A 56,101-nucleotide genomic window follows, 5' to 3' on the forward strand; every position below is an offset into this window, starting at 1 on the left:
GGCGGCGCGGTACGTCGAGCGGGCCTTCAACATCCCCTACCTCTCGTTCCTCGTCGGGTTCCTCATGATGGCCTCGGGCATCACCACGGCCGCTGCCCTGGCGAACGCCTTCGCCGGTGACTACCTGGCTGCACTCATCGACGTACCGGCTGCTCCGGCCGCAGTGGTCTTCATCATCCTGCTCACGCTGATCAACCTGCGCGGCGTCCGGGAATCCCTCGCCGCGAACCTCGTCGCGTCCGTGATCGAGGTGACCGGCCTGGTGCTCGTGATCGTGCTCGCCGCCGTCGTTCTCGGGAGCGGGAACGGTGAGCCTGCCCGGCTCCTCGAGTTCGCTCCGGACGTGCCTCCGCTGCAGGGTGCCTTCGCGGCATCCGTCATCGCCTTCTTCTCCTTCCTCGGCTTCGAAGCTGCCGCCAACATGGCGGAGGAGGTACGCAATCCGTCGAGGGCCTACCCCCGAGCCCTCTTCGGCGCCATCGGGACCGCCGCGGTCGTCTATCTCCTCATCGCCCTCGGCGCGGTCATCGTCCTGCCGCCGGCCGAACTCGCCGAGTCCACCGGACCGCTGCTCGCCGTCGTGACCGCCAGCGGCGTCGGCATCCCGCCCTGGCTGTTCAGCCTCATCGCGCTTGTCGCCATCGCCAACGGCGCCCTGCTGTTCATGGTGATGGCGAGCCGGGTCGGATACGGCCTCGCGGAGGCCGAGCTGCTGCCGCGGGCGTTCAGCCGCGTGCTGCCCGAGCGCCGCACGCCGTGGGTGTCGATCGTCGTCGTCGCCGCTCTGACCATCGTGCTCTCACTCGTGGGTGATGTCGGCACGCTGGCCGAGACCACCGTGCTGCTGTTGCTCCTGGTGTTCCTGTCGGCCAATGTGAGCGTGCTCGTCCTCAAGAAGGACAAGGTCGACCACCCGCACTTCTCGGTACCGCGGGTCGTGCCGATCCTCGCGATCATCGCCAGCATCGCCCTGCTGACCCAGCAGACCGGCGTGGTCTGGCTCGGCGCCATCGGGTACGCGGTGGTCGGATCGTTGCTGTTCCTCGCCGCCCGTGCCGGTCGCAAGCGCCAGGAACGCGTCTCCGCCTAGCCGGGGCGCTGCCTCCGGCCCTTCAGGTGCCTGCAGGGCCCTCAAGGGTTGCGTCTGCCATCCGCTCGTGCGGGCTCCGGCGTGCGTTCGGGCCGCGTTCGTTGTATGGACGGAAGGCGGCAGGACCCGCCGGGGACCGGACGGATCGCCGTGTCGTCGCGGTGGCGCGCTCTCGCGTCCATCAGCCGTCCGCCACGCCGAGTGCTCGCATGCTGGACATTCGGGCATTGTTACTTGCGCGTAGGCGATTGTTACATGCAATAATTCGAAATGTGAATACCAACTCACCCGCATCTGCAGCGGTAGTTCCCTCCCTGGACGCCATGTCCGGAGCGGACCTCCGCTGTTATCGAATGCACGCGTAACGGTTATACCCAGACCCTCTTTACGCACTTCAAGCCCAACGGCGGGCATCCTTCTTCATCCCGACCGGGCACATCCCGCATTCGAGCCGCGATGACGGCATACTCCACGAGGTTGTTTTCATGTCAGTAAATCCGGGCTACGTCCATATCTCCCTCCGCTCCCCGCAGAACCGGCAGGCACGCCAGCAGTTCGCTCCCGCCTTCAACGCCCACGCGCCGCAGGTTCCCCACCCCCATTCGCGCCTCCAGGCGGTTCCCGGCGGTGACGCCGCCCAGCCGCTGAGCGCTCCGATCCCCGTGGTCACGCCGAACGGCGTTCCCGGACCGCAGGCGGTCACCGGTGATACCACCGCTCGGGGCTTCGTGCTCTACGTCGCGCTCGACGAGGCCACCGCAGCAGCCGCGGGCACCACGTTCGCCAAGCTGGCGCAGGATGTCCGGTCCTACGTGCGGTCCCTGGTCCCGACGGCGGAGAGCCACGCAGCGGTCGCGCTGGCTCCGGCAGACGCGCCGGGTTCGGACATCGACGTCGTGCGTGCGGCACTCGGTGACCCGACGGTCGCCCGCCGACCCCGTGCCGACGCCATCCCGGCGCCGTCGCAGGCCCAGCCCGCCCGCCCCACGGGCGTCCTCATCGACCTGTCGCGCCGCGAGGTGCACCTCGACGGTGAGACGCTGAACCTGACCTTCAAGGAGTTCGAGCTCCTCAACTACCTCGTGGAGAACGCCACGCGCACCGTGGGCCGCGAGGAACTCCTCAGCGGACTCTGGCGCAATGCCGACGAGGTGCCGAACGAACGCACCATCGACGTCCACATCCGGCGCCTCCGCTCGAAGCTCGGTCGCCTGGCCAACACCGTCCGCACCGTGCGGGGGCAGGGCTACCGTTTCTACGACCACCCCGAAGTGGTCGTCTGGGCCGCTCCCGAGTACTCCATCTAGGCTCATGCCCGGCCGGGGGAGGCCATAGACTTCGGATCATGGCCTCCCACCACCTGAAGAAGCTTCTGCTGCTGCGCCACGCGAAGGCCGAGTTCCAGGAGGGCGTGCCCGACCACGAGCGCTCGCTCAGTTCGAGGGGCCACGCGGACGCCCCGCTGGTGGGTCGCTGGATGCTCGACCACGACGCCGTCCCCGATTTCATCCTCGTCTCCACCGCCCTGCGCACACGACAGACGTGCACCTGGGTGTGCAAGGAACTCGGCGACAGGGCGCCCACGCCCAAGCTGGAGGACGACCTCTACGCTGCACGGCCGTCGGAGATCCTCTCCCTGATCAACCACGTGCCGCCGACCGTCACGAGCCTCCTCGTCATCGCCCACAATCCGGGCATCCAGGAACTGGCGATGCGCCTCGCGTCGGTCCGGTCGAGCGAGCGCGCCGTCATGGATCTCGCGACCGACTACCCGACGGCAGGTCTCACCGTGATGACGTACGACGGCGAATGGGCCGAACTCGACGGCCGCGACGCCGAGGTCACCGACTTCGTGGTGCGCCGCGCGTCGAGCCTTCGCTGACCCCTGCTACATCCCGTACTTCTCCAGCAGCCGCAGCCAGACCTCGCTGACGGTCGGATAGGCAGGCACGGCGTGCCACAGCCGATCGAGTGGCACTTCCCCGACGACGGCGATGGTCGCCGAGTGCAGCATCTCGGAGACGTCCGGTCCGGCGAACGTGACGCCGATGAGCACCTTCCGGTCCTCGTCGACGACGATCTGGGCCCAGCCGCTGTAGTCGTCGGAATGGAGCGACGATCCGGCCACAGCGATCTCGAGTGATGTCTCGGAGGCGTTGACGCCGTCCTTCCGCGCCTGCTCGAGGGTGCGTCCGACCATGGCGATCTCCGGATCGGTGAAGACGACCTGCGGGACCGCCCTCCGGTCCGCGGTCGAGGTGTAGGGGCTCCAGTCCTCCGCGTGGTCCCCGAGTGTTCCCTGTGCGCGGGCGGCGATGGCGTCGCCCGTCATGCGGGCCTCGTACTTGCCCTGGTGCGTCAGCTGGACGATGCCGCCCACGTCACCGACGGCGTACAGCCAGCCGCCGGCGTCGGGCACGCGCCCGGTGTCGTCCCGCGTGAGCTTCTTCGGATCGAGGCCGATGCTCTCGAGTCCGATACCGGAGGTGTGCGGGTGGCGGCCCGTCGAGACGAGCAGCTTCTCGGCGGTGACGCTCCGGCCCTCGCCGATGTCGAGCACGAACAGGCCGTTCTCCTTGCGCACCGAGGTGGTGGCGGTGTCCGTGTGTACGGTGAGCCCCTCGGTGCGCAGCGCGTCGAGGACCAGCCCCGAGGCCTCCGGCGGGTAGTTGCCGAGGATGCCGCTGCGCGCGATGACGGTGACCTCCGCGCCGAGCCGCGCGTAGGCCTGCGCGAGTTCGACGCCGGCCACCCCGCCGCCCAGGACGGCGAGGCTGGCGGGGACCTCCTTCGCGGACGTCGCCTCCCGGGTGGTCCAGTAGTCGAGGTCGGCGAGGCCGTCGATGGGCGGGATCGTCGGCGTCGAACCGGTGGCCAGGACGACGGCGTGCCGGGCCTGGTAGGTGGTCGTCGAGCCATCGCCATGGGTGATCTCGACCTCGCGCTCACCGGACAGTTTCGCCCAGCCCCGCTCCAGGGCGATGCCTGCGGAGGCCACCCACTCCTCCTGGGAGGAGTCATCCCAGTTCGAGGTGAACGAGGTGCGGCGGTCGAGGACCTGCCCGGCGTCGAGGGTCCCCGTCACTGCCTCGCGCGCACCGGGAACACCGCGCGCGGCCCGGAGGACGGTGCTGGGGCGCAGGAGGGCCTTGGACGGCATGCAGGCCCAGTAGGAGCACTCACCACCGACGAGGTCGCTCTCGACGAGCACCGCCGAGAGGCCCTTCTGGACCACGCGGCCCGCCACGTTCTCCCCGACGGCGCCGGCGCCGATCACAATGACATCGATGGTCTTGGCTTCACTCATGGGCCGAGCCTTCCACCGACACGGCGAAGGATCAACCCGACGCAGAAAGGCCCCGACCGGAGCCGGGGCCTTTCGATGGTTCAGGGAACCGTTGTGCGCGCGAAGGGATTCGAACCCCCAACCTTCTGATCCGTAGTCAGATGCTCTATCCGTTGAGCTACGCACGCATCCGCAGGTCGTCGATCCGCAGTGCGAACCAGTCCTACAAGCGGGCCGTTTGGCCGTAGACAACTCTAGCGTGGATTCGCCGCGGCGCCTAATCAACCATGTGACTCGAGGAAAGCTAGACCGGTCTATGTGACCTTTGTCACAGCGAGGGGTGACGTAAGCGTTGGACATCGCCGCCGTGGCGCGGATCTCCGGGGTGCTGTGCCTATTGTTTCCGGGCCCACGCCCTTGCCTGAAATGTCCCACACCTAGCATCGATACACATCGAGCACCCCCAACGAAGGGAAGAGTAATGGGCGATCCCGTACGAGAGCTTGCGGTCGACACACCACCCACGGGTTCCGAGGTCGGAGCACCGGCGGTCGGGTCCGGTTCCGCGCCGACCACGCACGCCGGCCTGCTGGCCTGGGTGCGGGACGTGCAGGAGCTGACGCAGCCTGCCGAGGTCGTGTGGGTCGATGGCTCCGAGGCCGAGAACACGCGGCTCGCGGACGGACTCGTCGAATCCGGGACGTTCGTGCGGCTGAACCCCGAGATCTTCCCCAACTCCTTCGCGGCCTTCTCGGACCCCAAGGACGTGGCCCGGGTGGAGGAGCAGACGTTCATCTGCTCGAAGGACGAGCGGGAGGCGGGCTTCACGAACAACTGGATGGACCCGGCCGAGATGAAGGCCAAGCTCAAGGGTCTCTTCGCCGGTTCCATGCGGGGCCGCACGATGTACGTCATCCCCTTCGTGATGGGCCACCTCGACGCCGAGGACCCCAAGTTCGGTGTCGAGATCACGGACAGCGCCTACGTGGTGACCTCCATGCGCATCATGGCGACCATCGGCAGCGCGGTCCTGGACCGGATGACCGAGCTCGGCGCCCCGTTCGTGCCCGCGCTCCACTCCCTCGGCGCCCCGCTCGAGCCGGGCCAGGCGGACGTGCCATGGCCGTGCAACGACGACAAGTGGATCGTGCACTTCCCCGAGGAGCGCTCCATCTGGTCCTACGGCTCCGGGTACGGCGGCAACGCCCTGCTCGGTAAGAAGTGCTACGCCCTGCGCATCGCCTCGGTCATGGCCCGCGACGAGGGCTGGCTGGCCGAGCACATGCTGATCCTCAAGCTCACCTCGCCCCAGGACAAGACCTACTACCTGTCCGCCGCGTTCCCGTCGGCCTGCGGGAAGACCAACCTCGCGCTGCTCGATCCCACGATCGAGGGCTGGAAGGTCGAGACCCTCGGCGACGACATCACCTGGATGCGCTTCGGGAAGGAAGGCGAGCTGCGCGCCGTCAACCCCGAGGCCGGACTGTTCGGCGTGGCCCCCGGCACCGGCTGGCACACGAACCCCAACGCGATGCGCGCCATCGCCAAGGGCAACTCCGTCTTCACGAACGTCGCCCTCACCGACGACGGCGGCGTGTGGTGGGAGGGCATGACCGAGGAGGTTCCGGCGCACCTGACCGACTGGCAGGGCCGGGACTGGACGCCCGACATGGACCACCCCGCGGCGCACCCGAACGCCCGGTTCTGCACGCCCATCGACCAGATCGACATGCTCGCCGAGGAGTTCAACCGGCCCGACGGCGTGGAACTCTCCGCGATCCTGTTCGGCGGCCGCCGCAAGACGACCGTGCCCCTGGTCACGCAGTCCCGTAACTGGGCCAACGGCATCTTCATGGGCTCCACCCTGTCCTCGGAGACCACGGCCGCCGCTGCCGGGGAGGTGGGGCGCGTGCGCCGCGACCCGATGGCCATGCTGCCGTTCATCGGGTACGACGCCGGCGACTACCTGCGCCACTGGCTCACCCTGAGCGCCGGGGCGGACCAGGCCCGGCTGCCCACGATCTTCCTCGTCAACTGGTTCCGCCGCACGGCCTCGGGCGGTTTCGCCTGGCCGGGCTTCGGCGACAACTCGCGGGTGCTCAAATGGGTCATCGAGCGGCTCGAGGGCACGGCCGACGCCGTCGAGACGCCCATCGGTTTCGTCCCCACCGGCGACGCCCTGGACCTCACGGGCCTGGACATGACCCCGGCCGAGGTCGAGGCCGCCGTGCATGTCGACGCGGTCGAGTGGGCCGAGGAACTCGACGGGATCGAGCAGTGGTACGCCCGCTTCGGTGGATCCCTGCCGACCGAGCTCAAGGATCAGCTCGACGAACTCAAGGAACGCTTCAGCAACGCCTGATCAGCCCCTGGAGATGCGAGAGGCCCCTTCCGCCGGAAGGGGCCTCTCGTCGTCCTGGTGCCTGGTGCCTGGTGCCTGGTGCCTGGTGGCGGGTGGCGGGGCCGCTAGGCGCGGATGACGGCGAGGACTCGCTGCACGAGGTCGTCGAGCGTCTGCGGATCCACGGCCTCAGCATTGAGGCGGAGGTAGGGCTCGGTGTTCGACGGGCGGAGGTTGAACCACCAGTTGCCGTGGCCGGGCGTGAAGGTGAGGCCGTCGAGGTCGTCGACCACCACGCCCTCCTGCTCGAACTCCACGCGGGCCCGGGCGATCGATCCCGCCACGTCCTCCACCTTCGAGTTGACCTCGCCGGAGGAGAAGTACGGCTCGTACTCGCGGCCGAGCTCGGACAGCGGGCCGTCCTGCTCGCCGAGGGCGGCCAGGACGTGCATGGCGGCCAGCATGCCGGTATCGGCATTCCAGAAGTCACGGAAGTAGTAGTGGGCCGAGTGCTCCCCGCCGAAGACGGCGCCCTCCGCCGCCATCACGGCCTTGATGAACGAGTGGCCCACGCGTGTACGCACCGGACGGCCGCCGTCGTGCAGGATCAGCTCCGGCACCGCACGGGAGGTGATCAGGTTGTGGATGACGACCGGCTCGGTCTCACCGGCGGCCTGGGCTCGGGCAATCTCGCGCCGGGCCACCATCGCGGTGATGGCGCTCGGGGAGACGGGGTGGCCCTGTTCGTCGATGATGAAGCACCGGTCCGCATCGCCATCGAAGGCGATCCCGATGTCGGCGCCGTGCTCGACGACGGCGGCCTGCAGATCGCGGAGGTTCTCCGGCTCGAGCGGATTGGCAGGGTGGTTGGGGAACGAGCCGTCGAGCTCGAAGTAGAGCGGCACGATCTCGAACGGCAGGGCGGGGAGGATGCGATCGCCGAGGACGGCGGGCGTCGTGAGGCCGGCCATGCCGTTGCCGGCGTCGACCACGACCTTGAGCGGGCGCGACGACGAGAGATCCACCTGCGTCCGGAGGAACCGGGAGTACTCCTCGAGGATGTCGCGGACGCTGGTCCTGCCCTGGACCTCCACAGCGGGGATCGAGCCCTCCTCGAGGTAGCGCTCGGCCCGTTCCTGGACGTCCTTGAGCCCCGTCTCCGAGGAGACCGGAACCGCTCCGGGGCGCGTCATCTTCATGCCGTTGTACTGGGCGGGGTTGTGGCTGGCGGTGAAGGTCACGCCGGCCAGGTCCAGGGTGCCGCTCGCGTAGTACAGCTCGTCGGTCGAGATGAGGTCGAGGAAGAGGACGTCTGCCCCGCGCAGGGTCGCACCGTCCGAGAACGCCTTCGAGAATTCGGGGGAGGAGGGGCGCATGTCGCCACCGACGAGGATCGTCTGGCCGGCCAGTCCCAGCGAGTCCACGAAGGCCGCTCCGACGGCCCTCACCGAGTCCACCGTGATGGTCTCGCCGACGATGCCGCGGACGTCGTAGGCCTTGAAGGACGCAGAAAGATCGAAGGTTGTAGTCACGCTCCGAAGTGTATCGGGTGGCATCACACCGTCCGTTGCGCACAGGGTGATCCCCCGACGGTGGCTGTCGGAGGTGGCTGGGATACTGGGTGGATGTCGCCGACCACCACGCTGAACGAGCAAGCAACCGCCATCCTGCACACCCTCGTCGGGTCGCCGGACGCGCACTTCCACGAGGGGCAGTTCGAGGCCATCGAGGCCCTCGTCGAGGGTGGACGTCGTGCACTGGTGGTGCAGCGGACGGGCTGGGGCAAGTCCGCCGTGTACTTCGTCGCGAGCCTGCTGCTCCGCGCGCGGGGTGCTGGTCCTACACTCATCGTCTCGCCCCTCCTCGCCCTCATGCGGGACCAGGTGGCCGCGGCGGCACGGGCCGGCGTCCGCGCCGAAGCGATCAACTCGGCCAATCAGACCGAGTGGCAGGAGATCACGGCCAAGCTTCAGGCCGATGAGGTGGATGTCCTCCTCGTCTCGCCCGAGCGGCTCAACAACCCGTCCTTCCGGGAGTTGTACCTGCCGGAGCTCGTGCGGCGTACCGGCCTGCTCGTCATCGACGAGGCACACTGCATCTCGGACTGGGGCCACGACTTCCGGCCCGACTACCGGCGTCTGCGCGAGCTGATCATGGGGCTTCCGCAGGGCGTCCCGGTGCTCGCGACCACCGCGACGGCGAACTCCCGCGTGGTCAAGGACGTCGAGGAGCAGCTCGGGGCGGGCGGCACGGATGTCTTCACGCTGCGCGGCGAGCTGGCACGGAAATCCCTCCGGCTCGGTGTGCTGCGCCTGCCGAGCCCCCGGTCACGCCTCGCGTGGCTGCTCACGCACCTGTCGGACCTGCCCGGGAGCGGCATCATCTACGCCCTGACGGTGTCTGCGGCGGAGGACACCGCGCGCCTGCTGCGTGAGAACGGGCACGCCGTCCGCGCCTACACGGGACGCACCGATCCGGCCGACCGCGAGGCCGCGGAGACGGCGCTGAAGAACAACGAGGTGAAGGCCCTGGTGGCCACGAGCGCTCTCGGGATGGGCTTCGACAAACCGGACCTCGGATTCGTGGTGCACCTTGGGGCACCGTCCTCGCCCGTCGCCTACTACCAGCAGGTGGGACGGGCAGGCCGCGGGACGCCGAACGCCGACGTGCTGCTGCTGCCGGGCGCCGAGGACCGCGACATCTGGGAGTACTTCGCCACAGCCTCCATGCCCTCCCAGGATGCAGCCCTCCGGGTACTCGACGCCCTGGAACCCGGCATCGTGCTGTCCACTCCGGCCCTCGAGACCCGGGTGAACCTGAAGCGCTCGCCGCTCGAACTGCTCCTCAAGGTGCTCGACGTCGACGGCGCCGTCCGCAAGGTGACCGGCGGGTGGGAGAGCACGGGGGTGCCCTGGACCTACGACGCCGAGCGGTACCGACGCATCAGCGAGGCGCGGATCGTGGAGCAGCGCTCCATGCTGGACTACGAGAACACCACAGGCTGCCGCATGGAATTCCTGTCGGCGTCCCTCGACGACCCTTCCGCCACGCCCTGCGGGCGCTGCGACAACTGCGCGGGGCCCTGGTACTCGGACGAGGTGGCCCACGAGGCATCGGACTCCGCGAGTCAGGCCCTCAGCAGGGTCGGCGTGGAACTCGAGCCGCGCGGCCAGTGGCCCAGCGGGATGGACAAGCTCGGTGTCCCCCTCAAGGGGAAGCTCAAGCCGAACGAGGTCAGTCTGCCCGGCCGGGCCCTGGCCCGTCTCACGGACCTCGGCTGGGGCAACCGGCTGCGTGAGCTGATGTCCGATGCCACCCCCGACGCTCCGCTGGACCCTGCCGTGATCGACGCCGTCGTGCGGGTCCTCGCGCAGTGGGGATGGGAGGAGCGGCCCGTCGCCGTGGTCAGCATCCCTTCCAGGCGGCGCCCGGAACTGCTCGGGTCGCTGGCGCAGGCCCTCGCGACCGTCGGCCGCATCCCCTACCTGGGGCGGCTGGACACACCGCACGGCTTCCCGCAGGGACAGCCCGGCGGCAACAGCGCTTTCCGCCTGGCCTCCGTCTGGGACCACTTCGCCGTTCCCGACGAGGGTGCCGCCTGGTTCGCGGCGAACCCCGGGCCCGTGCTGCTCGTCGACGACTTCGCCGACAGCCGGTGGACCATGACCGAGGCAGGGCGGGCCCTGCGCACCGCCGGGGCATCCAGCGTGCTGCCGTTCGCCCTGGCGCTGAAGGCCTGACCCGGTCCTGGTCCAGCCCTGGTCCAGCCCTGGCGCTGCCCGGCGTCCGGGACCGGGCCCGGGTGCTGCCCGGGCCGGATCGGTCCCGGCACGGTCGCATTGTCGCGGAAACGAAAAGACCCCCGCAGCTGCGGGGGTCTTTCAGCGGAGACGGGGGGATTTGAACCCCCGGTAGGCTTTAGGCCCACACTTCATTAGCAGTGAAGCCCATTCGGCCGCTCTGGCACGTCTCCATCGGCTATCTCTAGCCTCCCAAGGTTACCCAGAAGGTGACGGCAAGAGCAAAACCGCGGCTGCGGTCCGTACTGTGGGGCCGCACTGTGGGACTGCGCAGAGGATGCCGTCAGAGCGAGCCCGTGAGCGCGCGCCAGAGGAACTCGAAGCTCATCGCGTGCATGCGGGCCGCCTGCCGGTTGTCGGCTGCGCCGGCATGCCCACCCTCCAGCGCTTCATGGAACCAGACGTCCTGGATGCCGAGGTCCTTCATCCTCGCTGCCATCTTGCGGGCCTGGACCGGGCCCACGCGGTCGTCGCTCGTCGCCGTCCAGATGAGGGTCTTCGGGTACGCGACGTCCTCGCGCAGGAGGTGGTAGGGCGAGAAGGTCTGCACGTACTCCCATTCCTCCGGCTTGTCGGGGTCACCGTATTCGGCGATCCAGGAGAAGCCGGCGGACAGTTTCGTGTAGCGGCGCATGTCGAGCAGCGGCACTCCGCACGAGATCGCACCGAACAGGTGCGGGTAGGTGGTGAGCATGTTGCCGACGAGCAGCCCGCCGTTGCTCCTGCCCGTGCAGCCCAGCAGCGCCGGCGAGGTGACCCCCCGCCGCACCAGGTCCTCCGCGATCGCCGCGAAATCCTCGTAGGCCCGGTGCCGGTCGGCATGCAGCGCGGCTCGGTGCCACTGGGGCCCGTACTCGCCCCCGCCGCGGATGTTCGCCAGGACGTAGACGCCGCGTCGGCCGTCCTGCGTGGTGCGCTCCAGCCACCCGCGGCCGATCACGCCGCTGTAGGCCGGGGTCATGGAGTGCTCGAAGCCGCCGTAGCCGGAGAGCAGCGTCGGGTTGCCGCCGTCGAGCGCAAGGTCCTTCGCCGCGATCTGGAAGTACGGCACGCGCGTGCCGTCGCTGGACACGGCGAAGTGCTGCTCCACGGCGTAGAGATCCTCGTCGAAGTAGGAGGGGGAGGATTTCACCGCGGTGGACTCCCCACCGATCGTGCCCCGGTACAGCGTCGACGGTGTCAGGAAGCCGGTGGCGACGAGCCAGTAGTCGTTGCCTGCCGCGTCGTCCTCGTCGTCGACCGCATAGGCGTCGACCGAGTGCAGCGGCGGGCAGGCGTCGAGAAGCTCGGCCGCCCAGTCCTTCGCCGGGTCGAGGATGCGGATCTCGGACGACACGTCGTGCAGCAGGTTGAGCAGCAGGTAGTCGCGGGTCCAGCTCCAGGACTGCAGCGACGTGGAGGCGTCCGGAGCGAACACGGTCACGAAGGAGCGGTCCCCGGCGAGGAAGGACTCGAGCGGGATGACGAGCAGTGACCCGGCGCCGTGGGTCGTGGATCCCGTCGTCCAGTCGGTGCGGGGCCGGATGATCAGCCAATCGCGGTGCAGCGAGATGCTGGCGTCCTCCGGCACCTCGATCAGGTGCCACGCGTCGTCCTGCCGCAGGTAGCTCCGGCGCGTGTAGAAGTCGATGGTGTCCACTGCGAGGTCCCTCTCGAACCCGGGGGTGGAGTCGTGCACGACGAGGGCCATCATGTGGTCCTCGTCCACCGCGAAGTACTCTTCGGCCGACCCGAGGTCGCCGCCGCGCCGGAGCGTCCGCACGGTCCGCGGGTAGGAGCTGGACGTCATGGACCCGGGACCGAAGTCCGTACCCACGTACAGCGTGTCCTCGCCGGCCCAGCTGATGCGGCTCTTCGCCGTCGGGATGTCGAAACCGGCCTCCACGAAGGAGAGGGTCCCGAGGTCGAACTCGCGGTACCGGGTCGCATCACCGCCGTCGGGGGAGAGCGCGACGAGCACCCGCGCGTGTGGCGTGCCCTCCGCCGGCCGGAGGAAGAGGGCACCCGCCCAGACCCACTCCGTTCCCTCGGCTGCACTGAGGGCGTCCACGTCGAGGAGGAGCTCCCAGTCGGGGTCGTCGGAGGCGTAGCTGTCCCACGACGTCCGGCGCCAGATGCCCTGGCGGTGCTCGGCGTCACGCCAGAAGTTGTAGTAGAAGTCCCCGTGCTTCCGTGCCATCGGGATGCGGTCGGTCGAGTCGAGTACTTCGAGGATGCCCCGCTCGCGGTCCTCGAAGTCCGGGGTCACCAGGTCGTCCTCGGTCAGGGCGTTCTGCGCACGGACCCACTCGAGCTGCCTGTCACCGTAGATGTCCTCGAGCCAGAGGAAGGGGTCGTCCGTTGTCGCGGTGGTCTCCGTCGGGTGCGTCATGGGGCAATCCTATGCAGGGCGTTCCGGGCGCTGCCATCGCAGCCCCCTGCCACCGGGCAGGGCGGGGTGCCGCGTTCGTTAGTCTTGACGGGTGGAGAACCAGGAGTCACGGCAGGTGGCCGTCATCGGCGGCGGACCTCGTGGCACCTCCGTGGTGGAGCGTCTCATCGCCCGGCACCGCGCCCTCGGCGCGGCCGCTGCAGGGCTCGTCATCCACGTCGTCGAACCTCACGACCCCGGTCCGGGGCATATCTGGCGCACCGACCAGTCGCGCCTCTTCCTGATGAACACGCCATGCCTGTACCCCACGGTGGTCCCGGTCGGACCCGCCGCGGCGGGTATCGCCGAGGCGCCGATAGCGGTGTCCTTCGACGAGTGGCGCCGGCGGGTGAACGAGGGCCTCGTTCCCGGCACGGAGCCGGCGGACGTCGCCGAGTGCGCGGCGCTGGCGTCGAGCGATTTCCCGAGCAGGGCGCTCTACGGCCGGTACCTCACCTGGATGTTCGCTGAACTGGTGCGGCAGGCCGGCCCCGGCATCCGGGTGAAGCACCACCGCAAGGAGGCCGTGGGGTTGGCCCGGGGCGATGAGGACAGCGACGGCACCGGCGGCAGCGACGACAGGAACGGCAGGAACGGCGGACAGGGCACCGACGGCACCGGCGGCAGTGACGGCACCGGCGGCAGCGGCGGGACCGGTGGTTCCGTGCGCAGGTGGCGGATCGCGCTCGACGACGGCTCGGAGCTTCTCGCCGACGACGTCGTCCTGGCCGTGGGCCACGTTGCGGCGACCCTCACGCCCGAGCAGGAGAAGCTGCAGGATGCGGCCGCCCGGTACGGCCTGCAGTACTGGCCGCCCGCCGTCCCGGCCGATGTCTCCTGGAACCGGCTGCCGGCGCGGAAGACCGTCCTGATCCGCGGCCTCGGTCTGAACTTCTTCGACGCCATGATCCAGGTGACGGAAGGGCGCGGCGGGCGGTTCACACGCCGCACCGACGGCCGGCTCGACTACGAGGCCTCCGGGAGGGAACCCAGGCTGGTCGCCGCCTCACGGCGCGGCGTACCCTACCGGGCCAAGGCATCCCTCGACTCCTACATCCCACGCAGTGTCACGCTGCGCTACTGCACGCCCGACCGCGTGCTCGCGTTCCGGAGGTCCGGCATCCAGCCTGGCTTCGACCACGACGTCTGGCCCCTGCTGCACCGGGACGTGCTGTGGGCCTATTACTCGACGCTGTGCCGCACGTCGCCGCGAGCTCTCGGGGCGCTGCGGGACGCGTTCCTCGAGGAGCTCGCAGCAGCGCTCGCCACGAGCGGCCCGGAGTGGGAGGACGCCACCGGGTCCGCCGTCGGACGGTCCGTTCCGGAAGACCTCCGGCTGGACGTCGAAGCGCTCGCGCATCCCTTCGCGGGCCGCCACTTCGCGGACGGCGACGAATTCACTGATGCGGTGCTGGCCTACCTCGACGCCGATGCCGCCGGGTCGGCGAAGGGCGAGGACGATCCGCTCAAGATGGCGATAGGTGCCATGAACGCCGGCCGCTCCGTGGTCAAGCAGGCCGTGGCGGACGGCGGCATCTCGGATTCGTCGTGGAACGCGGAACTGCGGGGGTGGTTCGAACCGCTCGTCGAGGGCCTCGCCAGCGGGCCGCCGCCACTGCGGATCGCGCAGCTCGCGGCGCTCGTCCGGGCGGGGATCGTCCGGTTCGTCGGCCCGAACCCGGGCTTCGGCTTCGATCCGGACGAGGAGCTGTTCCGCGCCACCTCGCCGTGGGTCCAGGATGAATCCTTCTCCGCGCGCTACCTCGTCGAGGCGATGATGCCTGCCAACCGGGTGTCCACGAGCCTGTCGCCGCTCATGCGGAACCTCCTCGATCGGGGCACGGTCCGGCCGAAGACGCACATGTCGGAGGACGGGGTCCCGGTGACGTCGGCCGGGCTCGACGTCACCGCCCCGCCCTACCGCGCCGTCGACAGCAGCGGCAGGAAGCAGGAGTCCCTGTTCGTGATCGGTCTCCAGCTCGCGTCGGTGCAGTGGGGGACGGCTATCGCGGCGGAGGCCGGAGCGCCCCTCGATGCGGGCAGCAGGACCCTCCTCGACGCCGACGCCATCGCCGGGGAGATCCTCGCGCGGACCGTCCCCGCCTGATACACGCCGGCCGGGCATCCCGGATCCGGGTCCGATCCCGAAAAAGGGGACCTCCACCAGCATGGTGGAGGTCCCCTCGGTTCTTCGGGCCGGAGCCCGGCGATCTACCTAGCCTTCGAGGCAGCGGTGGTAGTTCGCCAGGTGGGCACGGTAGCTGGCCCAGCTGCCGTTGTTGGCGCCCTCGGCCGGCAGAGCCGGCTCGGAGCAGGCGGGCTTGCCCGGCTTGCCGGGTTTGACCGGCTTGACGGGCTTCTCCGGCTTGCCGGGCTTGGGCGGCTCGACCGGAGTCACCGCTTCGACCGTGACCGGAAGGGTCACCGTCGTCGCGCTCGGCGCGGCGGTCAGGACGATGCGCCCCTGTCCGCCGGCGGTCGCCGGGATCGTGAGGTCCACGGTGGCGCTGCCGCCCGAGACGGGAACGGACCCGAGTTGCGTCGTCGTACCGTCCGCCGCGACGAAGCTCGCGGCCAGCGTGGTGTTCACCGGGCTGCCCAGCGACGTGAGGTCGAGCTTCGAGACGGTGAAGGAGACGGCGGTGCCGGCCTTCACCGTGGTCGGGGCGCCCTGAACCTGCACACTGCGGCGATCGAAGGAGGGCGACAGCGGGCTGTTGGCCCGGATGTAGTCGATCCATGCGTCGCGGTCCACCAGTCCCGACTCGCGGGTGTCGGTTCCCTCACGGAAGGCCGTGAAGTTGTCGCCACCCTGCGCGAGGAAGCTGAAGGTCCCGATCCGGTAGTCCCTGGCGGGATCGAGGGGTGCGCCGTCGATCAGGACCGATGTGATCCTCGAACCGCGCGCGAGGGCCGGGTCGTAGGTGACGCTCACGTTGTCCGACAGGCCGAGGGCCAGGAAGGACCGTGAGCTGCCGTCCGGCTGCCACTGCTGCTCGAGCACTGCCTTGAACTGCGCACCGGTCAGGGTGGTGGTCCACAGGTCGTTGACGAACGGCAGTACCGCGTTCGCCTCGGCGAAGGTCACGACGCCGTCGGGTGCGTAGTAGAGCTCGTTGCGCAGGCCGCCTGGATTGACGACCCCGATCTCGGCTCCGCCGCGTTCCGCGGAGGAGAGGCTCGCCCTCAGCGAGTCGGCGACGAGGTTGCCGAGCGTCGACTCCGAGGTGCGGTCGTCACGCGTGGCACCCGAGAAGGCCGTCGTGATGTCCTTGGTGACGGAACCCACCGGCTGGTTGCCGATGACCGCCGCCTGGGCGAGGGCCGCGTCGACGATCGTCTTCACCTCGGCGACGCGGGGGAAGGCGGCCACGAGGGCTGTGTCGGCGTCCGTGGTGCGGGCGACGTTGCGGGCCGTGTAGGACTCCACGTCGCCGGTCTCCGTGTCGACGCTCAGCGTGATCTGACCGACGAACTCGCCGTACGAGCCGGTCTGCAGCACGGGCCGGGTCTCGCCGGCCGCGCCCGGCACGGGAGCATCCCACGCGTACTGCTTGTGGGTGTGGCCCGTGAAGATCGCGTCCACCAGCGGCGTCGTCTCCGTGACGATCCGGGCGAACGATCCGCCGGCGGCGAGCTCCTGCTCGAGCGTCGCCCCCTCGACGACGCCGTCGCCGGCGCCCTCGTGGTACTCGGCGACGATGACGTCGGCGAGGTCCTGCTCCTCGATCTCCGCTGCGACGCGGTTGACGGCGTCGACGGGATCGCCGAAGTCGACGCTCGCGATACCACCCGGGCTGACGAGTGCTGCGGTCTCCTGCGTGACGACGCCGATCACGGCGACATCGACGCCGTCGACGGTGATGATCGAATACTCGTCGAGCGCGGGCTCGGTGGTGCCCTTGGTGTAGACGTTGGCCCCGAGGTAGGGGAAGTCCGCCTCATCGGCGACGCGTCCGGTCAGGTCCGCGAGACCCTTGTCGAACTCGTGGTTGCCCACCGCGGATGCCCGGAGGTCCAGTGCGTCGAGGACATCGAGGGTCGGCTTGTCGTCCTGCAGCGCGGAGGCGAACAACGACGCACCGATGTTGTCCCCGGCCGAGAGGAAGGCCGTCCTGTCCTCGCCGAACTCGGCGCGCAGCTTCTCGACGGTGCCCGCGAAGCGGACCGTGTTGGCGTCGATGCGGCCGTGGAAATCGTTGATGTTCAGCAGGTTGAGTTCGGCCGTCGTGTCGGCCGGCGCGAGGTCGAGTCCCACGATCACGGGATCGTGGTCGCTGGCCCGGTAGGGATCGGCGGCGTAGTAGTCGGTGACATTGTTGTTGAACCGGCTGTACTCGAGGGCGACCGACTCGACGGAGTTGATGTTCCAGGTGTCGACCCCGGTCACCGCGGCATCCGCCGCGGGCGAAGCCAGGATGTGGTCGAGGGAGCCGCTGAGGCCCGAGAAGACGTAGGAGTAGCTGTCGTCCTTCTCGCCCTGGTTGACGTATCCCGCCTCGTAGAGGACCTGCATCGGGTCCTCCTTCGTGTACGAGTTGAAGTCGCCGGTCAGGAAGACCTTGTCGGTCCCGGCCGACTCCTTCATGGAGTCCGCGAAGGCCACGAGTGCCTTGGCCTGGGTGACGCGTGCGGCGTTCCAGGCGCCCTGGCCGTCACCGTTGTCCGCATTGGTTCCGGAGCTCGGGCCCGAGCCCTTGGACTTGAAGTGGTTGACGATGGCGAGGAACGTCTCGTCCTCGGTACCGCCGGCCGGCTTGAAGGCCTGGGCGAGGGGCTTGCGTGCGTTGGAGAAGGCGACGTCGTCATTGAGGATGACGGACTCACCCACGGGCTCCACGACGGCCTTCTTGTAGATCAGGGCCGTGCGGATCAGGTCCTCGTCGGCGAGCGCCGGGACGGCGGCCGGCGAGCGGACATAGTCCCAGGTGCCTGGGGCCTTCTCGTTGAGTGCCTCGACGAGCGTCGCGAGGGCCGCGTCACGGTCCTGGCCGAACTGCGCCGAGTTCTCGATCTCCATGAGGGTCACGACGTCCGCGCCGAGGGCGTTGATCGCCGCGACGATCTTCGCCTCCTGGCGTTCGAAGTTCTCCTTGTCGGCAGCACCGCGGGCGTCGCAGCCGCCGTTGATCGTGATCGGGTTGCCGGCGCGGTCCGTGAAGTAGGTGCACCCGGCGAGGTCCTCACCCGTGGTGGGGAAGTAGTTGAGCACGTTGAACGAAGCGATCTTGACGTTGCCGCCGACCGGCTGGGGCGCGGCCGGACGCTCGCCGGCGAACTGCACGGGCTGCACGCCCGAGGGGGCCGCTCCATCGAGCTCGGCGAGCGGCTGGAACTTCCAGGCGCTGTTGCGGTAGTCGAGGACCACCGGGGAGGTGAACGACGCGCTGTAGCCGACACGCACGGGCTGGGACGGCGTGAGGTACGGAAGGACCTTGCCGCGGTTGGCCTGCGTGAAGAAGTTGGTCGTGGCGCCGTCGTCGAGCCGGATGCTGCGGGCCGCGTTGTCGGCGGCGGCCGCGGCGTTCTCCGGGGTGCCCGGACGTGCGACGTCGGTGGGCTGGAGGAGGCGCTCGGTGCCGGCCGCGAGGGTGACCTCGCCGTACTGGTTCAGGGTGTAGTTGTCGGCGACCGTGAAGTCGCCCGAGGGCTGGAACAGCATGCCCTCGACCGCTTCGCGGGCTGCCTCCGTGGCGGGGAGCGCGATGGTGGACGCCTTGGGCTCCTCGGCAGCCTCGGCGAGCTTCGTGGTGCCGCCGGAGGCGACGGTGAGCTGCGTCAGGTTGAAGAACTCTCCGGCGGTGCCGGTGACCTCGACGTAGTCACCCACGGCGACGGATGCGACGGTCGCGGGGGAGTAGACGAAGAGGGCGTCCGAGGCGGTCTGGTCGGCTGCTGCCGAGCTGCCCGCGGTCTGGAGGTAGAAGCCGGCGAAGCCGCCCGTGGGGTAGGCGGCGGTGACCGTGCCACGCGTGGTGACCGTCTGGCCGCTGAGCGGCGTGGCGGTCCCGGTGCCCTGGATGTCCCGGATGGGCGTGACCTTGCCGGGGGTGGGCGGCGTGGGTGTTGGCGTGGGTGTTGGCGTGGGAGTCGGTGTCGGAGCCGGACCGCCCGGGGTCGCGCCGCTGTTCGTCGGTGTGGTGTCCTGGAGGGTGAAGTCGGCGCCGTTGTCGTCCGTGTCGGCGAAGCCCGTGCGGTTGGCCGACTTCGGGCTGCCGCTGCCGGGAGCGGTGGCGACCGTGCCTTCGAAGGCGGTGGCGTTGCCGTAGCCGAGGGCGTCCACGACGCCCGGCGTCCCGTTGATGGTGCCCGTGGGCAGGATTCCCACCGTGGTGGCCTGGTCGGACAGGACCAGGAGGCCGCCGTTGGCGCCGGGGGCGAAGGAGGTTGCGAGGTCCGGGGTGGGCAGCGCCGAACCGGCCGTGCCGTTCGAGTTGCCCTGGACCAGGAAGTATCCCTTGGCAGGGATGGTGCCGCGGAGGGCGGTCACTCCCGGTGCGACAGTGCTCGAAGCGGGTGCGCGGTACTGCAGCGACCATCCGTCGAGGCTCACCGGCGCGTCCGTCGGGTTGTAGAGCTCCACGTACTTGTTGGTGAACGGCGTGCCTGCCGAGCCGCCCGAGACGAACGCCTCGTTGATGATGACACCGTCTCCCGCGACGGACGCCGTGGCCGGTGGGGTCTCCACCGCCGCGGCTGGCAGTGCGATCATCGGTGAGGCGATCAGCCCTGCCGACAGCGCCGCACCGAGCGCTCCCTTCCATGACGAATTACTCATTCGTTGGTTCTTCTCCTTGACGATGGCTGCGCAGCAGCCGCGAGTGAAGCCCGCCGACCCTCGATGGGTGGGCGCGTTGGCATGAGCACCATATGTGACTCAGGTGACATTTCCGTTTCCGGGAGAAGCCAACCAGTAGATCGTTAACAATGGGTTACCAAAAAGCCAGTGGCTCCGGAAGAATCGGGGCCCGCGGGTCTTATCCGTGGACGAATCGTCCTAGCGTGCGGCGTCCCTGAGCGTTCCGGTCACCGGTGTCTCGCCCGCGTCCGCGACGAAGCAGAGGATCTCCCGGTCGTCGTCCGAGGTCCAGCTGTCCTCGACCGGGTAGAAGTAGAGCAGTTCGAGCGCTGACGCGTCGTATGCCAGACCGACGAACGCAGCGAACTCCTCAGCACAGAATTCGCTCGCGGCGGTGTTGGCCGCGGGCAGGCCGGGATAGTCGCCATCGGGCATCTCGGTCCTCGCGAACGCCTCGAAGGTATGCAGTTCGTCGCACGGGAGGACGGTGATGTCCGAGACGTCCTCGGTGCCCGGGTCGTCGATGCAGTCGCCCACCTCGATCGAGAAGGCGTCGGTCCGGGCTTCCGCGGTCACGGTCCCCTCGGCGTCGCGCTCGGGGCCGTCCGGGGAGAGGATGCCGCAGCCCGTCGCGAGCGTGAGGGTCCCCAGGAACGCCGTCATCACCGCCCGACGGCGCAGCGATTCCCCCGTGTGTTCCCCAGTGTGCATCGAGACCCCGTCGTCGGCCACGGACCCGTGGCACGGCTGTTGCTCCTCGGGACAGTACCGCACCGACGACGGAGGACACCATCGCCGGGGTGCGCCGCCGGCACCGGGGAGACAGAAAAGGAGGCCCCGCGGTGCGGGACCTCCTGATGAGCGGAAGGTAAGGGATTCGAACCCTTGAGACGGGGTGACCGCCCACTGGTTTTCAAGACCAGCTCCTTCGGCCGCTCGGACAACCTTCCGCCGCTAGTGTTTCATGAAGGGCGGGTGACGCCCAAATACCCAGCAGGTGGAGGCCGGTATGCGTGCAGTGGTGATCGATGGGGCGGGTGGACCCGAGGTGCTGTCGGTGCAGGAGGTCCCCGACCCGGTCCCGGGCGAGGACGAGGTGCTCATCGACGTCGTCGCGGCCGGGCTGAACCGCGCTGACGTGCAGCAGCGCCGCGGCTTCTACCCGCCTCCCGACGGGGCATCCCCGATCCCGGGCCTCGAGGTGTCGGGTCACGTCGCGGACCCGGGGACGTCGGCCTTCCACGAGGGGGATGCCGTCGTCGCCCTGCTGGCAGGCGGCGGCTACGCGGAGAAGGTGGTCGTGCCGTCCGGGCAGGTCGTGCGGGCGCCGGAGGGAGTGGGCCTGCTCGAGGCCGCCGCTCTCCCCGAGACGGCCGCGACCGTCTGGTCCAACCTCGTGCTGCAGGCCGGACTCGAGGAGGGCGAAGACATCCTGATCCACGGTGCATCCGGAGGGATCGGCGTGATGGCCATCCAGGTGAGCCTCGCCCTCGGGGCCGTGCCGCACGTGACGGCCGGGTCCGCGGCGAAGCTCGGTGTCGCCCGCTCCCTCGGTGCCCGGACGCTGATCAACTACCGGGAGCAGGACTTCGTACAGGAACTCCGGACGGCGACCGCCGGTAGGGGAGCGGACGTCATCCTCGACGTCGTCGGTGCGAAGTACCTGGCGCGGAACGTCGAGTCCCTGGCGACCGGCGGGCGTCTCGTGGTGATCGGACTGCAGGGCGGGACGACGGCGGAACTGGACCTCGGCACTCTGATGGGCAAGCGGGCGAGTATCGCTGGCACCACCCTGAGGGCGCGGCCCGTCGGCGAGAAGACGGCCATCATGGCTGCGGTCCGCGACAGCGTCTGGCCGCTCGTCGCCTCGGGTGGCGTGCGGCCGTTCGTCGACCGCGTGTTCCCCCTGGAACAGGTCGCGGAGGCGCACACCTACTTCGATGGGGGCGAACACACCGGCAAGATCCTGCTGTCGATGCGCTAGGCACCCGCGGCGGCCGACCGCGCACCGCGCTGCGCGGCGTGGAGCGCCAGCACGAGAGCGATGCCGACCGCGGCGCCGATGACCGTCTCGATCGCCCGGTCCGCGAGGAGACCGGCCGGGTCGGTCGGGTGCGCCAGTTCGGTGCTGACCAGGGCGAGCGGAGTGACGAACGCCTGCGCGAGGGCGTACTGCCGCAGGACGAACATCTCAGCGGCGAACTGTGCGACGGCGATGACGACGACGAGCTGCCATGCTGCCAGCCCGGGCAGGAGGACCAGGGCGGTCAGGACGAGCCCGGCGAAGGTGCCGAGGATCCGCTGCAGGCCCCGGTTGACCCGTGCCCGTGCGGACTGCCCCACGAGCGGGACGGTCGCGGCGACCATCGCCCAGTACGCGTGACCGATCCCGAGCGCCGTCGCCGTGCTGCCGGCGAGCAGGGCTGCCACGACGTAGAGGGCGGATTCCCGGCCCAGAGCCGCCAGGTGGTGGGCGGTGAGCCGGCCGGTGCCTCCCCGGGTCCAGCCGGTCCGGTGCTTCGGCCACAGGGCGCCCGACTGCCCGAGGAGCACCGCGAGTCCCACGGCGGCGACCGCTGTGGCGAGCCCCTGCCACAGGGGAGGCTGCCCGGGCACGGAGGCGATGGCCGCGAAGGCGAAGATGTGGAACAGCGAGCCGCCCGGACGGAGGCGGAACAGACCCGCCGCGAACGTGCCCAGCCCGGCGACCGCGCTGGTGAGCAGCACGAGCGTCCACGGTCCGACATCGGCGCGGGCGGTCAGCGCGGCAGCGAGGACCACCGCGAGCATCAGCCCGCCGCCGCGCAGCTGCGTCGCAAGGCGTTGCCGGTGAGGCTCGTTGCGGCCGTAGATCCCGGCGAACGCGCCGAACGTGGCGAAGATCGCGAGATCCAGGCGCCCGAGCACCAGGACGAGGAACAGCGGGATCCCCACGCCGGCCGCGCAGCGGAGCGCAGGATGGTGGTCGTCGGCGGAGGGGGCGATGCTCACGAGGTCGCGGAAGAGAGGCACGGACTGCGGGCTTTCGGTCGAAGGGATCGACGGCGCCGCTGGCATCGGGTGGCTCAGGCCACCGATCAACTTTACGCCCGTCCCGGTCCGATCGTCAGCACCGGCGGAATCACCAGCCTCCTTCCGGTGGCCGTGCGCCTGTGGAAGGGTGGCAGGACAGCCAACCGGAAGGAGCAGGACGGTGACCACCACCCAGCACGGCCACGACGGCGACGAGGGCGGCCTGCCGCGGGCGGCCGACAGCTTCGCCGAGAACCTCGGCGACCAGGTGCCCGACGGCGTCGACAACGGACCCACGGACGACGCCGACGAGCCGGCCGACGACCGCACCCGAACCCACTCGAGCATCAGCGAGGGCATGAACGCGAACGACGACGACGAGCCGCCCGCCGTGCTCGACGACGGCCTCGACGGAGGCAGGCACGGCTCCTCCTGATGGGGAGGACGGAAGCGCCGGCCACTCGCCGCACGGGCACGTGCGTTCGGCGCTTCCGAGGGGTTCGGGCGCTTGCCCTGTGACGCAGCCCTCACTAGGTTGCTACCTTCGTGTGCATCACACTTCCGCACCCGAGGAGCATCATGAGTAAGAAGCAGAACGGGTCCCACCGGCACGCCGACGTGCTGGCGACGGATCCGGACCTGCCCGCGGTCGCCGTCGACCCGCAGCAGGCCGAAGCAGAAGACCGCCGGTGGACACCGGCGAAGATCGCACTCTGGGTAGGCATCGCACTCCTCGGCGGAATCGCCTGGACGATGCTCGCCATCGTCCGCGGAGAGACCGTCAACGCCATCTGGTTCGTCTTCGCCGCGGTCTGCACCTACCTCATCGCCTACCGGTTCTATTCGAAGTTCATCGAGCGCAACCTCCTGAAGCCCGATGACCGGCGCGCCACCCCCGCCGAGTACAAGGCCGACGGCAAGGATTACGCCGCCACCGACCGCAGGGTCCTCTACGGCCACCACTTCGCCGCCATCGCCGGCGCCGGCCCCCTCGTGGGCCCCGTCCTCGCAGCGCAGATGGGCTACCTCCCCGGAACGCTCTGGATCATCATCGGCGTGATCTTCGCGGGCGCCGTGCAGGACTACCTCGTCATGTTCTTCTCCATGCGCCGCGGCGGCCGTTCCCTCGGCCAGATGGCACGCGAGGAACTTGGCGTCATCGGCGGGACCGCGGCCCTCATCGCCACCCTGACGATCATGATCATCATCGTGGCCATCCTGGCGCTCGTCGTCGTGAACGCGCTCGGAGAGAGCCCGTGGGGTGTCTTCTCCGTCTCCATGACCATCCCGATCGCACTCTTCATGGGCGTCTACCTCCGCTACCTGCGGCCCGGCAAGGTCACCGAGGTCTCCCTCATCGGCTTCGCCCTGCTGCTGCTCGCCATCGTCGGCGGCGGCTGGATCTCCGAGACCGCCTGGGGCGTCGAGATCTTCACCCTCGACCGCATCACCATCGCCTGGGGCATCATCATCTACGGCTTCATCGCCGCCGTCCTGCCCGTCTGGCTCCTGCTGGCTCCGCGCGACTACCTCTCCACCTTCATGAAGATCGGGACGATCATCATGCTCGCGGTCGCGATCGTCATCACCCGCCCCGAGATCAGCGTCCCCGCCATCACGCCCTACGCGACCTCCGGCACGGGCCCCGTCGTCGCAGGCACGCTGTTCCCGTTCCTGTTCGTCACGATCGCGTGCGGCGCCCTCTCCGGGTTCCACGCGCTGATCTCCTCGGGCACGACCCCCAAGATGATCGAGAAGGAACGCCAGACCCGGTTCATCGGGTACGGCGGAATGCTGATGGAGTCCTTCGTGGCCATCATGGCGCTCGTCGCCGCCCTCTCGATCGACCGCGGCATCTACTTCGCCATGAACTCCTCGGGAGCGGCGACCGGAGGCACCATCGAGGGAGCCGTGACCTTCGTCAACGGCCTCGGTCTCACCGGCGTCAACCTGACGCAGGAGGCACTCAGCACGATGGCCTCGAACGTCGGCGAGGAATCGATCGTCTCCCGCACCGGCGGCGCCCCGACCCTCGCGGTCGGTATCGCACAGATCATGCAGGGGGTCTTCGGCGGCTCGGGCATGATGGCGTTCTGGTACCACTTCGCCATCATGTTCGAGGCGCTGTTCATCCTCACGGCGGTCGACGCCGGCACCCGCGTGGCGCGCTTCATGCTGCAGGACAGCATCGGCAACTTCGTGCCCCGCTTCCGCGACACCTCCTGGCGGGCGGGCGCGTGGATCTGCACGGCCGTCATGGTGGCCGGCTGGGGGGCGATCCTGATCATGGGCGTCACCGACCCCCTCGGCGGCATCAACACCCTCTTCCCGCTCTTCGGCATCGCCAACCAGCTGCTCGCGGCCATCGCGCTCGCGGTGTGCATGGCGATCTGCGCCAAGAAGGGCCTCTTCCGGTTCCTGTGGATCCCGGCCCTGCCGCTCGCCTTCGCCGCGGTGGTGACCATCACGGCGTCGTTCCTGAAGATCTTCTCGCCGGTGCCGGCCATCGGTTACTGGGCGCAGCACACGGCCTTCAAGAACGCGCTGGCGGCCGGTGAGGAGAGCTTCGGCACGGCCACGAGCGTGGCCGCCATGGAAGCGGTGGTGCGCAACACCTTCATCCAGGGCACGCTGTCGATCATCTTCGTGGTGCTGTCGATCATCGTCATCGCGACGGCGATCCTCGCCACCATCCGGGCCTACCGGCACGGCGGCGGCAAGGAGAACGAGGACACCCCGGTGCCGTCGCGCATCTTCGCACCCGCCGGCCTGATCGCGTCTCCCGCCGAGAAGGAGCTCGAGGCGCAGTGGTCGGCCCTGGAGCCCGGCAGGCGGCCGGCGAGGACGGGGCACTGATGACCGTCCCACAGGTCCTGCACCGCGCACGCGACACCGCTCGCGAGCTGGCCTGGCTGTTCAAGGGCGTGATGGGGGAGAACGCGTACCAGGCGTATCTCGACCACCACGAGCGCACGCACCCCGGCGGCCTCCCGATGACCGAGCGTGAGTTCTGGCGGGACAAGACCGACCGCCAGGACGCCAACCCCGAAGGCCGCTGCTGCTAGGCGGCCGCCTCCTCCACGAAGCCCGGCGCGATCAGCGCCGGGCTTCGTCGTGTCCGGAGGCCGCCGCCCCCTCACGGGAGCAAGGCCGGATCCGACGTGCCCGCCTTCCGGCGGTTGTGGGAGCATAGCGTCATGACTGAACAGCAGCCAGCCAGTCCCTTCGATCCCGCCCCCGGGGTCGCGCCCGGCACGCCTGAGGATCCCCGGCAGGGAGGCGGCAGCGAGGCTCCGGCGGACAACCGCCCGACATCGCTCGCGGAGCTCGTGGACGAACCGGCGAAGGTCATGCGCATCGGCACCATGCTCAAGCAGTTGCTGGAAGAGGTCCGCACCGCACCGCTCGACGACGCCGGCCGCACCAGGCTCGCCTCCATTCACGAGCGCTCCGTCAAGGAACTCGAGGACGGCCTCGCACCCGAACTGGTCGAGGAACTGCATCGGATCAACCTGCCGTTCGACAGCGAGTCGGTGCCCACCGACGCCGAACTGCGCGTGGCCCAGGCGCAGCTCGTGGGCTGGCTCGAGGGTCTCTTCCACGGCATCCAGGCGGCGCTGGCAGCGCAGCAGATGGCGAACCAGCAGCTCGCGGCCCGCCTCCAGTTGCGCGAGCTCCCTCCGGGCACCGTCATCGCGCCCGGGGTGGTCATCGGCGAGGACGGCGAGCCGAAGCGGACCCCGCCCGTGCGCCAGGCCCAGGCGGCCAGGGCGGACAGCCACGGGCCCGGCCAGTACCTGTAACGCGTAGGTGGCATTCTTCGCAGCAGCTCGACAGGGACGGAAGGACGACGCCGAACTCGGTACAGGGGTCTGGCGTCGGGCCCACGACCGCTTCCGCCGTGGGCTGGACCGCTACCACCAGATCCTCGAGGGCATCGAGGACGACGACGTCTACAACGAACTCGTGGTGATCGCCGACGACCTCGGCGCCATGCTCCCGCGCGTGCGTGCCGTCTGCACGAGCGCCCAGGCCTCGTCCCCGAGCACCGGCCTCGACATTCCCGGCGCACTCCTGCAGGTGCACCGCGCCCTGTCGCGTGCGGGCAATACCCTTGCGACGACCGCCGAGGCGGCCGCGATGACCCGGCTCGACGGCGAGCGGTGGGGCATCGCGTCCGCGGGGCTGGACAACGTGCGCCGCCGGGCCCAGCTGGTGGCGGACGACGTCGAGGAGGCCGAACGCGCGATGCCGGGCGGCCGGCCGCAGGGTCAGTAGAACAGCAGGGTGCTGCCCGGTGCGACGGCGATGTCCCAGACCTCCAGGTCCTGGCCGCCGCACACGCCGCGGCCCCCGGTCGGCACTCCCCGGATGAAGGGAGCCGCCCGGTCCTCGTCCACATAGGGGTAGCCGCGCTCGTTCAGCACGGTCAGCACGCGCCGCTCCGCCTCGGGGTCGCGGTCGGCGGAGGCCCGGGACGGCTCGCGCAGGTAGGCGGAGAAGCCGTCGGGCCAGCGGATCAGGACGGAGCGGCCGTTGAACTCGAACCAGACGCATGCCCCGCCCGCCCCGGTGCCCGCCCGGAACGTCCCGAGCAGGCTCTGCGGCAGGTTCTGGGCGTCCCGTCCCTCGGCCGGCCGGATGCCGACGATCGATTCCGGGTCCAGGGAGCCCGGAGCCGCACCGCTCGTCGCGAGCGGCAGCTCATCCTCCGGCATCGCATCGATGGCATCGCGCAGCTCGTCCGGAAGCACCGCCGGGTCCCCGGCGATCGTCGTCGCTTCCCCTGTCCGGCGATCGGCCAGGGTGAGCACCGAGCCGTCGCCCTCGACCGGGCTGAGTACGCCGCTCGCATCGCGCACCAGGAACACGAGTTGGTGTGGCGGGAAGAAGTTGCGGCTGTAGGGGCGCTCCAGGGTGCTCCGGCCGGTGACGTCGAGGGTCAGTACGTCCGGGTCCGCCTCGCCCTTCACGATCTGGACCACGGGGGCCCGCTGCAGGATCCGCATCTCGCCGTCGACGACCGTCGGTTCCACGCTGGTGGCGGCGATGACCGCGACCACATCCGCGAGTCCGAACAACCGTTCCGCCCTGCCGGCGGGACCGGGTGCGGTCCGGGGGACGATCGCTACGGCCAGGGCCGCCACGACCAGGACGAGGCACACCGCACCGACGACGGTCTGGATCCGTCGACGGCGTACCGGACCCCGCCCGTCTGCAACCGGTATCGGCCCGCCGTCCGGTCGGTCGACCGGTATCGGCCGACCGACGGGGGGGCTCTCCCCGGCGACGGCGGCACCGTGGAGGCTGCCACGGCTGTGCTCGAGCTCCCGGTCGGGCAGGGTGCGGGCCGGGTCGACGGCGGCACCGGGGAGGCTGCCGCGGCTGTGCTCGAGCTCCCGGTCGGGCAGGGTGCGGGCCGGGTCGACGGCGGCGAGGACGGCCGGCAGCGCCACGTCCGGGGCCGGCCCGACGGACAGCATGCCTGCGCACCTGGCCTCGACGGCGGGAAGCTGATGCACGTCCTGCCCCGCGGCCCGGGCAGCGTCCCCGGCGCTCAGTCCGTCCCAGTGAAGCAGGAGCAGGAACTCTCGCTCGCCCGGGGAGAGTGCCGCGAGTGCGCCGTAGAGGGGTGAGGTGCGGGGGACACGGGGTGGCAGGTCCGGAGGTATGTACCGTTCGAGGGCTGCCCGGGCCGCCAGCAGGACCGGTACGACGTCGGCAGCGGTGGCGGGCTCAGTGTCGGGTACGGTGTCGGGCTCGATGTCGGGCTCGGTGTCGAGGACCCCGACGGCCTCCAGCGCCGCCGCCGAGGCGAGCCGCACCGACAGCGAGCGCCGGAAGGCGTACCGGAAGGCGTCGTCGTGCAGCACGGCCCGCCGCCCGTCCCGCGTCGCGCGCATCGTCCGCACCCCCGCCTCCGGCCCGATGCCGCCGTCCGGCGATACCACGCAGGCTGATAGTTGTCGGTGGGAACAGAAATAAATGGGAAGTGCCGTTGGTTCCCGCCTGTATGACTACTTCACCAAACCTTACGTTCAACGACGGCCAGATCATCCCCCAGCTCGGGTACGGAGTGTGGCAGGTCGAGGACAGCGTCGCCGAGGACGTCGTGGGCAAGGCCTTCAAGGCCGGCTACCGGCACATCGACACCGCCATGATCTACGGCAACGAAGCCGGCGTGGGACGCGCCATCGCCTCGTCCGGCCTCAGCCGGGACGAACTGTTCATCACCACCAAGCTGTGGAACGCGGACCAGGGCTACGACAGCACGCTCAAGGCGTTCGACGCGTCCATGGAACGACTGGGACTCGAGAGCCTGGACCTGTACCTGATCCACTGGCTGCAGCCCAAGCAGGGCAAGTACCTGGACACGTGGAAGGCGTTCATCGAACTGCAGAAGCAGGGTCGCGTGAAGAGCATCGGCGTCTCCAACTTCACCGTCGGGGCCCTTGACGAGATCATCGAGGCGACCGGAGTGGTGCCCGTCATCAACCAGGTCGAGACCCACCCTTACCTCAACCAGTCCGAGCTCCGCGCCTTCGAGGCGGAGAAGGGGATCCTGCACGAGTCGTGGTCGCCCATCGGCTCCGGCAAGGGACTGCTCGACGACGCCGTGCTGCAGGACATCGCGCAGAAGCGGAACGCCACACCGGCGCAGGTCGTGCTCGCCTGGCACGTAGCGCTCGGCAATGTCGTGATCCCGAAGTCGGTCACCGAGTCGCGCATCATCGAGAACTGGGAGTCGCTCGACGTGAAGCTCGAGGACGAGGACATCGACGCCATCAACGGCCTCGACAAGGGCGCCGCAGGCCGCATCGGCGCTGACCCGGCGACGTCCGACTTCGCCTAGGCCGCCCGCAGGCACCGCCTGCTGCACGGATGACAGGAGCCGCCCGGCGACGCCGGGCGGCTCCTGTCGTATCCGCAGGAGGTCAGGCGGCCTGGGTCAGCGCCGCGCGCAGCGGGTAGTCCGACCCCTCGAGGACCACCTGGGCGCACCGCCCAGTGGCAGGATCCAGGACGATCGGCGCCGCTAAATTCACCGTGGTGCCGTCCGGGGCGGGATTCGCGACGACGAAGAGGTGGGCTTCCGGCACGTCCGGTCCGAGCACGTCCCGCTGCGCGTCCGAGAAGCGCGGGCTGTAGGCCGGCACGTACGTCGCGGCGTCGAGCAGGAACAGGCGCACGCCGGTGTCGTCGGCGGAGGTGAGGGTGAACAGCCCGTCGGCTCCCTGCACCTCCTCGAGGCGGAACTCGGTGCGCGGCGCGAGGCCCGGGGGAGGGGTCACGAAATCGGCCCTCATCGCAGGAAGTCCATGAGGGAGGGCTGGAGGACGCGCGCCGAGACGGCGAGGGCGCTCTGATAGGCGGTCTCCTGCAGTTTGAGGTCCAGGATGATGGACGCGAGGTCGATGTCTTCCACGGCGGCGCGTTCTCCTTCGAGTGCCAGCGAGGCGTTGGCGACGGTGTCCTTGGCTTCGAGGAGCCGTGCGTGGCGTGTGCCGATCTCGCTGTGATGTGCGGTGAGGTCCTGGATGCGTTGCTGGAGTGGCGCGAGGTGGACGGACACGTCCCTGCCGGCGCGCAGGTCGGCGGCGATGGTGTCCAGCAGGGCGAATGCCGAGCCGGCGCCGCTGCCGAAGACCGCGGCCCCGTCCGCATCGACGCGCACCGTCCGGTCCGGTCCCACCCGTCGCTCGACCGTCCCGCCGGCGGGGAACGTGAGGTCCGCGCCGAGGGCGGTGGGGGCGTCCGTGTTCCCGGCGAACAGGAACCGGCCCGCATAGGTCGCGTTGGCCTGTGCCGCGAGGTCGCTCCGCAGGGATTCGATGTCGAGCGCGAGGGCCTCGCGGGCCGCCGGCGGCAGCGAGGGGTTGGATCCCTGCAGCGTGAGGTCGTTCACCCGGTCCAGTGCGCGCTTCGAAGTCGTCATCGCGTTGTCGAGCTGGGCCAGCCAGCCCTCACCGTTGGAGATGTTCCGCCCGTACTGTTCGGTGGCGCGGATCTCCGCACGCACGCGCAGTGCCTCGGCCGCCCCGGCAGGGTCGTCGGACGGGCGGCTGATGGCCTTCTGGCTGCTCGCCTTCTCCTGCAGGTCCGCGAGCCGTGCGAGGTTGGACTGCAGGGAGCGCTGGGCTCCGTGCAGCATGGTCTGATTGGTGACGCGTGTGATCATGGTGGCCTTCCCCTAGCGTCCGACGATTCCCATGCGGTTGATGAGGACGTCGAGCATCTCGTCGACGGCCGTCATCACGCGCGCAGCGCCCTGGTAGGCATGCTGGTACTCCAGCAGGTTGACCTGTTCCTCATCCATGCTGACGGAGGTGGCGCCGAGCTGCTGCTGCAGTGCGGTGGTCGCCGACACCTCGGCGAGCGCGTTGCCCTGCAGTTCCATCCGTGCCGCAGCGCCGAGATCGGCGACGAAGGCGGACCAGGCGGCATCAGGGGAGCCGGTACCGGTGCCGATCCCGGAGATCGCATCGGCGACCGAGCCGTCGTAGGCGCCTGCACCGGGAGCACCCGCGGCGAGGTCCCCGAGCCGGACCGGGAGGACCGTCAGGGACGCGGCTGCACGGTCCGGCTGGTAGGCGAAGAACGGACCCTTGCCGGCGCCGCTGTGGAGCGTGTTCACCTGGTCGGCGAGCTTCGCGGCGAACGCGTCGTACCCGGCAGCGGCCTGCGCCAGCGCTCCTCCGGCGTCGGCGGGGGCGAGGAGCGAGAGCGTCGCTGCCAGTTCGCCGCTCTCGACGCCGGCGGAGGCGCCCGGCCGGTGGGTCCACTCGACCTGGACGGTGCCGGCGCCGTCGAACCGTGCCGGTCCGGTGACCTGCAGGGCGCGCGCCGTGGTGCCCGAGACCAGCGCGTTGCCGGCCAGCAGGACGTCCGCGGTGCCGTCGGTGTTGTCACGGACCATGGCGCCGGTCAGCCCGGCGAGTGTGGCCGTCAGGGTGGTGCGGCGGTCCAGGAGCTCGTTGGCGGAGGTGCCCGAGGCGACGGCGGACCGGATCTGCCGGTTCAGGTCGGCGACCTGCGTGGCGGCGTCATTGACCTCGGCGACGAGGGTGCCGGCCGAGGAGCGGAGCGAGGCCCACTGGTTCTCGACATCGCGGTATCCCGCCGAGACGCGCGCCGTGAGTTCGCCGGCCGCGGAGAGCAGGGAGGACGCCGAGGCGTCCTTCTCGGGATGGTTGGACAGTTCCTGCCAGCCTGCCCAGAAGCCCTGCAGGGAGGCGGAGACGCCATGGGTGCCCGGCTCGCCGAGGCTGCCCTCGAGTGCCGAGTAGGCCTGGGCACGCACGGCGGTGTAGCCGGCTGCGCCCGCGGTGGTGCGGACCCGCGCCTCGAGATGGACGTCGTTGAGCCTCGCGATGCCCTCGACGAGCACACCCTCCCCGGCCCGCGTCCCGCTCGTGAACATCGTGGGACGGACCGGGGCCGCGGCCGAGGTCTCGAGCCGCTGGCGCGTGTAGCCCTGGGTGGTGGCATTGGCGATGTTCTGCCCTGTGACGTCGAGGCCGGCCCGCGCGGCGGCGAGGCCGGAGTAGGCAGTGTTGAGTCCGCTGAAAGTGCTCATCGTCCCGCTAGAGGTCCTTGTTGAGAAGGGTCGGTCGGCCATGGCCCTGGGTGGTCACACCATCGGCCGCGTAGGTGCCCGCGCCCGTGTTGATGCCCGCCAGGGTTTCCTGCGTGGAGCGGCTCGCCGCCCGGAGGAACTGCTGGTTGCTGTCGCGGACCGCGGCGATCTGCGCCACGAGGACCGTCATGGCCCGGAGATGGTCGGCGAGGAGTTCCCCCCACGGCCCCTCCGGGGCGGCTGCCGCGAGTTCACGGAGACTGGCGCCGTCGTGGATACCCCACTCCGTCGCGACGCCGGAGGCGTGCACTGCGCGTGCGAGTCCGGTGTCGCGCAATCGCTCGAGTACCTGCTCCACCTCACGGGTGGCATGGTGCAGCCAGCGCGTCTTGCCGGAGGTCAGCAGGAGCTGTTCCTCCTCCAGCTTGAAGACGAGGAGTTCGAGTAGTTCACGCTCCTGCCAGAGCAGGGCGGAGAGATCCTGGGCGCTCACGGTGCCACCTCCTTTCCGGTGCCACGGGACGGGTGGAACCGGAAGAACTATCGGCAGTGCCCGGTACGATGTAAGGCCGCCGGGCGTGTCGTCGACAATCTACCAGTCGGGGCCTATCCGAGGAGGGGGCTCCCCGATGCGACCGGGGAGTGCCTGGTGATCCAGGGGGCCACCTCGGCGGCAGGGAGCGGCCGGGCGAAGTGGAAGCCCTGGGCGAGATCGCACCCCAGTGCGCGCAGCTCCACCAGCGTCTCCTCGTTGTCGACCCCCTCCGCCACCACCCGCAGGTCGAGGCTGTGCGCCAGGTCGATGATGGAGCCCACGAGCCCGCCGGCGCGTCGATCCGAGCGCATGGCGGTGATGAAGGACCGGTCCAGCTTCAGTTCGTCGGCGGGAAGGTCACGCAGGTACGCCAGGGAGCTGTAGCCGGTCCCGAAGTCGTCGATCGACACCTGGATGCCGTCGGCGCGGAGCCGGGCGAGGATCTTCGCGGAGCGGGCCGGGTCGGCCATCAGCATGTCCTCGGTGATCTCGAGCGTGAGGCACCCGGCGGGCATGTGGTGCCGCTCGAGAAGCGTGCGGACCTGTCGGGGCAGGCCGGGCTGGATGCAGGACCCGGACAGGTTCACGGCGACGCTGATCGTCAGCCCGTCGGCACGCCAGCGCGAGACCTGGTGCACGGCGGCCTCGAGCACGAGCGTGGAGAGCTCGGGCATCAGGCCTGCCTCCTCGGCGAGGGGGAGGAACGACGTCGGGGGCAGCTGCCCGATGACGGGATGGTTCCAGCGGATCAGGGCCTCGACGCTCGTGACGGCGTCGTCCGGCAGGTGCACCTTGGGCTGGTAGTGCAGCTCGAACTGGCCCTCGGCCAGCGCCGTGCGGAGCTCCTGCAGCGTGCGCAGCTTACGTGCGCCGCCGTCGTCGTCCAGGGAACTGTAGAGATGGTGGCCGCTGCGCTCGGACTTGGCCCGGAACATCGCGATGTCCGCCTTGCGCATCAGGAGCTGGATGTCGGTGCCGTTCTCCGGTGTGAGGGCGATGCCGATGCTGACCCGAATGGTCAGGGCGGCCGTGCCGATCCGGACCGGTTCCAGGAGTTCCGCTTCGAGGCGCCGTGCCACCTTCAGGGCCTCCTCCCGGGTGACGCCGTCGAGGAACACCGCGAATTCGTCCCCGCCGAGGCGCGCCAGCAGGTCGTTGGGCGTCAGTGGCCGGGCGAAGCGCTCACCGACCTCGACGAGGAGGGCGTCCCCGACATCGTGGCCCAGGGCGTCGTTGACGTCCTTGAACCGGTCGAGGTCCAGGAAGAACAGGGCACCGGAGCGCTGTCCGCCGAGCCGACCGCCGAGATCCCGGACGAGCCCCCGGCGGTTCGGCAGGCCCGTCAGATCATCCGTGGTCGCGAGGGCGGCCAGCAGGCGGTTCCGGAACAGGAGGGGCGCCGCGGCCAGGAGGACGGTGAGGGCGGCGAGGACCTGGGCGAGGGGCGCGATGGGCACCTGGCACCCGATGAGCAGGACGGACACGGCCGAGCCGGTGGCCACCATCAGCATGGTGACGGCGGGGAGGCCGCGGTCGTGGTGGCGGAGGACCGTGCCCGCTCGGGCGACGCCGTCGATCCACAGGGCGATGGCCACGATTCCCAGGATCCAGCCGGCGTCGATCACCGATCCGGCGCTGTACCCGTTCGTGCCCAGCGCGTAGGCGATGTCCGCGGCGGCGAAGAGCATCAGGCCGGCCACGAGCAGCGGCCAGCGTGGGCCGAGATCGAGCCCGCGGGAGGTCATCAGGCCACCGATGGTACTGATCAGCAGGAGATCCAGGAGGGGGTAGACGACGACGACCACCATCTCGAAGGTCGTGCTGCTGCCGGCTCCGGCCTGCAGGACCGGCGCGAGGAGCATTGCCATGACGGACGCGGCGGCCAGGGCTCCCACAAGGCTGTCCAGGAGCAGGGGCCAGGTGAGGCCCCTCAGCTTCCGCACGGTCATCACGAGGGTGCCGAGCATCAGCGGGTAGAACGCGAAGTACGCGACATCCGCAGCGGATACGACCGCGAGGGAGTGCTGCCCCTGCAGCACCAAGAGATAAAAGGCGTCGCCTGCCGTGTAGACGGCCACCGCCGCGGCGCCGAGCCCCACCTGCCACTGCGAACGGCACCGTGCCAGGACCGCGACGACGCAGACGGCGACAGCGGCGAGTTCCGCTGTGATGCCGAGCCACACCCCGACGACGTCGAACGGTGCCAGGTCGCCGAGCAGGAGACTGACGACATACAGTGCCGCAACGACCAACGCCGCGATGACGGGAACCCGGGAGATCCTCACCCGTGGCGCGCCATCCCTACCGATCTCAGGCGCATCAGCAGACACCGGGTACTTCCTCTCCTCAAGGATCAGGAACCTGATCATCGAAGACACTAAGGCTGTGGCACGGGCCCGACTCCCGGTCCGGCCTCCCAGGGCCCAACCCACAGGGAAAACTGGGCGTTTGTTGCGTCGATCTGTGCCCGTCGAGGAAATCGGGAAAAAAGTTCTTCCGATTCCTTACATCCCGGAACGGACCTCCGATAGCTACTGGTGCCGGCCCATGGATGGGCAGGCGTTCGCAGCCCTTTCACGGAGGAATACATCATGGGTTTCCAGATCAACACCAACACCGCGGCCAACACCGCATACCGCAACCTCTCCAGCACCCAGAACGACATCTCGAAGTCGCTCGAGAAGCTGTCCAGCGGTCTCCGCATCAACCGCGCAGCCGACGACGCCGCCGGCCTGTCCATCGCCGAGGGCCTGCGCTCGCAGGTCAACGGCCTCGGAGTTGCAGCCCGCAACGCCCAGGACGGCATCAGCGTCGTACAGACCGCTGAAGGTGCGCTGACCGAGGTCCACAGCATCCTGCAGCGCGTCCGCGACCTCGCGGTCCAGTCGGGCAACGACTCGAACAACGCGGACGCCCGCACGGCGATCAAGTCCGAGGTCACGGCACTGTCCGAGGAGCTCACCCGGATCGGCAACTCGACGAACTTCAACGGGACGAACCTCCTGGACGGCAGCGCTACGCTGACGTTCCAGGTCGGCGCGGGTAGCACCGCGGCGAACGACCAGATCGAGGTCGACCTGTCCGGCGCGGACATCAAGACGCTCGGTACGACCATCGGTGCGCTGAACTTCGACACCGCGGCGAACGCACTGACGACCATCGCAGCACTGGACACGTCCATCAAGGACATCTCCACCTCGCGCTCCGAGCTCGGTGCCGTGCAGAACCGCTTCGAGTCCGCGATCAACAGCATCAACGTCTCGCAGGAGAACCTCTCTGCCGCCGAGTCCCGCATCCGCGACACCGACATGGCGAAGGAGATGGCGAGCTTCACCCGCTCGAACATCCTGTCGCAGGCCGGTACCGCGATGCTGGCCCAGGCCAACCAGATGAACCAGGGTGTCCTTCAGCTCCTCCGCTAGACGGTGAGCTCGTAGGCGAAAGGTGCACGGTGGCGGGACCGATCCTGGACCGAGAGGTCCCGCCCCGTGCATTCGCCTGACCGACGGCACTCCAGCCGGTAGACCCTGATACACCGTCCCAGCCCCCGAGAGGTAGACCCATGGCGTTCTCCATCGACGGCATCGCCAGTGGGCTGGACACCACGAACATGATCAACCAGCTCATGCAGCTGGAAGCACGCCCGCAATCGATGCTCAAGGCGAAGGCGACCTCCACGCAGGGTTTCATCACCGCCCTGCAGCAGCTCAACACGCGGCTCGGATCCCTGACCGAACTCGCGACCAGGACGGCGAAGCCCGGAGCCCTCGACGTCTACAAGGCCACCGCCACCAGCGACTCCGTCACCGCGACGGCCACCTCGACGGCGGCCGCAGGCTCCCTCGATTTCACCGTGAAGCAGCTGGCACAGTCCCAGTCCTCCGTCACGGATGCGATGACGGCCTTCTCGCCGACCGCGACCACGCTGACCCTGCGCGCGGCGGACGGCACCACCACCGAGGTGAGGACCACCGGCACGCTCGACGACGTCGTCGCCTCCGTGAACAAGGCCGGTGCCGGCATCACCGCCGCGAAAGTGGGCGCCGGGACGAACGCCGACGGCGTCCCGCAGTACCGGCTCCAGTTCACCGCGACGGAGTCCGGTGCCGAGCACGCCTTCGCCGTCTTCCGTGGAACGGCCGACGAGGTCACCGCCGGTACCGCTCCCGATCTCTTCGCCGAGACCGGAGCGGCGACCGTCCGAGCCGCCCAGGACGCCGAGGCGGTCCTGTGGGGCGGGACAGCCGCGGAGCAGGTGGTGACGTCGGCATCGAACACCTTCGCCGACATCCTGCCGGGTGTCTCCGTCACCGTCAGCAGGACCACCACCGAGCCGGTCTCCGTGACCGTCTCACGCGACGCCGAGGCCACCACGAAGGTGGCGCAGGAGCTCGTCGACGCGCTGCGCAGCGTCTTCTCCTTCGTCGACACCAATACCAGGGTCACACCCGGCACGACCGCCGGTGCCGCGCCGATCTCGGGCCGGTTCACGGGTGACAGCGCCGTGCGGGGCATCGCCCAGTCCGTGCTCACCGCGGCGACCGCGCCCGTCGGCGGGACGTCGACGTCGGAGTTCGGCATCACGCTCACCCGCTCCGGGACCGTCGAGTTCGACACCGAGAAATTCGCCGCAGCGCTCGCGAAGGACCCCGCGGGCACCAAGGACGTGCTCATGCAGCTGTCCGCCCGGGTGGCGGACGCCGGCAAGGCAGCCTCGGACAAGTACGACGGCGAACTCACGCGCCGCATCACGAGCCAGGAATCGACGGTCCGCAACCTCAACGACCGCGTGTCCGACTGGGACCAGCGGCTCGAGAAGCGGCGCGCGACGCTCGAACGCACCTACTCGGCGCTCGAGGTCCAACTCTCACAACTCCAATCACAGGGGGACTGGCTGTCGTCACAGCTGGCGAACCTCCCCACGACCGGAAGCTAGCTCCAGATGCTCCAGATGAACGGTTACCAGGCCAAGCGCTCGCAGTACGTCCAGGACGCCGTCCTGTCCGCGACACCCGCGGGGCTGCTGACGATGCTCTACGACCGGCTGCTGCTCGATCTCGCCCGTGCCGGCGCAGCGCAGGAGGCAGGGGAGTGGACGGTCGCCTCGGAGAACCTGCTGCACGCCCAGGACATCGTCGGCGAACTGATGTCCTCGCTCCGCACGGACATCTGGGACGGCGCCACAGGACTGATGTCCCTGTACGCCTTCGTGCGCCAGACCCTCGTCGAGGCCAATGTCACGCGGGACCGCACCAAGACCGCCGAGTGCGCCGAGGTGCTGGAGCCGCTGCGCCAGGCCTGGCACGAGGCTGCCCGCACGGGCCAGCCGGCCGCCGTCGCACCTTCGGGCCACGAGGCGCCGCGGGCCCTCGGAGTACTCGGCATTGGCTGACGACGCACGGCCGGCGGAGCACGCCCGGCCCACCGACACGGCAGCCCTCCTCGCCTGGACCTCGGTCCTGGACGCGCTGGAGGCGGCCGTCGACGACGCCGCGGCCGGTGACGTCGCGCCCACCGCGCTCATGCGGCAGACCGCGGTCCTCGGCAGCTGGACCCCGCCGGTCGTCGACGGACCCATCCCCGGCGCCCTGGTGGCACGCGCCCGGCGCATCAGCGAACGCCAGCGCGCCGCACTCGCCCGCCTGACCGCCGAGGCCGGGACCCTGCGGCGGCATCGTTCGGCCCTCGGCTCGGTCCGGGCGGCCACGACGGCGCAGCAGCCCGCCGTCTACGTCGACGTCACGGGCTGAAAGTTCCTCCCGGAAGTACCTAACGACTGCACGGAGACCATCCGATAGTCGCCACCGAGCATGGATCGCTCACCCCCCAGGCCATGGATCGGCCGCTCAGCCTTTTCCAGAAGGTCCTGCCGCCGTGCTCGATTCCGTGTCCTCGCTCGCCCTCCGCAGCGCCCTCGATGGGCTCGCCCTGCGCCAGCGCGTGACGGCGAACAACATCGCCAACGTCAACACCCCCGGCTTCCACGCGCAGCGCGTGGACTTCGAGGACGCCCTGGCCCGCTCGGTGTCGATGGGGAACGGCAGCGTCCAGGCCACCACGGACACCTCCCTCGAGCCGACCCGGCTCAACGGCAGCAACGTCAACCTGGACACCGAGACCCTCTCCAACATCGACACCGTGCTGCGCTTCCAGTTCGCCGCACGCGCCGTCGAGGGCCCCTTCACCAGCATCCGCACGGCCCTGAGGACCTCCTGATGACCTTCGACGCCATCGGCATCTCCGGCACCGGCCTGACGCTGCACCGCAAGTGGCTCGACGCCGTGGCGGACAACATGGCCAACTCCAACACCGTCACCTCCACCGACGGTGCGGCCTTCCAGCAGCGCTACATCACCGCGCGGGCCGACGAGAACGGCCAGGGCGCCTACGTGGCGGGGGCCGAGTTCGGCAGCGCCGAGGGCCGCCTGGTCCACGAACCCGACCACCCGCTCGCGGACGAGGACGGTTACGTCCGTTACCCCGACATCGACATGAGCGCCCAGATGGGCCAGCTCATCATGGCGCAGCGCGGCTACCAGGCCAACGCCGCCGTCGTCGACCGCGCCAAGGCCACCTACGAAGCAGCCCTCCAGATCGGACGCTCCTGATGCCCGTTCCCGCCATCGGCGCGGTCCAGCCCGTCGCCACCTCCTACCTGCCGTCCGCCGGTGCGGTGTCCGACGCCGGAGGTTCCGGCTTCGCGACGTCCCTCACCTCGGCGGTGGACAACCTGCAGTCCCTGCAGTCGACGTCGAACGGGCTCGCCGTGCAGGCCGTCACCGGCGACCTCACCGACATCCACAACGCCACGCTGGCCTCGACGCGCGCCCAGGTGACGCTCGAACTCGTCGCGGCCGTCCGCAACAAGGGCGTTGACGCCTTCAACGAGATCATGAGGATGCAGGCCTGATGCCCACGCCGATGTCCACCGCCGCAACCCGCCTCGGGGATGCCGTGAAGAGCTTCACCATCGCCCAGCGCACCATCGCCATCATCGGCGTCGCCGTGCTCGTGCTCGGCGGTATCGCGCTCACCTCCTGGCTCTCCAAGCCGTCCTACACGCCGCTGTTCTCCGGGCTGAGCGGTGAGGACGCGAGCACCATCGTCGACCAGCTCCAGACCGACGGCGTGCCGTACGAGCTCACCAGCGGAGGCGGCACCATCCTCGTGCCGGAGAACGCCGTGTACGACCAGCGGATCAAGGCCGCCTCCGCAGGCCTGCCGTCGTCGTCCACCGGAGGCTACTCCCTGCTCGACGACATGGGAGTCACGTCCTCCGAGTTCCAGCAGTCCACCACCTACAAGCGTGCACTCGAGGGCGAGCTCGCCGCGACCGTCTCGGCGATCGACGGCGTCAAGACCGCCACGGTCCGTCTCGCCATCCCCGAGGACACCGTCTTCGTGGCCGAGCAGGGCAAGCCGACCGCCTCCGTCTTCGTCGAGACCAATCCGGGTGCAACCCTGTCCAGCGACCAGGTGCAGGCGATCACGCACCTCACCTCCGCCTCGATCGACCGCATGGACGCGGCGGACGTCGCCGTGATCGATGCCGAGGGCCGCGTGCTCTCCGCCGTCGGTGTCGGCGCCACCGGCGGGACGGACCAGCAGGCCTCCGACTACGAGAAGCGCGTCCAGGGTTCCGTGCAGGCCATGCTGGACCGCGTGGTCGGTGCCGGCAACGCCACCGTGGCCGTGGCCGCGGACATGAAGCTCGAGAGCGCGGAGCGTGTCGAGGAGACGTTCACGACGCCGGAGAACGCCCCTGCCCTGAACGAATCCACCACCACCGAGGCCTACGAGGGAGCCGGCGGCGGCAATGCCGGTGTCCTCGGCCCGGACAACATCGCGGTGCCCGCGGACGGCGCGGCCGGCGACGGGACGTTCAACTCCGAGTCGAGCACGCGCAACAACGCCGTGAACAAGACCACCGAGTCCACCACCGTGCCCGCGGGCGGGATCAACCGCCAGACCATCTCCGTCGCCGTGAACCGGGGCGCCACGGCCAACATGGACGTCGCGGCCCTGACGGCGCTCGTCGGCAGCGCCGCTGGTGTCGACGCGGCCCGCGGGGATGTCGTGACGGTCGAGGAACTGCCGTTCAACCGGGCCGGCGCGGATGCCGCCGCGGACGCCCTCGCCCAGGCGGAGGCGGCGCAGGCGGAGCAGCAGCGCGCCGAGCTGATCCGCACGCTGTCCATCGTCGCGGCCATCCTGCTCGTCGCCATCGTGGCGCTGATCATCTACGCCCGCCGGTCCCGCCGGCAGCGGCGCGAACCGCTGGACCTCGGCGAACTGCAGGGCGTCTACCCCGCGATCCCCGGCCCCGTGGCACCCGCGATCGATCCCGCCGTGGGACTCCTCAGCGCCGTCGAGCCCGCTCCCAGCACCACCACGATCGACGTCGCCGCCGTGCAGCAGGCACTGCAGGCAGGGTCCGCGGAATCGGACCTGGAGCGCATGCGCGCGGACATCGACGCCCTCGCATCCCAGGACCCGGCGAAGACCGCCGAGTTCCTGCGCAGCATGATGGATGACAGGCAGAGCGTATGAGCACCGTCGCACGCACATCGGTGACGGGTACGCAGAAGGCCGCGATGGTCCTGATGCAGCTCGACCAGGGCAGGGCCGCCGAGATCCTCAAGCAGATGTCCGAGGCCGAGGCCGAGGAGATCGTCGCGGAGATCGTCCGCCTGCGGCGGGTCGAGCCGGCGGCCGCGGAGGAGGCACTCGCCGAGTTCCACGAACTGACCATCAGTGGCCGGCACCGGACGCGCGGTGGCATGGACGTGGCCATCGGCCTCCTCGAATCGTCCTTCGGTGCCGAACGTGCAGCCGGCGTGGTGGGCCGCCTCGCCTCCACCGCAGCCGGCCGGTCGTTCGACTTCCTCGACAGCGTGGAAGCCGGCCAGATCCAGACCGTTCTCGAGGGCGAGCTGCCGCAGACCATCGCCCTCGTCCTCGCGCACCTCAAGCCGGAGCGCGCCTCCGCCGTGCTCGCCGGGCTCAACCCCTCGAGCCGCACCGACGTCGCCCAGTGCATCGCGACCATGGGATCCGCGACCCCCGAGGCCGTGTCCGTGGTGGCGGACACCATCAAGATCAGGGCCGGTGGCGTCGCCGCACCGCGCCACGGCATCTCCGCGATCGGCGGCATCCAGCCCCTCGTGGACATCATCAACCGGGCCGACGTCCTCACGGAACGCGAGCTGCTCGACGGCCTCGAGGACCGCGATCCCGCCCTGGCCGAGGAGGTGCGCGCCCGCATGCTGACCTTCGCGGACATCGTGAACCTCGAGCGCCGCGACGTCCAGCAGGTGCTGCGCGGCATCGACTCCGCCGTGCTCGCCCTCGCGATGAAGGGCGCCGCCGAGGCCGTGGTGACAGTGATCCGGGCGAACGTGTCCGAGCGGAACCGGGAGATCCTCGACGACGAGATCCGCGGCGTCGGGCCGGTCCGCATCTCGCAGGTGGAGGAGGCCCGCGCCGAGGTGGTGCGTGCCATCCGCGACCTCGAGGCGCAGGGCGTCATCACGATCCAGCGCGGGGACGAGGACGAGTATGTCGACTGATGCACTGACCCCCGTCACCTTCCCGTACCTCGGCCGGGGTTCCGGGCAGGCCGCACACGACACCGCCGTGGCGCAGGGCCACTCCGCAGGCTATGCCGACGGGCTGGCGCTCGCGCGCGCGGAACTCGCCGAGCACCGGGCTCGGCTCGAGGCCGAGGCCGCGTCCGCACGCCTGCAGGCGGAGGCCCTGCTCGCACAGCGGCTGCGGGTCCTCGACGCCGCGGCGCGTGCCCTCGAAGCCCGGACAGCGCCCGTGCTGGACCAGGCCCGGGAGCGCATCCTCGACGCCGCCTTCGGCATCACCGAGGCCCTGCTCGGGCGCGCCCTGGCCGACGGTCCGACCTCCGCCCGGAACGCCGTCGCGCGTGCCCTCGAGGGTGCGGACGGCGAGGACGTGCGGGCCGTCCGCCTGCACCCCGCCGACCTCGCCCTGCTGGCGCCGGGTGACGCTCCCCAGGGCGTGACGCTGGTGCCCGACGCATCCCTGGGCAGGGGCGATGCCGTCGCCGAGTGCCCGAACGGGTCCATCGACGCGCGGCTCGGTACCGCCCTCGCGCGGGTCCGCACCGCACTGGCGGGAGGGACGGCGTGACGCTCGCCATCGACGACGCCGTCCGCCTCGCCCGCCTCGCAGCCGCACCCCAGCGCGTGGGACGCGTCGCCTCCGTCGTTGGCCTCGGCGTCGACGTGGTGGGACTCGACTGTGCCATCGGGGACCTCGTGACCATCGGTGACGACGCACCCGTGGACGCCGAGGTGGTCGCCGCCTCCCTGACCGGGCTGCGCTGCATGCCCTACGGCCATCTCTCCGGCATCCAGGCCGGAGCGCCCGTGCGCGCCCAGGGTGCACCCCTGCTGGTGCCGGCGGGGCCCGGACTGCTCGGGCGCGTGCTCGACGGCGTCGGGCGGCCCATCGACGGACGTGGTCCGCTCACCGACGTGACCTGGGTGTCCCTGGACAACACGCCGCCCGGAGCCCTCGAACGCACGCGCATCACCGAGCCCCTGCAACTCGGCGTGCGGGTGATGGACACGCTCACCACCGTGGGCCGCGGGCAGCGCATGGGACTCTTCGCGGGATCCGGCGTCGGCAAGTCCTCCCTGCTCTCGATGATCGCGCGGGGCACCGACGCGGCCGTCTCGGTGATCGCCCTCGTGGGCGAGCGCGGCCGCGAGGTCCGGGATTTCCTCGAGGACGACCTCGGGCCCGAGGGCCTCGCCCGGTCGATCGTCGTGGTCTCGACCTCGGACGAGCCCGCGCTCCTGCGCCTGCGCGCCGCCTTCGTCGCCACGCGGATCGCCGAATCCTTCCGCGACGGCGGCGCCGACGTCATGCTCATGATGGACTCGCTGACGCGCGTCGCCATGGCCCAGCGGGAGATCGGCCTCAGCGTCGGCGAGCCCCCCGCCACCCGCGGGTACCCGCCGTCCACCTTCTCCCTGCTCGCCCAGCTGCTCGAACGCGCGGGGACCGGGGCCGTCGGCTCCGTGACCGGGATGTACACGGTGCTCGTGGACGGTGACGACCACAACGAGCCGGTCGCCGACGCCGCGCGGTCCATCCTCGACGGGCACGTGGTGCTCGACCGCAAGCTCGCCGTCGCCGGACATTTCCCGTCCATCGACCCCCTCGCCTCCATCTCCCGCGTCGCCTCCCGTGTCACCACGCGCGAGCAGGCCGGCGCAGCCGGTGCACTCCGCAGGACGCTGGCCGCGCGCAAGGCCGCCCAGGACCTGATCGACGTCGGCGCGTACCACCGGGGGACCAACCGGCTGGTGGATGCCGCCGTCGACCACGAAGCCGCGATCAACGCCTTCCTGCAGCAGCGCATGGACGAACAGACGCCGTCCGGCGACGCCTGGAACCGCCTCGCCCACCTCACCGCATCGATGGGAGTCTCCTGATGCCACGACAGTTCCCCCTCGCCGGCCTGCTCCGGCTCCGACAGCTGCGTGAGGACGAGGCCGCAGGGTCGCTGGCCGCCGCCAACGAGCGGCTGCGCGCCTCGCGGGCCCGCACGGACGGCATCAGCGATGCCCTCGACGGCACGGACCTCGACCCCGCGGAGTCCGCGTCCCTCTACGCCGTGGCCGCTGCTCGTGCCTCCGCGCGCAGCACGCTCGCCGACCTCCACGCCCTCGAGGCCCAGCTCCAGGCGGACCAGGAGCGTGCACAGGACCACTACCGGGCCGCACGCGCGGCGACCGTGGGCCTCGAGAAGCTCGAGACACGGCACCGGGACACCGAGGCGACGGCGCTGCTCGGCGCCGAGCAGCGCGTGCTCGACGAGATCGCTGCCGCCGGCCGGCGGCAGCACACAGCAAAGGACCGGACATGACGATGACCGACGCGGTGGGCCGCATCCAGCAGATCCAGTCCACCCTCACCATGCTCTCCGCCCCGGCAGGGCGGACGCAGGCCGGCGCCACCCCCGGTTCGACGACGGCCACCGGTTCGGCGACGGCAGCCGGTACCCCTGCGGCGTCTGCGCCGACGGCGTCCGCGGACCTGTTCGCCGACGCCCTCGCCGGCGCCGCAGCACCGTCCGCCGTAGCGGATACCGGCAGTGCCGCAGGTGCCTCCGGTGCCGCGCCGCTGCCTGCCCCTGCTTCGGCCGACGCCGCCCGGCTCATCGAGGCGGCGCGCGCGTACGAGGGCGTGCCCTATGTCTGGGGCGGCACCGACCCGGCCTCGGGCCTCGACTGCTCGGGATTCGTACAGCGTGCCTATGCCGACATCGGCATCCAGATCCCGCGCGTGACCTGGGACCAGATGAACGCGGGTACGCAGGTCCCGTCCCTCGCCGAAGCGCAGCCCGGTGACCTCCTGTTCAGCCACGACGGCGGACACGTGTCCATGTACCTCGGCGGAGGCAAGGCGATCGACGCACCGCAGCCGGGCCAGACCGTGGCGGTCCGCGACATGTGGGAGACGGACGCGAACATCACGACCATCCGCCGCATCCTGCCGGCCGCGCCGGAGGGCGCCGCCTCGGTGGCACCCGCAGACCTCACCTCCGCCTCCGTGGCGCCGGCGTCCGCGGCATCGGGCGCTGCCGATACCGCGTACGCGGCCCAGGCGGCGTTCCTCGCGAGCATGGCGCGATGAGCCCAGTGCAGCTTCCTTCCACCGTGGCGCCTGCCCGCGACGCCGTGCATGTTCCCAGGCTGTCCTCCGGTGCGCGGGGCCCGGCCGACGGCGCACCCTCGTTCGGTGAGCTGTACCGCCGCCACGCGGCGGACCGTCCCGGCCCGGGTCCCGTCCCTGCCGGTCCGCGCCTGTCCGCGTCACCGTCCGCCTCCCCGTCGGCTCCGCCCGACGCGCCTTCCGCCGTGTCGACACTTTCCGCCGTGTCGGCTCCGTCCACCGCGTCGGACCCCATGACCGCGACCGTACCGGGCGCCGTCCCTCCCGCCGGAACGGCACCTGCCGCCCCCGATGCCGGAGGCAGCGTTCCTCCGCCGCCGGTCGACGGCACCGCTGCCCCCGACCTGCCGGCGACGCCGCCCCCTGCTGTCCAGGCTCCGGCTCCGTCGGCGGGTGCGCCGGTGGGCGGAGCCGCGGTGCAGGGGACCGGGAGCCCGTCCGCCGGACCGGGAACGGCATCGGCTCCTGCGGCATCCGCTGTGGCATTCTCCGCGGCGAGCACGGCGGCCCCGACGGCCGAGCCCCGTTCCGCCTCGACTGCAGGACCGTCGGACGGGGGAGCGGTGCTCGCCTCGCCGGAGGTGTCAGCCGGAGTCGTGGCTGGTGCGCAGCCGGCTCTCCCGACGTCCGGAGCGACGGCGTCGACGGCCACCCCGGACGCCGCTCCCGGCGGTGTCCCCGCAGCAGCGGTGGCGTCCAGCGCACCCGGCGGTGGAGCCGGAACCGGGATCGCCATGTCAGGCTCCCCGTCGGATCCCGTCGACCAGGCTCCGACAGCGACGGGCACCCCTCGAACCGCCTCCGCCCCGCGCGCCGGCGTCCCGAGCGAGCAGGTCTCGGCGCCGGCCGGCGCCGCAGGGTCGGTCGGCCCCGACGCGACCGGTCCGGACGTGGTCAGCCCCGACGCGACCGGCCCCGACGTGACCAGCGGTACGGGCGGCGCCGCGCCGTCGGCCGCGGTGCCGGATGTGCCCGCGGCGCCGGCCGACGCCGATGCTGTCCCTCCTGCCGCCGCGCGCATCGAGATGCCGGTCGCCGCACAGCCGGTGGCCGCAGCCCCGGGCGGCGCCACGGAGTCGCAGGCGCCCGTCCGCGCAGGGACCGCACCGCTGCCCCAGCAACTCGGTGCCCCCGCCTTCGCGCTCGCCCAGGCCGCAGCCGATGCCCCGGGCGGTACGAGCACCATCACCGTCACGGTCGCCCCCGACGACCTCGGGCCCATCACCATCCGCGCGAGCATCTCCGCGGACGGCACGAGACTCGAGTTCTTCTCCACCACGGACGGCGGCCGAGACGCCCTCAGGCAGGCGCTACCCGACCTGCGGCGCGAGGCGTCGTCGTCGGGCCTGTCCGCGTCGCTCGACCTCGGGACCGGCACTCCCGACGAGGGCAGGGACGGGCCGCGGGACGACAGGCCGCGGCACGCCCCGCCCGGGGGAGAACGACCAGTGCCGACCCCCATCCCCTGGACCAGCCGCCCAGCGGCGGGCTCCCCGACCCTCGACCTCTTCGCCTGATCCGGAAGGACTGCCATGCCCGTAGATCCCGTCGCCTCCGCGACCTTCGCCCCTCCCGAGGCATCCGCCACGGGAACCCGCAAGCAGGCCATGGACTCCGAGGTCTTCATGTCGCTGCTCGTCAGCCAGCTCCGCAACCAGGACCCCAGTGCGCCGATGGACACCAACCAGATGATCTCCCAGACCACGCAACTGGCCATGATGGAGAAGATCACGCAGATGACCGGCATCAGCGAGGAGAACTTCCACCTCCAGATGCGCTCCTCGGCCGCCGCGCTGCTCGGCAACGAGGTCTCCTACACCGGGACGGACGGCGTCGAAGCGCGCGGCACCGCGACCGCGGTCTCCTACAGCGGCCCCGTCCCCACCGTCACGATCGGCGGCAAGAGCATCGCGCTCGACCTCGTCTCCGGGGTCGGGACAGTGCCCGCGCCCACCCCCACGACCTGATCCCGCCGATTCCTTCCTGATCCTGCACCGAACCTCCCGCACCTCCCGCTCCGCACCGAAAGGCACCACCATGCTTCGCTCGCTCTACTCCGGTATCTCGGGGCTCCGCTCCCACCAGACCATGCTCGACGTCACCGGCAACAACATCGCCAACGTCAACACGACGGGCTTCAAGGCCTCGGCCACCCAGTTCCAGGACACGCTGTCCCAGATGACCCAGGGAGGGGGCGCTCCCCAGGAGGCCCTCGGCGGTACCAACCCCGCCCAGGTCGGCCTCGGCGTGCAGGTGGCCGGTATCGTCACCAACTTCTCGCAGGGCTCGGCCCAGGCCACGGGCCGGGCCACCGACATGATGATCTCCGGCGACGGCTTCTTCATCTCGCGCCTCGGCGGCGAGACCCTGTACACCCGGGCCGGCGCCTTCACCCCCGACGCCGAGGGCAGGCTCGTCACTCCGGACGGTTCGCTCGTCCAGGGCTGGCCCGCCGTCAACGGCGTCGTGCAGCAGGGCGGGGCCGTCGGTGACCTGCGGATGCCCAAGGGCGCGGTGTCACCGGCGCAGGCGACGACGACCGCCCGCGTCACGGGGAACCTGCCCTCCGATGCCGCAGTGGGCACCCAGATCACGCAGGAGGTCGAGGTGTACGGCGCGGACGGCGCCGCACGCGATCTCACGCTGACCTTCACCCGCTCGGCAGCGGGCTGGAACGTCGCGGGCCAGGACGCGAACGGCGCGACCGGCGCCGGCCAGCTCGTGCTGCCCGACGGCCAGGCCTCGGCGGGTTCATCCGTCGCCGTGGGCGGGATCGCCGTCGACCTCTCGGCCGTCACGGGCTTCGCCGAGCTCAGGACCGTCTCCATCTCGGAGCGCAACGGACGCACCGCCGGCACCCTCGACTCGTTCACGGTCGGCGCCGACGGCACCCTGGTCGGTGCCTTCAGCAACGGCAGCCGGCAGCCCCTCGGCCGGGTGGCGCTCGCCGGCTTCGTCAACCCCGCGGGCCTCGAGAAGGCGGGCGGGTCCTCCTACCGTGCGACGGCGAACTCGGGGGCCGCGGAGATCGGCACGGCCGGCTCCAACGGTCTCGGGTCGCTCGACGCGGGCACCCTCGAGATGTCGAACGTCGACCTCTCGCAGGAGTTCACCAACCTGATCGTCGCGCAGCGCGGTTTCCAGGCGAACGCACGCATCATCACCACGTCCGACGAGGTGCTGCAGGAGCTCGCGAACCTGAAGCGCTAGCCGGACCGGCCGATCAGGGGCGGACCTGACCGGGCAGGGTCAGGATCTCCGCCCCGTCGTCGGTGATGGCGATCGTGTGCTCGCTGTGCGCCGTCCGGCAGCCCGTGGCGCTCCGGAGCGTCCAGCCGTCGGCGTCGGTGACCAGGGCGGCGGTGTCCACCATGACCCAGGGCTCCAGCGCCAGCAGGAGCCCTGGGCGCAGGACGTAGCCGCGCCCCGGCCTGCCGGTGTTGGCGATATGCGGGTCCTGGTGCATCGTCGACCCGATACCGTGTCCGCCGAAGTCGGTGTTGATGGGATAGCCCGCCTCGCCCAGGACCGAGCCGATCGCGAAGGAGATGTCGCCGATGCGGGCTCCTGGTCCGGCTGCTGCGATGCCTGCGGCCAGCGCGCGTTCGGTGGCTCCGATCAGCGCGAGGCTCTCCGCCGGCTGCGTCTCGCCCACGACGAAGCTGATGGCGGAGTCCGCGGCGATCCCGGCCTTCGACACGGCGAGGTCGAGTGTCACCAGGTCGCCGTCGGCGAGCGCGTAGTCGCGGGGCAGCCCGTGGAGGACGGCGTCGTTCACGGAGGTGCAGACGTAGTGGCCGAACGGGCCGCGCCCGAAGGACGGCGCATAGTCGACGTAGCAGGACTCCGCCCCGGCCTCGGCGATCATGTCCGCGGTCCACCGGTCGATGTCCAGGAGGTTCGTGCCGACGGCGCTGCGGCCCTTCAGCGTGTGCAGGATGTGCCCGACGAGCGCGCCGGTCTCCCGTGCCCTGTCCAGTTCGGAGGAGGTGAGGATCTCGATCATGCGGTGCCTTTCCGGGGAACCCAATAACTATACCGGTAATAGTATCCCGGTACTAGACTCGGAGCCATGGTCAGACTGCCGCTCACGCCGGGGGAGGTCGAGCGCGGACAGCGCCTCGGCGCCCTCCTGCGGCGCGCCAGGGCCGAGCGCTCCATGCTCGAGACGGCACTCGACGCCGGCGTCTCGCCGGAGACCCTCCGTAAGATCGAGTCGGGTCGTGTGGCCACTCCCGCCTTCCCGACCATCGCTGCCATCGCCGACGTCCTCGGTCTCTCCCTGGATGTCGTGTGGGCCGAGATCAACCAGCCCGAGCGCGACGTCGAGCAGGCCCGCCGCGACGGGCGGGAGCGACTGGCGTCCTAGGGGCGTCCTTACGAAGCTGCGGCACGTGCCGACAGTGGAGGAAAGAGGCCCCGCCGGGGCGTCCCGACTCCAGGATGTCCGATGATCGTGGTGACCCGGCTCAACGAGAGCCAGTTCGCGGTGAACCCTGACCTCATCGAGCGCATCCACGAGAATCCGGACACCACGCTCGTGATGGTCGACGGCGCGAAGTACATCGTGACCGAATCCCTGCACGAGGTGATCGACCTCATCGCGGCCTATCGGGCCCGTATCCTCTCACTCGCCCGGTTCCAGCCGGTGGAACCCACGGATCCGACCGGGCAGCGACCGCTCGGGCTCGTCCGCGATCGCGACGCCGCCGCGGCGCCTGCCCGCCCGGGCACCGACGTCGATCCCGGCGCCGGCACGCCCGTCCAGCTCAGACCAAGGAACAACTGATGGATCCCGCAACACTCGTCGGCATTCTCCTCGCTTTCGGTGCGCTGTACGCGATGATCACCCTCGAGGGTGCCCACGTGCAGTCACTCCTCCTGCCGGCGCCCATGGTCCTCGTGTTCGTCGCCACCCTCGCGGTCGGCATCGCCGGTGGCACCCTGAAGGACTTCATCGTCGCGGTGAAGGCCGTCCCGCCGGCGATCATGGGCAAAAGCACGCCTCCCCAGGACACCATCGACAGCGTGGTGGTGCTCGCGGAGAAGGCCCGCAGCGAGGGACTGCTCGCGCTCGAGGAGGAGGCCACCACGGCGAAGGACCCGTTCCTCCGGGGCGCACTGCAGAACATCGCGGACGGGACGGACGGCGAGGAGCTGCGCGAGATGCTCGAGGACGAGATCGATTCCGCCTCCTCGACCCACCGCACGGCGTCCAAGTTCTTCATGAGCCTCGGGGGCTATGCGCCGACCGTGGGCATCGTCGGGACGGTGGTGTCCCTGACGCACGTCCTCGAGAACCTCTCGAAGCCCGACGAACTGGGCCACATGATCGCCGCGGCGTTCGTGGCCACCCTCTGGGGCCTGCTCTCGGCGAACTTCCTCTGGCTGCCGATCGGTACCCGCATCAAGCGCCTCGGTGACATGGAGACCGCCCGGATGACCCTCCTGATGGAGGGCGTGCTGGCGGTCCAGGCCGGCAGCCAGCCGCGGCTGCTCGGCGAGCGGCTGAAGGCCATGGTGCCGCAGCACGCCCTGGGCAAGGGCGGGAAGGGCGGCAAGGACGACGGAAAGGCTCCGAAGGCCGCCAAGGGCGCCAAGGGAACGGGCGACGGCGCGGCGCAGGGCAAGGCCGCGGCGTGAGCAGGCGCCCCCACCGGAAGAACCGGGGCGAGGACCACGCCGACGAGCATCCGGACGAGCGCTGGATGGCGTCCTACATGGACATGGTCACCGTGCTGATGTGCATGTTCATCGTCCTCTACGCCATGTCCACCGTCGACCAGGCCAAGTTCGAGCAACTGCGCGTCTCCCTCGCCACGGGTTTCGGGGCGGTGGAGACGGCGACCGTCGACACGGCCGAGGGCACCGTGGTGCCCGCCGAGTACGCCAACGAGGAGGGGGAGTCCTTCACGGGGGGCGCGGCCCTCACGGATGCGGAGCCGGAGACGGAGCAGGAGGAGCCCGGTGCTGCGGCGGTGGCCGCGCCGGCGCCGTCGCCCTCGCCGTCGGCCGGTGGTGACACCGCCGAGCCCGTGACGGACCGGGAACGCGCCGTCGAGGAGGTCGAGAACCTCCGGGCCCTGCAGGAGCGCATCGATGCCGGGCTGAAGGAGCGCGACCTCGCCGAGGCCGTCCGCTACGTCATCGACGAGCGCGGCCTCACCATCCGGCTCGTCAGCTCGGAGACCTTCTTCCTCCCGGACAGCGCCCAGCTGACCGACCAGACGCTGCGCATCCTCGAGAGCGTGGGCCCCGTCCTCGCTTCGATCCCCAACGAGGTGGGCGTCGAGGGCCACACGGCACGCCTGCCCGACTCCGTGCCGCGGCCGCTCGACTGGGAGCTGTCCACCGAGCGGGCGGTGAACGTGGTGCGCCACCTCATCGACACGGGTGGCGTGCCCGCCCTCCGGCTCTCGGCCATCGGCTACGGCGAATCCCGTCCGCTCGCCCCCGGGACCAGCGAGGCGGAACTCGAACTCAACCGCCGCGTGGACATCGTGGTGCACTCCGACCAGCCCGAGAGCGTCCGCGGCCTCATGCCGGAGATCGCCGCCGGCGGCTGAATCGCTAACGGCCCGCGCAGGCCGGCCGATAGTGGCTGGTGTGACGGTCCAGGAACAACTCTCCTTTGGCGTGCCCTCGGGCTCCGCCAGGGCGGTGGATGTCTATGACTTCCGCCGGCCCACCACTCTCGCGCGTGAACACTCACGCGTGCTCGAACTCGCCTTCGAGACGTTCGCGCGCCAGTGGGGCACGCAGCTCACCGCGAAGGTCCGCGTGATCTCGCAGGTGACCAGCGAGCAGGTCCTCATGCAGACGTACAACGAGTACGCCGCATCCCTGCCGCCCACGACGGCGATGGTCCTCTGCGCCATCCAGGAGCATGCCAGCAAGGCGGTCATCCAGTTCCCCGCGTCCGCGGGCCTGTACTGGGTCGACTCCATGCTCGGCGGCCACGGCACGGTCCCTCCCGGCGAGCGGAAGTTCACGCAGATCGAGCAGGCGCTGATCCGGCGCCTCATGGACGACGCCCTCGAGGGACTCCACTACTCGCTGGGCTCGGTCCTGACCCAGCAGCTGGGCATCGACTCGATCCAGTACAACTCCCAGTTCGCCCAGGCGGCGTCGACCACCGAGCTCATGATCGTCGGGACCTTCGAGATCCGCGTCGGTGAACGCTCCTGCCCGGCCACGGTCGCCATCCCGGCGCAGCTGCTGCTCGCGCAGCTGGGCGACGCGAACCCCACCGCCACCGGCGAGGACGCACGCGAACTGATCGAGCAGCAGGTCACGCACGTGCCGGTGGACGTCGCCGTGCAGCTCGCGGCGCTGCCCGTCCTGCCGTCCCGCATCCTCGACCTCGCCGTCGGGGACGTCCTGAAACTGCCGCACCCGCAGCACCGGCCCTTCGAGCTCGCCGTCAACGGGCAGCGGCTCGGCGAGGCGGCCCTGGGCCAGAACGGCTCCCGCCTTGCCTGCGTAGTAGTGACCACCGAGGAGAACACCGCACCATGAACACCACCACCGCCGAGCACGAGGCCGCAGCGTCCCTCGCAGCACGACTCCCGCTTCCCGGCCCCCTCACGGCCGAGCCCTGCAGCGCCTCCGAGGTGCCGTCCGCGAGCGCGTCCACCGCGATCGTCGCGTCCTTCGTGGGCGCGTCCTCCGCGGATCTCGCCGTCGTCCTGATCGACGCGCAGCCCCTCGCCGCCGCCGCCGGCACGTCGTCACCCCTCGTCTCCCCGGCCGACGTGCTCGTCCCCGCGCTCGAGGCGGCGTCGGCCGCACTCGGCGACGGCGTGCTCGGCGTCCCGGCGGTGCAGGACGCGCTGCCGCTGTTCCGCGACGCCGAGACCTCGGTGTTCCGCCTCGCCGGCAGGTCCGGTGCCGTGGGCTGGTTCGCCGTCCGCCTCCGCGGTGCCCGTCCGGGTGCAACCTCCCGCCGTTCCGCCGCCTCCGCCGGTGCCGCCAACCTCGGCCGCATCAGCAATGTGGAGATGGCCATGACCGTGGAGATCGGACGTACCCGGATGTCGGTGCGCGATGTCCTGGACCTCGAACCCGGCGCCGTGATCGAGCTCGACCGCTCGGCCGGCGCCCCGGCGGACGTGCTGCTCAACGGGCGCCTCGTCGCCCACGGCGAGGTGGTCGTCGTCGACCAGGACTACGCCGTCCGCATCACCCAGATCCTCGACGTCGCCGACGGCGCCCTCTAGTGGACGTCGTGGTCCTCGCGCTGAGGGTGCTCCTGTCCCTCGGCGTGGTACTCGCGCTGCTCTTCGTGCTGCACCGGAAGCTCTCGAAGGTCAACGGCGGCCGCGCCGGAGCCGGCCTCGTGTCCGTGGTGGCACGCCAGGGCATCGGCGCGAAGGCATCCCTCGTGGTGGTGGAGGCCGAGGGCACGCGCTTCTACCTGGGCGTGACCGAGCAGTCGGTGTCGGTCCTCCACTCCTCGGCCGCGCCACGCGCGCTGCAGGCCGTCCCGGAGTCCGACGACGCCGTGCCCGCGGTCCAGGCGCGGGCGGCCGCGACCTCCGCGGGACCGGGCACACCGGAACCGGCCGACGCCCGTTTCGCCGCATCCCTGCGGCTGGCCGCTACGGCTCCCGGTCCGGATCGCACCGCCGACGCCGAGCCGATCAGCCGCCGTGCCGCACGTGCAGCCCGATCAGCGGAGCCGGCGCATGCCGCCGCGACCCTCCAGGGGTCGATCCTGTCGCCCACCACCTGGAAGCAGACCGCAGCCTTCCTGCGCCAGGGACGGGCCGGGTGACGACGGCCGTCCTGCCGTCGGCACCCTCCGCACGCGGAACCCGCCTGGCCCGGTTCCCGCTCCTCCCGGCAGTCGCAGCCGTGCTGCTCGCCGTCGTCGTCGTCCTGCTCGGAGCCGCCGCCGGCCACGCCGGCGAACTGGATCCCGCCGTTCCCTCGCCCACGGCACCGTCCGTCCCCGCCGACCCCACGGCACCGGCCGAGCCGGGCAGCGGGGACGGGCTGTCCGTCGAGATCAACGGCGTCAACGGGGAACCGAGCTCGGCCGTCCTCACCCTCATCGGGATCACGCTGCTGTCCGTGGCGCCGGCACTGCTGCTGATGATGACGTCCTTCACGAAGATCTTCGTGGTGCTCGCGATGACGCGGAACGCGCTCTCGCTGCCGTCCATCCCGCCCAACCAGGTACTCGCGGGGCTGGCCCTGTTCCTGTCGCTGTTCATCATGGCGCCGGTCCTGACCGAGATCAACGACCTCGCCGTCCAGCCCTACCTCAGCGGCGCGACGACCTTCACCGAGGCCCTCACGGACGGCGCCCGCCCCCTGCAGACCTTCATGATGGCGCACACCCGTGAAGAGGACCTGGCACTCATGACGCGGGCCGCCGGCCAGCCGAACCCCGAGGACGCCGCGAGCGTCCCGCTGACCACCCTGATCCCGGCGTTCATGATCTCCGAGCTGCGGGCCGCCTTCATCATCGGCTTCGTGATCTTCGTGCCGTTCCTCGTGATCGACCTCGTGGTCTCCGCGGCGCTGATGTCCATGGGCATGATGATGCTCCCGCCGGTCATGATCTCGCTGCCCTTCAAGATCCTGCTGTTCGTCCTCGTGGACGGGTGGGGACTCATCATCACGTCCCTCATCAACAGCTACCAGGGCGGCTGAAGTGGATACCAACGCCGTCCTCGACATCGGGCTCGCCGGCATCTGGGCCGCGGCCAAGCTGTCCGCACCCGTGCTCCTGACCGCCCTCGTGGTGGGGTTCGCGATCTCGCTGCTGCAGTCCATCACGCAGATCCAGGAGGTCACGCTCTCCTTCGTGCCGAAGGCCGCCGCCGTCTGCCTCGCCCTGCTCGTCTGCGGCCACTGGATGATCTCCGAGATGATCTCGTTCACGCACGAGATGTTCGAGCGCATCCCCGGGCTCCTCGGGGGCGGCTGAGATGGAGATCGAACTCGACCAGGGCCGGATCGAAGCCGTCATGCTCGCCGGCGTGCGGATCGTCGCCTTCCTCGTGATCGCACCGCCCTTCTCGTACAAGGGCATCCCGGCACGCGTGAAGGCCATGCTCGCCGTCGGGCTGGCGCTCGCGGTGTCCCCGCAGGTCGCCGGGAGCTACGAGACGGGCGGCACGGGCCGGTACATCGGTGCCCTGGTCCTCGAACTCGTGGTCGGCGCCGCCCTGGGCTTCCTCGTGCTGGTCGTCTTCTCCGCGATCCAGTCCGCCGGGAGCCTGATCGACCTGTTCGGCGGGTTCTCCCTGGCCCAGGGATTCGATCCGCAGTCGATGGTCAACGGTGCCCAGTTCGCGCGCCTGTTCCAGCTCACGGCCCTGACGCTGCTCTTCACGTCCGACGGCTACCAGCTCATCATCGGAGGCCTGGTCCGGACCTTCAGCGCGCTGCCGCTCGGCGGGGGGCTGGATCTGGCCGAACCCGTCGAGGCGCTCACCGGCGCCGTCACCGGACTCTTCCTGGCCTCGGTCCAGATCGCCGGTCCGCTGATCGTGGTCCTCTTCCTGGCCGACGTCGGCCTCGG

The 56,101-nt window shown here is 70.4% G+C and carries 52 protein-coding genes and 3 tRNA genes (2 of these 55 only partly in view); 39 read left to right on the plus strand and 16 right to left on the minus strand.

Features of this window, described 5'->3' with window-relative positions:
• The 3 genes from ACX80L_RS09510 to ACX80L_RS09520 form a co-directional block, all read left to right on the plus strand.
• Positions 1–1,090 carry the 3' portion of an APC family permease gene (locus ACX80L_RS09510; protein ID WP_208740511.1) on the plus strand. 248 nt of this gene lie to the left of the window's left edge, so the window shows 1,090 of its 1,338 coding nt (coding positions 249–1,338); its start codon lies off the left edge, out of view; its stop codon occupies positions 1,088–1,090.
• 485 nt (positions 1,091–1,575) lie between these two features.
• The gene (locus ACX80L_RS09515; protein ID WP_459268887.1) at positions 1,576–2,397 is read left to right on the plus strand and encodes a winged helix-turn-helix domain-containing protein; all 822 of its coding nucleotides are present in this window, start codon (positions 1,576–1,578) and stop codon (positions 2,395–2,397) included.
• Positions 2,398–2,435: 38 nt separating this feature from the next.
• Entirely contained in the window at positions 2,436–2,972 is a 537-nt protein-coding gene (locus ACX80L_RS09520) for a SixA phosphatase family protein (RefSeq protein ID WP_459289234.1), read from the plus strand.
• 6 nt (positions 2,973–2,978) lie between these two features.
• Here the strand turns inward: ACX80L_RS09520 and ACX80L_RS09525 are convergent, their stop codons facing one another.
• Both ACX80L_RS09525 and ACX80L_RS09530 read right to left on the minus strand, forming a co-directional pair.
• Positions 2,979–4,397, minus strand: a complete 1,419-nt coding sequence (locus tag ACX80L_RS09525; protein WP_459289236.1) for a dihydrolipoyl dehydrogenase family protein — start codon at positions 4,395–4,397, stop codon at positions 2,979–2,981.
• 94 nt (positions 4,398–4,491) lie between these two features.
• Positions 4,492–4,564: transfer RNA gene (locus ACX80L_RS09530), tRNA-Arg, on the minus strand.
• 293 nt (positions 4,565–4,857) lie between these two features.
• Between ACX80L_RS09530 and ACX80L_RS09535 the strand changes: the two genes are divergently transcribed.
• Positions 4,858–6,738: a phosphoenolpyruvate carboxykinase (GTP) gene (locus ACX80L_RS09535; RefSeq protein ID WP_459289238.1), complete on the plus strand. Its 1,881-nt coding sequence runs from the start codon at positions 4,858–4,860 to the stop codon at positions 6,736–6,738.
• Between the two features lie 104 nt (positions 6,739–6,842).
• On the opposite strand, the gene ACX80L_RS09540 is transcribed toward ACX80L_RS09535, so the two are convergent.
• Positions 6,843–8,249 carry a phosphomannomutase/phosphoglucomutase gene (locus tag ACX80L_RS09540; protein ID WP_459289240.1) on the minus strand — a complete coding sequence of 469 codons (1,407 nt, stop codon included), beginning with the start codon at positions 8,247–8,249 and terminating at the stop codon, positions 6,843–6,845.
• A gap of 93 nt (positions 8,250–8,342) precedes the next feature.
• Between ACX80L_RS09540 and ACX80L_RS09545 the strand changes: the two genes are divergently transcribed.
• Complete coding sequence (locus ACX80L_RS09545; RefSeq protein WP_459289242.1) at positions 8,343–10,457, plus strand: RecQ family ATP-dependent DNA helicase; 2,115 nt, start codon at positions 8,343–8,345, stop codon at positions 10,455–10,457.
• A gap of 145 nt (positions 10,458–10,602) precedes the next feature.
• Here the strand turns inward: ACX80L_RS09545 and ACX80L_RS09550 are convergent.
• Together ACX80L_RS09550 and ACX80L_RS09555 are read right to left on the minus strand one after the other, a co-directional pair.
• A tRNA-Ser gene (locus ACX80L_RS09550) sits at positions 10,603–10,690 on the minus strand.
• Positions 10,691–10,800: 110 nt separating this feature from the next.
• Complete coding sequence (locus tag ACX80L_RS09555) at positions 10,801–12,888, minus strand: prolyl oligopeptidase family serine peptidase (RefSeq protein WP_459289244.1); 2,088 nt, start codon at positions 12,886–12,888, stop codon at positions 10,801–10,803.
• Positions 12,889–12,979: 91 nt separating this feature from the next.
• Here ACX80L_RS09555 and ACX80L_RS09560 point away from each other — a divergent pair, with 91 nt between their 5' ends.
• Positions 12,980–15,034: an FAD/NAD(P)-binding protein gene (locus tag ACX80L_RS09560; protein ID WP_459289246.1), complete on the plus strand. Its 2,055-nt coding sequence runs from the start codon at positions 12,980–12,982 to the stop codon at positions 15,032–15,034.
• A gap of 108 nt (positions 15,035–15,142) precedes the next feature.
• Here ACX80L_RS09560 and ACX80L_RS09565 read toward each other — a convergent pair whose 3' ends face one another.
• The 3 genes from ACX80L_RS09565 to ACX80L_RS09575 form a co-directional block, all read right to left on the minus strand.
• Complete coding sequence (locus ACX80L_RS09565) at positions 15,143–19,705, minus strand: ExeM/NucH family extracellular endonuclease (protein WP_459289248.1); 4,563 nt, start codon at positions 19,703–19,705, stop codon at positions 15,143–15,145.
• 219 nt (positions 19,706–19,924) lie between these two features.
• Positions 19,925–20,437, minus strand: a complete 513-nt coding sequence (locus tag ACX80L_RS09570; RefSeq protein WP_133080374.1) for a septum formation family protein — start codon at positions 20,435–20,437, stop codon at positions 19,925–19,927.
• Between the two features lie 151 nt (positions 20,438–20,588).
• Positions 20,589–20,676: transfer RNA gene (locus ACX80L_RS09575), tRNA-Ser, on the minus strand.
• Between the two features lie 59 nt (positions 20,677–20,735).
• Between ACX80L_RS09575 and ACX80L_RS09580 the strand changes: the two genes are divergently transcribed.
• A complete protein-coding gene (locus ACX80L_RS09580; RefSeq protein WP_459289251.1) occupies positions 20,736–21,710 on the plus strand; it encodes an NAD(P)H-quinone oxidoreductase in 975 nt (324 codons plus the stop codon).
• On the opposite strand, the gene ACX80L_RS09585 is transcribed toward ACX80L_RS09580, so the two are convergent.
• The gene (locus ACX80L_RS09585) at positions 21,707–22,738 is read right to left on the minus strand and encodes an FUSC family protein (RefSeq protein WP_459289253.1); all 1,032 of its coding nucleotides are present in this window, start codon (positions 22,736–22,738) and stop codon (positions 21,707–21,709) included. The genes ACX80L_RS09580 and ACX80L_RS09585 overlap by 4 nt on opposite strands.
• Before the next feature lie 181 nt (positions 22,739–22,919).
• Between ACX80L_RS09585 and ACX80L_RS09590 the strand changes: the two genes are divergently transcribed.
• The 5 genes from ACX80L_RS09590 to ACX80L_RS09610 all read left to right on the plus strand — a co-directional run bounded on the left by ACX80L_RS09590 (position 22,920) and on the right by ACX80L_RS09610 (position 27,016).
• A complete protein-coding gene (locus ACX80L_RS09590; protein ID WP_133080377.1) occupies positions 22,920–23,174 on the plus strand; it encodes a hypothetical protein in 255 nt (84 codons plus the stop codon).
• 143 nt (positions 23,175–23,317) lie between these two features.
• Positions 23,318–25,594: a carbon starvation CstA family protein gene (locus tag ACX80L_RS09595; RefSeq protein WP_133080378.1), complete on the plus strand. Its 2,277-nt coding sequence runs from the start codon at positions 23,318–23,320 to the stop codon at positions 25,592–25,594.
• The gene (locus ACX80L_RS09600) at positions 25,594–25,803 is read left to right on the plus strand and encodes a YbdD/YjiX family protein (protein ID WP_133080379.1); all 210 of its coding nucleotides are present in this window, start codon (positions 25,594–25,596) and stop codon (positions 25,801–25,803) included. Before ACX80L_RS09595 ends, ACX80L_RS09600 begins: the two co-directional genes overlap by 1 nt.
• A 132-nt stretch (positions 25,804–25,935) precedes the next feature.
• On the plus strand, positions 25,936–26,541 hold the full coding sequence (locus ACX80L_RS09605; protein ID WP_459289255.1) for a bacterial proteasome activator family protein: 606 nt from the start codon (positions 25,936–25,938) through the stop codon (positions 26,539–26,541).
• 7 nt (positions 26,542–26,548) lie between these two features.
• Positions 26,549–27,016 carry a hypothetical protein gene (locus tag ACX80L_RS09610; RefSeq protein WP_459289257.1) on the plus strand — a complete coding sequence of 156 codons (468 nt, stop codon included), beginning with the start codon at positions 26,549–26,551 and terminating at the stop codon, positions 27,014–27,016.
• On the opposite strand, the gene ACX80L_RS09615 is transcribed toward ACX80L_RS09610, so the two are convergent.
• Complete coding sequence (locus ACX80L_RS09615; RefSeq protein ID WP_459289259.1) at positions 27,010–28,689, minus strand: hypothetical protein; 1,680 nt, start codon at positions 28,687–28,689, stop codon at positions 27,010–27,012. The two genes, ACX80L_RS09610 and ACX80L_RS09615, sit on opposite strands and share 7 nt — an antisense overlap.
• A 62-nt stretch (positions 28,690–28,751) precedes the next feature.
• Between ACX80L_RS09615 and ACX80L_RS09620 the strand changes: the two genes are divergently transcribed.
• Positions 28,752–29,591 (plus strand): aldo/keto reductase, encoded by an 840-nt coding sequence (locus ACX80L_RS09620; RefSeq protein ID WP_459289261.1) that lies wholly within the window; start codon positions 28,752–28,754, stop codon positions 29,589–29,591.
• An 82-nt stretch (positions 29,592–29,673) separates the two neighbouring features.
• Here ACX80L_RS09620 and ACX80L_RS09625 read toward each other — a convergent pair whose 3' ends face one another.
• The 5 genes from ACX80L_RS09625 to ACX80L_RS09645 form a co-directional block, all read right to left on the minus strand.
• Complete coding sequence (locus ACX80L_RS09625; RefSeq protein WP_459289263.1) at positions 29,674–30,045, minus strand: flagellar assembly protein FliW; 372 nt, start codon at positions 30,043–30,045, stop codon at positions 29,674–29,676.
• Positions 30,042–30,917, minus strand: coding sequence for a flagellin N-terminal helical domain-containing protein (locus ACX80L_RS09630; protein ID WP_459289265.1), 876 nt, complete (start codon positions 30,915–30,917; stop codon positions 30,042–30,044). Before ACX80L_RS09630 ends, ACX80L_RS09625 begins: the two co-directional genes overlap by 4 nt.
• 12 nt (positions 30,918–30,929) lie before the next feature.
• Complete coding sequence (gene flgK / locus ACX80L_RS09635; protein WP_459289267.1) at positions 30,930–32,315, minus strand: flagellar hook-associated protein FlgK; 1,386 nt, start codon at positions 32,313–32,315, stop codon at positions 30,930–30,932.
• A 7-nt stretch (positions 32,316–32,322) separates the two neighbouring features.
• Positions 32,323–32,808 (minus strand): flagellar export chaperone FlgN, encoded by a 486-nt coding sequence (locus ACX80L_RS09640; protein ID WP_133080387.1) that lies wholly within the window; start codon positions 32,806–32,808, stop codon positions 32,323–32,325.
• A gap of 113 nt (positions 32,809–32,921) precedes the next feature.
• On the minus strand, positions 32,922–35,135 hold the full coding sequence (locus tag ACX80L_RS09645; protein ID WP_459289269.1) for a putative bifunctional diguanylate cyclase/phosphodiesterase: 2,214 nt from the start codon (positions 35,133–35,135) through the stop codon (positions 32,922–32,924).
• 306 nt (positions 35,136–35,441) lie between these two features.
• Here ACX80L_RS09645 and ACX80L_RS09650 point away from each other — a divergent pair, with 306 nt between their 5' ends.
• The 16 genes from ACX80L_RS09650 to ACX80L_RS09725 all read left to right on the plus strand — a co-directional run bounded on the left by ACX80L_RS09650 (position 35,442) and on the right by ACX80L_RS09725 (position 48,777).
• Complete coding sequence (locus ACX80L_RS09650; protein WP_133080389.1) at positions 35,442–36,272, plus strand: flagellin N-terminal helical domain-containing protein; 831 nt, start codon at positions 35,442–35,444, stop codon at positions 36,270–36,272.
• A gap of 140 nt (positions 36,273–36,412) precedes the next feature.
• Entirely contained in the window at positions 36,413–37,786 is a 1,374-nt protein-coding gene (fliD, locus tag ACX80L_RS09655) for a flagellar filament capping protein FliD (protein ID WP_459289271.1), read from the plus strand.
• 15 nt (positions 37,787–37,801) lie between these two features.
• Positions 37,802–38,242, plus strand: a complete 441-nt coding sequence (gene fliS, locus ACX80L_RS09660) for a flagellar export chaperone FliS (protein ID WP_459289273.1) — start codon at positions 37,802–37,804, stop codon at positions 38,240–38,242.
• Positions 38,235–38,600, plus strand: a complete 366-nt coding sequence (locus ACX80L_RS09665; RefSeq protein ID WP_459289275.1) for a hypothetical protein — start codon at positions 38,235–38,237, stop codon at positions 38,598–38,600. The genes fliS and ACX80L_RS09665 overlap by 8 nt, the downstream gene beginning before the upstream one ends.
• Before the next feature lie 124 nt (positions 38,601–38,724).
• Entirely contained in the window at positions 38,725–39,066 is a 342-nt protein-coding gene (locus ACX80L_RS09670) for a flagellar basal body rod protein FlgB (RefSeq protein ID WP_133080393.1), read from the plus strand.
• Positions 39,066–39,458: a flagellar basal body rod protein FlgC gene (locus tag ACX80L_RS09675; RefSeq protein ID WP_133080394.1), complete on the plus strand. Its 393-nt coding sequence runs from the start codon at positions 39,066–39,068 to the stop codon at positions 39,456–39,458. Before ACX80L_RS09670 ends, ACX80L_RS09675 begins: the two co-directional genes overlap by 1 nt.
• Positions 39,458–39,760, plus strand: a complete 303-nt coding sequence (fliE, locus tag ACX80L_RS09680; RefSeq protein ID WP_133080395.1) for a flagellar hook-basal body complex protein FliE — start codon at positions 39,458–39,460, stop codon at positions 39,758–39,760. The genes ACX80L_RS09675 and fliE overlap by 1 nt, the downstream gene beginning before the upstream one ends.
• Positions 39,760–41,400 carry a flagellar basal-body MS-ring/collar protein FliF gene (gene fliF, locus ACX80L_RS09685; RefSeq protein ID WP_459289278.1) on the plus strand — a complete coding sequence of 547 codons (1,641 nt, stop codon included), beginning with the start codon at positions 39,760–39,762 and terminating at the stop codon, positions 41,398–41,400. The genes fliE and fliF overlap by 1 nt, the downstream gene beginning before the upstream one ends.
• Complete coding sequence (fliG, locus tag ACX80L_RS09690; RefSeq protein ID WP_133080397.1) at positions 41,397–42,419, plus strand: flagellar motor switch protein FliG; 1,023 nt, start codon at positions 41,397–41,399, stop codon at positions 42,417–42,419. The genes fliF and fliG overlap by 4 nt, the downstream gene beginning before the upstream one ends.
• Positions 42,409–43,011: a FliH/SctL family protein gene (locus ACX80L_RS09695; protein WP_459268906.1), complete on the plus strand. Its 603-nt coding sequence runs from the start codon at positions 42,409–42,411 to the stop codon at positions 43,009–43,011. Before fliG ends, ACX80L_RS09695 begins: the two co-directional genes overlap by 11 nt.
• The gene (locus ACX80L_RS09700) at positions 43,008–44,324 is read left to right on the plus strand and encodes a FliI/YscN family ATPase (protein ID WP_133080399.1); all 1,317 of its coding nucleotides are present in this window, start codon (positions 43,008–43,010) and stop codon (positions 44,322–44,324) included. The genes ACX80L_RS09695 and ACX80L_RS09700 overlap by 4 nt, the downstream gene beginning before the upstream one ends.
• Positions 44,324–44,758, plus strand: coding sequence for a flagellar FliJ family protein (locus ACX80L_RS09705; protein ID WP_459289280.1), 435 nt, complete (start codon positions 44,324–44,326; stop codon positions 44,756–44,758). The genes ACX80L_RS09700 and ACX80L_RS09705 overlap by 1 nt, the downstream gene beginning before the upstream one ends.
• Positions 44,755–45,528: a C40 family peptidase gene (locus ACX80L_RS09710; protein ID WP_459289282.1), complete on the plus strand. Its 774-nt coding sequence runs from the start codon at positions 44,755–44,757 to the stop codon at positions 45,526–45,528. The genes ACX80L_RS09705 and ACX80L_RS09710 overlap by 4 nt, the downstream gene beginning before the upstream one ends.
• Entirely contained in the window at positions 45,525–47,084 is a 1,560-nt protein-coding gene (locus ACX80L_RS09715; protein WP_459289284.1) for a flagellar hook-length control protein FliK, read from the plus strand. Before ACX80L_RS09710 ends, ACX80L_RS09715 begins: the two co-directional genes overlap by 4 nt.
• A gap of 15 nt (positions 47,085–47,099) precedes the next feature.
• The gene (locus ACX80L_RS09720) at positions 47,100–47,534 is read left to right on the plus strand and encodes a flagellar hook capping FlgD N-terminal domain-containing protein (RefSeq protein WP_133080403.1); all 435 of its coding nucleotides are present in this window, start codon (positions 47,100–47,102) and stop codon (positions 47,532–47,534) included.
• Between the two features lie 70 nt (positions 47,535–47,604).
• Positions 47,605–48,777, plus strand: coding sequence for a flagellar hook protein FlgE (locus ACX80L_RS09725; RefSeq protein ID WP_208741777.1), 1,173 nt, complete (start codon positions 47,605–47,607; stop codon positions 48,775–48,777).
• Positions 48,778–48,790: 13 nt separating this feature from the next.
• Here ACX80L_RS09725 and map read toward each other — a convergent pair whose 3' ends face one another.
• Entirely contained in the window at positions 48,791–49,573 is a 783-nt protein-coding gene (gene map / locus ACX80L_RS09730) for a type I methionyl aminopeptidase (protein ID WP_459289286.1), read from the minus strand.
• A gap of 66 nt (positions 49,574–49,639) precedes the next feature.
• On the opposite strand from map, the gene ACX80L_RS09735 reads away from it, so the two are divergent.
• The 10 genes from ACX80L_RS09735 to ACX80L_RS09780 form a co-directional block, all read left to right on the plus strand.
• Positions 49,640–49,936: a helix-turn-helix domain-containing protein gene (locus ACX80L_RS09735; RefSeq protein WP_208739142.1), complete on the plus strand. Its 297-nt coding sequence runs from the start codon at positions 49,640–49,642 to the stop codon at positions 49,934–49,936.
• An 81-nt stretch (positions 49,937–50,017) separates the two neighbouring features.
• A complete protein-coding gene (locus tag ACX80L_RS09740) occupies positions 50,018–50,356 on the plus strand; it encodes a flagellar FlbD family protein (protein ID WP_133080407.1) in 339 nt (112 codons plus the stop codon).
• Positions 50,356–51,210 carry a motility protein A gene (locus ACX80L_RS09745; RefSeq protein ID WP_459289288.1) on the plus strand — a complete coding sequence of 285 codons (855 nt, stop codon included), beginning with the start codon at positions 50,356–50,358 and terminating at the stop codon, positions 51,208–51,210. Before ACX80L_RS09740 ends, ACX80L_RS09745 begins: the two co-directional genes overlap by 1 nt.
• Entirely contained in the window at positions 51,207–52,133 is a 927-nt protein-coding gene (locus tag ACX80L_RS09750) for an OmpA/MotB family protein (RefSeq protein ID WP_459289290.1), read from the plus strand. The genes ACX80L_RS09745 and ACX80L_RS09750 overlap by 4 nt, the downstream gene beginning before the upstream one ends.
• A gap of 40 nt (positions 52,134–52,173) precedes the next feature.
• A complete protein-coding gene (locus ACX80L_RS09755; protein WP_459268913.1) occupies positions 52,174–53,085 on the plus strand; it encodes a flagellar motor switch protein FliM in 912 nt (303 codons plus the stop codon).
• Positions 53,082–53,786: a flagellar motor switch protein FliN gene (fliN, locus tag ACX80L_RS09760; protein ID WP_459289292.1), complete on the plus strand. Its 705-nt coding sequence runs from the start codon at positions 53,082–53,084 to the stop codon at positions 53,784–53,786. The genes ACX80L_RS09755 and fliN overlap by 4 nt, the downstream gene beginning before the upstream one ends.
• On the plus strand, positions 53,786–54,343 hold the full coding sequence (locus ACX80L_RS09765) for a FliO/MopB family protein (protein ID WP_459289294.1): 558 nt from the start codon (positions 53,786–53,788) through the stop codon (positions 54,341–54,343). The genes fliN and ACX80L_RS09765 overlap by 1 nt, the downstream gene beginning before the upstream one ends.
• On the plus strand, positions 54,340–55,227 hold the full coding sequence (gene fliP / locus ACX80L_RS09770) for a flagellar type III secretion system pore protein FliP (protein WP_459289296.1): 888 nt from the start codon (positions 54,340–54,342) through the stop codon (positions 55,225–55,227). The genes ACX80L_RS09765 and fliP overlap by 4 nt, the downstream gene beginning before the upstream one ends.
• A 1-nt stretch (position 55,228) precedes the next feature.
• Positions 55,229–55,504 (plus strand): flagellar biosynthesis protein FliQ, encoded by a 276-nt coding sequence (gene fliQ, locus ACX80L_RS09775; RefSeq protein WP_208739138.1) that lies wholly within the window; start codon positions 55,229–55,231, stop codon positions 55,502–55,504.
• A gap of 1 nt (position 55,505) precedes the next feature.
• Positions 55,506–56,101 carry the 5' portion of a flagellar biosynthetic protein FliR gene (locus ACX80L_RS09780; protein ID WP_133080413.1) on the plus strand. Its footprint extends 163 nt past the window's final position, so 596 of the gene's 759 nt are visible here — the first part of the coding sequence; the start codon lies at positions 55,506–55,508; its stop codon lies beyond the right edge, outside the window.

It is taken from the genome of Arthrobacter sp. MDT1-48-3 (genome assembly GCF_054511015.1).

What these genes read in the sequence shown, in the direction of transcription:
- ACX80L_RS09515 (WP_459268887.1), top strand. Translation starts at nt 1,576, where the DNA reads ATGTCAGTAAATCCGGGCTACGTCCATATCTCCCTCCGCTCCCCGCAG.
- ACX80L_RS09520 (WP_459289234.1), top strand. Translation starts at nt 2,436, where the DNA reads ATGGCCTCCCACCACCTGAAGAAGCTTCTGCTGCTGCGCCACGCGAAG.
- ACX80L_RS09525 (WP_459289236.1), bottom strand. Translation starts at nt 4,397, where the DNA reads ATGAGTGAAGCCAAGACCATCGATGTCATTGTGATCGGCGCCGGCGCC.
- ACX80L_RS09535 (WP_459289238.1), top strand. Translation starts at nt 4,858, where the DNA reads ATGGGCGATCCCGTACGAGAGCTTGCGGTCGACACACCACCCACGGGT.
- ACX80L_RS09545 (WP_459289242.1), top strand. Translation starts at nt 8,343, where the DNA reads ATGTCGCCGACCACCACGCTGAACGAGCAAGCAACCGCCATCCTGCAC.
- ACX80L_RS09555 (WP_459289244.1), bottom strand. Translation starts at nt 12,888, where the DNA reads ATGACGCACCCGACGGAGACCACCGCGACAACGGACGACCCCTTCCTC.
- ACX80L_RS09565 (WP_459289248.1), bottom strand. Translation starts at nt 19,705, where the DNA reads ATGAGTAATTCGTCATGGAAGGGAGCGCTCGGTGCGGCGCTGTCGGCA.
- ACX80L_RS09570 (WP_133080374.1), bottom strand. Translation starts at nt 20,437, where the DNA reads ATGCACACTGGGGAACACACGGGGGAATCGCTGCGCCGTCGGGCGGTG.
- ACX80L_RS09580 (WP_459289251.1), top strand. Translation starts at nt 20,736, where the DNA reads ATGCGTGCAGTGGTGATCGATGGGGCGGGTGGACCCGAGGTGCTGTCG.
- ACX80L_RS09595 (WP_133080378.1), top strand. Translation starts at nt 23,318, where the DNA reads ATGAGTAAGAAGCAGAACGGGTCCCACCGGCACGCCGACGTGCTGGCG.
- ACX80L_RS09600 (WP_133080379.1), top strand. Translation starts at nt 25,594, where the DNA reads ATGACCGTCCCACAGGTCCTGCACCGCGCACGCGACACCGCTCGCGAG.
- ACX80L_RS09605 (WP_459289255.1), top strand. Translation starts at nt 25,936, where the DNA reads ATGACTGAACAGCAGCCAGCCAGTCCCTTCGATCCCGCCCCCGGGGTC.
- ACX80L_RS09620 (WP_459289261.1), top strand. Translation starts at nt 28,752, where the DNA reads ATGACTACTTCACCAAACCTTACGTTCAACGACGGCCAGATCATCCCC.
- ACX80L_RS09625 (WP_459289263.1), bottom strand. Translation starts at nt 30,045, where the DNA reads ATGAGGGCCGATTTCGTGACCCCTCCCCCGGGCCTCGCGCCGCGCACC.
- ACX80L_RS09630 (WP_459289265.1), bottom strand. Translation starts at nt 30,917, where the DNA reads ATGATCACACGCGTCACCAATCAGACCATGCTGCACGGAGCCCAGCGC.
- flgK (WP_459289267.1), bottom strand. Translation starts at nt 32,315, where the DNA reads ATGAGCACTTTCAGCGGACTCAACACTGCCTACTCCGGCCTCGCCGCC.
- ACX80L_RS09650 (WP_133080389.1), top strand. Translation starts at nt 35,442, where the DNA reads ATGGGTTTCCAGATCAACACCAACACCGCGGCCAACACCGCATACCGC.
- fliD (WP_459289271.1), top strand. Translation starts at nt 36,413, where the DNA reads ATGGCGTTCTCCATCGACGGCATCGCCAGTGGGCTGGACACCACGAAC.
- fliS (WP_459289273.1), top strand. Translation starts at nt 37,802, where the DNA reads ATGAACGGTTACCAGGCCAAGCGCTCGCAGTACGTCCAGGACGCCGTC.
- ACX80L_RS09675 (WP_133080394.1), top strand. Translation starts at nt 39,066, where the DNA reads ATGACCTTCGACGCCATCGGCATCTCCGGCACCGGCCTGACGCTGCAC.
- fliE (WP_133080395.1), top strand. Translation starts at nt 39,458, where the DNA reads ATGCCCGTTCCCGCCATCGGCGCGGTCCAGCCCGTCGCCACCTCCTAC.
- fliF (WP_459289278.1), top strand. Translation starts at nt 39,760, where the DNA reads ATGCCCACGCCGATGTCCACCGCCGCAACCCGCCTCGGGGATGCCGTG.
- fliG (WP_133080397.1), top strand. Translation starts at nt 41,397, where the DNA reads ATGAGCACCGTCGCACGCACATCGGTGACGGGTACGCAGAAGGCCGCG.
- ACX80L_RS09695 (WP_459268906.1), top strand. Translation starts at nt 42,409, where the DNA reads ATGTCGACTGATGCACTGACCCCCGTCACCTTCCCGTACCTCGGCCGG.
- ACX80L_RS09705 (WP_459289280.1), top strand. Translation starts at nt 44,324, where the DNA reads ATGCCACGACAGTTCCCCCTCGCCGGCCTGCTCCGGCTCCGACAGCTG.
- ACX80L_RS09710 (WP_459289282.1), top strand. Translation starts at nt 44,755, where the DNA reads ATGACGATGACCGACGCGGTGGGCCGCATCCAGCAGATCCAGTCCACC.
- ACX80L_RS09715 (WP_459289284.1), top strand. Translation starts at nt 45,525, where the DNA reads ATGAGCCCAGTGCAGCTTCCTTCCACCGTGGCGCCTGCCCGCGACGCC.
- ACX80L_RS09720 (WP_133080403.1), top strand. Translation starts at nt 47,100, where the DNA reads ATGCCCGTAGATCCCGTCGCCTCCGCGACCTTCGCCCCTCCCGAGGCA.
- ACX80L_RS09725 (WP_208741777.1), top strand. Translation starts at nt 47,605, where the DNA reads ATGCTTCGCTCGCTCTACTCCGGTATCTCGGGGCTCCGCTCCCACCAG.
- map (WP_459289286.1), bottom strand. Translation starts at nt 49,573, where the DNA reads ATGATCGAGATCCTCACCTCCTCCGAACTGGACAGGGCACGGGAGACC.
- ACX80L_RS09735 (WP_208739142.1), top strand. Translation starts at nt 49,640, where the DNA reads ATGGTCAGACTGCCGCTCACGCCGGGGGAGGTCGAGCGCGGACAGCGC.
- ACX80L_RS09740 (WP_133080407.1), top strand. Translation starts at nt 50,018, where the DNA reads ATGATCGTGGTGACCCGGCTCAACGAGAGCCAGTTCGCGGTGAACCCT.
- ACX80L_RS09745 (WP_459289288.1), top strand. Translation starts at nt 50,356, where the DNA reads ATGGATCCCGCAACACTCGTCGGCATTCTCCTCGCTTTCGGTGCGCTG.
- fliN (WP_459289292.1), top strand. Translation starts at nt 53,082, where the DNA reads ATGAACACCACCACCGCCGAGCACGAGGCCGCAGCGTCCCTCGCAGCA.